The following is a 41,076-nucleotide window of genomic DNA, read 5'->3' as shown; positions in this document are numbered from 1 at the left end:
GGTGAGGGTGGAGATGAGGTTGCGGTGGCTGGAGAGGATGCCCTTGGGGCGTCCGGTCGAGCCGGAGGTGAACATCACGCACGCCACGTCGTCCAGGGTGAGGCGGGTCCCGGGGTTCCTGGTGTGCTGAGCCTCGATGTACGGGCGCTCCGCGTCGATCACCGTGGTGGTCCAGGGGCCCGGGAGTCGGGGCGCGTGCCGGGAGTCGGTGACGACCGTGTGCAGGGTGGCGTCGTGGGCGGTGGTGGTGAGGCGTTCGTCGGGGAAGTCGGGGTCGAGGAGGGCGTATCCGGCGCCGGTCTTGATGACGGCGAGGAGGGCGACGGCGAAGTCGGTGCCGCGCTCCAGGAGGATGCCGGCGAGGTGTCCGCGGGCCAGGCCCCGGGTGGTGAGGTGGTGGGCGAGTCGGTTGGCGCGGTCGTTGAGTTCCGCGTAGCTGACCTCTTCGGCGCCGCTGATGAGGGCGGTGTGGTCGGGGCGCAGGCGGGCCTGTTCCTCGAAGCGTTCGGCGAGGGTGGCCTCCCCGATCTCGGAGCGCGAGCCCGTCCACTCCTCCAGGACCTGCCGGCGCTCGACCGCACCCAGCAACTCCACCTCGGACAGCGGTCGTTCGATGTCCTCCAGGGCCGTCGCGATGAAGCGGACGAAGCGGTCGTGGTGTCCCGCGATCGCCTCGACGTCGCACACGTCGGGCGAGGCGTCGAAGTCGATCCGCAGCCCGCCTTCCGCACCGAGGTCGTAGATGCCGACCGCCAGGTCCTCCACCGGCCCGTTGCTCATGTTGTGCTGGGTGGTGGGCTGACCGCAGAACGGCATGCCCGGCGTGAAGGCCATGATGTTGATCAGCGGGGCCGTGATCCGGCGCTCCGCCTCGCCGAGCCCGAGGTCGCGGCAGATGTCCTCGTACCGGGTCCGCTGGCGCCGCAGGTTCTGTCGGGCCTCGGCGCCCACCACGGCCAGCAGTTCGGCGAGGGTGCCGGCCGCCGCGACCGGCACCCGCAGCGGGATGACGTTCGAGAGCATGCCGGGCGTGCGTCGCGTCAGCTCGGTGGAGCGGGCCGTCACCGGCAGCCCCAGCGACAGCTCGGTGGCCCCGCTGACCCGGTGCACGTACGCGCCCACCAGGGTGATCATCAGCATCGTCCACGTCGAGCGGTGCGCCCGGGCCACCTCGCGCAGCCGGTCCGCCTGTGCGGGCGCCAGCAGCAGGGTCCGCCGTACGAAGGGCAGCGCGTCCGTGGCGCCCGGCTCCCGCGCCGTGCGGCCCTCACCGAGCCGCGGGGTCGGCGCCAGCCCGGCCAGATGCCCGGCCCAGTAGGCCCGATCGGCCGCGCCCGCCTCCGAGGCGCGGTACGTGGCGTCCTCCGCCAGTACCTCCGCCAGCGAACCGAAGGTGCTCGGCCCCGCGGGCTCCCCGGCCGCCGCCCGCTCGTAGAGCTCGACCAGCCGCCGGTCCAGCAGGGCGATGCCCATGCCGTCGATGGCCAGGTGGTGGAAGGCCCCGAAGTAGAACCACCGCTGCGGCCCGTCCGCACCGCCGCCGCCCGCCCTGATCAGCGCGTGCCGGCTCAGCCAGCCCTCCGCCAGATCGAAGGGCCGGGCCAGCTCGGCCGCCATCCACGCCCGGGCGGCCGCGGCCGGATCCGGCTCCCCGCTCAGGTCGAGCCGCACCAGCCGGTCCGCACCCGGTTCCGGGTGCACCCGCTGCCACAGCCCCTCCTCGTCCGAGCCGGTGCCGCGGATGCGCATCGCGTCCGCCTCGCGGGCCACCTGGTACCAGCACGAGGCGAACAGCTCGGCGTCCAGCGGGCCGAGGATCTCCCGGTGCTCGCCGATGTTGTAGCGGCGACCGGTGGTGTCGAGCCCGTGGGCCATCCAGATGTCGCGCTGCGCTGCCGACAGGGGCAGCCGCACAGCGGCCGGCCCGTGCGCGGCGCTCTGTTCAGACGGCTTGCGGGGCATGCGGGGACTCCTCGTGATCGCTTCGGTGGTGGGGCGGGGGCAGATCAGATCGGGGTGCTCTCGTCCGGCCAAGCGCCATCCAATGCCCCGGCGGGGGACGCGGGCGGCAGTTGCGACGGCACTCCGCGAGCAGTTCAGGGGGTGGGGAAAGCTGCCGATGCTGCCTGTGCCGTGCGGGCGGACCGTACGATCCCCAGCACCCGGAAGCGGGAACTGCCGCCCTCGTGGGCGGCCCGCACCACTCCGCTGATCAGCAGCTCGCGCAGCATCCGGCCGCACTCGGAGAGGTTGCGGCCGGTCAGGGCCGTGATGTCGACCAGCTCGAAGTCCTCCCCGGCGCGGGCGCACAGGGCGGCGAGCAGCTCCCGGGGGCCGGGCGCCAGCCGCGCCAGCCGGTCGCGGAGCAGCCGGTGGAAGGCATCGCCGCCGGCGGCCCCGCCGAGGTGGTCGAGCAGCGGGACCGGGTCGGCGTCCAGGGCGTGGCACAGGGCGGCCAGGTCGCAGACCACCAACCAGGACGCGGCGGCGGCCAGTGCTCCGGGATGCCCGTCGAGCCGACGGCAGAGGAAGGCGGTCCGCTCCAACTCGGCGGGTCCGGCGACGAATTCGGGACGCACGCGGCGCACGTGGTCCAGGAACACCCGCACGGCGGGGGAGGAGGCGACGAGCGGCTCGGCGGCGTCCCGCGCCGGGACCACCAGCGGGGACAGCAGGAAGATCCGCTCGCCCGGCGCCTCCCAGGGCTGCTCGGAGGTGACCAGCAGCCGCAGCCCCGGGCAGTCGCGCAGCAGCCGGGTGAGCCGCTCGGCTCCGGGCGCGCCGGGCGGGGCGCCGTCGAGGACGAGCAGCGCGGGCCGGTCCCCGAGGAGCCCGGCGAGCCCCTCGTCGGCGCCGAGGGGAGCGCGTGACACCACCGCGCCGGGACCCACCGCGCCGGGACCCGCCCCGCCGGGCCGCGTCCCGTCCGCCGGGTCGGCGTCGTAGAGCTCCACGACCGCGGCCCCGACCCGCACCGTCAACTCCCCGTCCGCGGAGGGGAGATAGTCGGTGGGTCTGCCCGGGAAAGCGAACCACAGCACCGGCATCCCCTCCCCGTGCAGCCGCCCCGCGACCTCCAGCGCCAGCCGGGTCTTGCCCACCCCGGTCAGTCCCACCACGTTCACCAGCCGCTCCGCGCCCGAGGACAGCTCGCGGGCCAGCACCGCCACCTCGCCGTCGCGCCCCACCAACGGGTGCAGCGCGGTCGGCGGCGCCGGCGGTTCGGTCAGGGCGTCCCGGCCGCCCCCGCCGCGGCCGGCCTGGGCCGCCGCCTCCAGCGCCGTACGGGCCCGGGGTCCGAGCCGCAGCGCCTCGGCCATCAGCCGCACCGTGTCCGTACGGGGGCGCCGGGCCTTGCCCTGTTCCAGGTCGCGGATGGCCCGCACGCTGATCGTGGAGAGGTCGGCCAGCTCCCGCTGGGTGAGGCCGATCCGCAGTCGGTGCGCCCGTATCAAGGCGCCGAGCTGGGCGGATTCCTGGGTCGAGCTGGTCAGCGTGGCCGTGTTCATATGCGCTCCCGGCATGGGTGTGGGGGAACGGCGGGGCCTGGGGTGATGCGGCCCGGTTCCGGATTCCCATACTCGCCAGCGCGCTATTGCGGGGGCATCGCGGCGGACCCGTCCCCCGCTATCACCGGGGGGCGGCGCCGCGCGGCGTCGTTATCGCGGCGATAACGGGGGCTGCTCCCCGTGATAACGCGACGATAGGAGCGGGACCGGTGCGGAGATTCCGCCCCTCCCTAAGTTGGTGTCCAGAAAGAAGGAAGCGCCCCGGAAGACCGGAGCGCACCGACGGAAGGACACCTCTGATGAGCATCGCCCACGCCCTGCGGACCGCCCTCGTCACCGCCGCCCTCGCCGGAGCCGCCGTACTCGGCACCCAGGTCGCCTTCGCCGACAACGCGGCCACCGGCGGTGCGGGCAGCGCCACCACCCAGCCCGGCAGCGCCAAGTCCGGCGCCGGTCCGGACGACGGCGCCGCGCCGCAGGCCGTCGTCCCCTCGCCGACCCCCACCAAGGTCACCAACCCCTGGGACTGATCCCCGGGGCCGACCCGGCAGGCCGCAGGTCAGGCCCCGGCGACGGAACCCGCCGCCGGAGCATCGCCCAACAGCACCCGCGCCTGCGTCAGTTCCGGCTCCATCCGCCGGTCCCGGAACGTGCGCACCGCGCTCTCCAGCAACTCCCGGGAACGGGAACGCTCGCCCGAGCCCTGGGCCGACGAGAGCAGCCGCGCCAGATCGAGGCGCACCAGCGCGGCCCCACCGTGGTCCATGATCTGCTCCCGCACCGACAGCGCCTGGTCGAAGAAGGCCACCGCCGCCGCGTCCCGACCGAGCTCGGCGTGCGCCTGCCCGAGGTCCCGCAGCAGGTGCCCCTGGCCGATCACGTCGCCGGTGTCCCGGCACAGCTCCAACACCTCGGTGAACGTCCGTACCGCACCCTCGTGTTCGCCCTGGCTCTGCAACAACTGCCCCGCCCGGCGCAGCGTCCGGGCCTGGCCGCCCGTGTACCCGACCGACCGGTAGATGCCGAGGGCCTCGTCCAGCCTGCTCTGCGCGGTGGCGCTCTGCCCGCGCAGCATCCAGATCTGCGCACTCTGGGTCAGTACGATCGCCCGGCCCACCACGTCGCCCACCCGGTCGAAGTCCCGCAGCGCCCGGTCGTACAGCGCGAGCGCCCGGTCCTCGTTGCCCCGCATCCGCTCCAGCAGCGCGAGGTCGCGGTGGCACAGTGCCAACCCCTGCCGGTCGCCGAGCTCCTCGAAGAGGCCGAGCGCCGAGGTCAGCGCCGCCCGTGACTCCTCGTGCTGGCTGCGCCCCAGGTGCAGGACGCCGAGCGAACTCAACAGCGCCGCACTGCCCCGCTTGTTGCCCGCCGAGCGGACCGCGTCCAGGGCGAGCCGGTGGGTGCGCTCCCAGTCGTCGAAGTAGCCGCGCGCCTCGAACAGGGTCGCCAGCGTGGTCGCCAGGTCCCAGCACAGCTCGTCCATGTTCTCGCGCGCCGCGTGCTCCACGGCCTGCACCAGGTTCGCGTGCTCGCTGTCGAGCCACTCCAACGGCTCCACCAGCAGCTCGCTCACACAGCTCGCCGGCGGCTCCCAGCGCGGCGCCGAACCGTGCAGCACCGTGAAGTCCCCGCCGTAGATGCGCCGGTGGGCCTGTTCGGCCAGGGCCATCCAACCGCCCATCATCCGGCGCAGCGCCCCCGACTGGGCCGCCGGATCGTCATGGGTGGCGAGCTGCTCGCGCGCGAAGACCCGGATGATCTCGTGGAAGCGGTAGCGGAAGCCACCGGTGCTTTCCACCCCGACCACGTCCAGCATCTGTACGTCGACCAGCGGCTCCAGCAGGTCGGAGGGGAAGGGGCGGTCGTCGTCCAGCAGCGCTCCGGCGAGCCAGCCGGGCAGGGTGGGGCCCTGCGCCAGGCTCAGCAGCCGCAGCAGTCTGCGGTCGGCGGGGCCCAACCCGTCGTGGGTGAGCGAGAGGCTGGCCCGCATCGTCATCTCGCCGTGCGTCAACTCGTCCAGCCGGTGCCGCTCGTTGGCGAGGCGGTGCACCATCGAGGCCAGCGTCCAGTGCGGGCGGGCGGCCAACCGGGCCGCCACGATCCGCAGCGCGAGCGGCAGCCCGCCGACCGTCCGGGTCAGGGCTTCGGCGGCGACGGCCTCGCCCGCCACCCGGTCCTCGCCGATCATCCGGACCAGCAGTTCCAGCGACCGCTGCGTGTCCAGGGCGTCCAGCTCCACCCGGTGCGCGCCGGGCAGCGCGGTCAGCCGGACCCTGCTGGTCACCAGGACGGCGCAGCTGTTGCTGCCGGGCAGCAGGGGGCGGATCTGGCTCTCGGACGCGGCGTCGTCCAGGACCACGAGCACCCGCCGGGAGGCGAGCAGCGTGCGGTACATCTCCGCGCGCTCGTCCTGGGACTCGGGGATGACCGGGCCGGGGATGCCGAGGGCGCGCAGGAAGCGGCCCAGCACCTCGGTGGAGGTGGCCGGGGTGCCGGTGCCGCGCAGGTCGCAGTACAACTGTCCGTCGGGGAAGCCGGTTTCGCTGACCCGGTGGGCGATGTGCGTGGCCAGGGTCGACTTGCCGGTGCCGGGCTTGCCGACGATGACCGCGAGTCCGACGGCCCGCCGCCCGCGCCCGCCCGTGCCCCCTTCGGCGGGCTCGCCGAGCAGGGTCCGCTCGATGCGCAGGATCTGTTCCTCGTCTCCGACGAAGTCCGAGGTATCGGCCGGAAGTTGTCGGGGCAGTTCTTCCCGGTATTCGCTCTGCGGCCCCGGCGCGGAGGCCGTGTCCGGCCCCGCCGCGGCCACGGCGGACGCGCCCCCGAGCAGTCCCACCGCGGGTCGGCCACCGACCCCCGGGGTGCTTTCGGGCGCGGGGCCGCGCACGCTCGCGTACGGGCTGATGCCCACCGGCGCGCCCGTGCTGACCTGGGCGCCGCCGGCCGTCGCCGGATCCGGCGACGCCGTGCCCGCGGCGACGCGGGCGGCGGGCCCGCCCGCCGCCTCCCGGGCGCGCGGGCCGTCGTACGGACCGACCGGGGCGGGACCGGAAGCGGCGCTCGGCAGGGCGCCCGAGGCGCTCGGCGCGCCGGTGCCCGCGGCCTGCGCGAGGGCCGCCGGAGGGGCGACTTCCGCGGAGAGAATGGCTGATTCCAACCGCCGCAGTTCGGCGCCCGGTTCGAGCCCGAGCTCGTCGATGAGCAGCTCCCGGCCCACCCGGTAGGTCTCCAGGGCCTCCGCCTGCCGCCCGGAGCGGTAGAGCGCGAGCATCAACTGGCCCCGCAGGCCCTCGCGCAGCGGGTGCACGTGCACCAGGAGTTGGATCTCACCCACCAGTTGGTGGTGGCGGCCGAGTTCGAGTTCCAGCCCGATGCGCGTCTCGGCAGCGGTCAGCCGCTCCTCGTCGAGCTGGCGCGCCTTGCTGCGCAGCGTCTCGCTCGACACCCCGCTGAGGCAGTCGCCGAGCCACAGTTCACCGGCCGCGCGCAGCAGTTCGACGGCCTCCGCCGCACGGCCCAGCTTGGCGGCCGACCGCGCGTCGGCGACCCGGCGCGCGAAGACGGCCGCGTCGACCGAATCACCGTCGGTCTGCAGCACGTACCCCGGGGGCCGGGTGGTGATGGCGGCCGCGATGCCCGCCGTGGAGAAGAGCTTGCGCAGCCGGGACACGCAGATCTGCACCTGGGTGCGCGCCGTGTCCGGCGGCTCGTCGTCCCAGATCAGGTCGACCAGGTAGTCGGTGCTGACCACCCGGTTCGCTTCCAGCAGCAGCGCCGCGAGGATGACCTCCTGCCGGCCCGGCGGTATCCGCACGGGCCCGCCGCGCCCGGTGACCTGTAAAGGGCCGAGGATCCGGAAGACGGGCGCGTCGGGGGTCGGCGAAGGCGTCCCGCCGGGTGAATCGGTCATGAGTCTCCCAGCTGGAGGGCACGCCTGATGCGCTCAAGGGTGAACGGAGATGGGGTGGAGAACCGAGATCAGTCTTCCCGAATGTCTCTTCGGTTGTCCATGGTGTGGAGATTATGTGTGACGGTGTGGCCGCTCGGTGTGAACAGCGGATTTCAGCCGGTCAGAGCGTAGGCGGACGCATGTCGAGGGCTCCCGGTGATAGGACCGGGATAGTCGTGAGTTGCGGCCGCGGCGCACGGTGTGAGTGCCGGTACCCCGCCGGGTGCGTTGTGACGAGAGGACCCCCCACATGAACAGTCGGCCCGGTCGGATCCCGGGACGGATCCCGCCCAGTCGCGTCATCACCGACTCGGGGGTCGAACACGCCCGTCTCGCCTACCACTACCTCGACACCGGGGACCTCGACGGCTACGGCTCCCTGCTCGACGGGGACGCCGGGGACGGCCGCGCACTGGAGCGGTTCGCCACCGGCGGCACCCACGAGATCCACCGCATCGTCGCCGACGGCGACTGCGTGGTCGTGATGGGCCTGAGCCCCGAGCGGCGCGAGTTCGTCGACGTGTTCACCCTGTCCGACGAGGGGATGCTGCGGGACTGCCGCCGCTACTTCGGCCACGTCCACCCGTAACGGCCCGGCAGCCGAAAGCTCCTGGTCGGGCGGTGGCGCGATGTGCGATCTTGACTCATGCGCAACCAGTCGCCCAAGACCGCGAACACCCTCGGCACCACGATACGCACGGCGGCCCCCGCGTCCGCCGTCACCGCCGGACTGATCGCCGTTCTGGTGGGCGTCACCAGTTCCGCGGCCATCGTCTTCACCGCGGCACGGGCCGCGGGCGCGGACGCCCGGGAGGTCACCTCCTGGATGCTGGCCCTCGGCGTCGGCATGGGCGTGACCTGCATCGGCCTCTCGCTGCGCTACCGCGCGCCGGTCGTCACCGCCTGGTCCACCCCGGGCGCCGCCCTGTTGGTGTCGGGGCTGCACGGCGTCACGATGGCGCAGGCCGTCGGCGCCTTCCTCGTGTCGGCCGCGCTGATCCTGCTGAGCGGGGTCACGGGCTGGTTCGAGCGGATCATGGGCAGGATCCCGGTGCCGCTCGCGGCGGGACTGCTGGCCGGGGTGCTCGTACAGTTCGGAACCGGCCTCTTCCGCAGCATGAACGACCACTTCGCCGTCGTCTTCGCGCTCTTCGCGACCTACCTGCTGGGCCGCAGGCTGCTGCCCCGGTACGCGATCGTCCTGGCGCTCGCCGTGGGCGTGGCCGTCGCGGCCGGTCAGGGGTCCCTGCGGCCCGGGCTGGTCCACTTCGCGCTCGCCGAACCGGTCTTCACCGCGCCCGCGTTCTCCTGGCAGGTGATCGTCAGCGTGGCCCTGCCGCTGTTCGTGGTCACCATGGCCTCGCAGAACCTGCCGGGCGTCGCGGTGCTGCGCGGCGACGGGTACGGCAGGGTCCCGGTGTCCCCGCTGATCACCTGGACGGGCGCCACCAACCTCCTGCTCGCGCCCTTCGGGTGCTTCGGCCTGAACCTGGCCGCCATCACGGCCGCGATCTGCACCGGGCGCGAGGCGCACGAGGATCCCGACCGCCGCTACCTCGCCGGAGTCTGGGCCGGGCTGTTCTACCTGTGCGTCGGCGTCTTCGGCGGCACGGTCAGCTCCCTGCTGACGGCGCTGCCCACCGCCCTCATCCTCGGCATCGCCGGGCTCGGGCTGCTCGGCACCATCGCCAACTCGCTCTCCTCCGCCCTCTCCGACGAGACCTTCCGCGAGGCCGCCGTGGTCACCTTCCTGGCCACCGCCTCGGGCGTGACCCTGCTGGGGATCGGATCCGCCTTCTGGGGGCTGCTCGCCGGGGCGCTGACCCTGCTGGTGACGAGGGGCTTGCGGCGTGCCGCCTGAATCCCGGGCGGTGACCATGACCGCCCGTCAGGGACGCCTCGGGGTCGCCTCGGGGTGATTCCCGATACGCGGTCAACCCCGCGGCGTACAGGATCGACCCATGAGCGACCGAGCAGCCACCCTCCGCCCGCACACCCCCAACACCACCCGCAGTGACCGGAGTTGGGGACCCCGACGCATCGCGCTGACGCGCGCCGCCTTCTACGTCGGCCCGCTGTGCATGCTGGTCTACGGAGCCGTCCGGCTCAGCGCCCCCGAGCACCGACCGGACCTCTCCTGGACCGTCGGGCACCTGGCCATGACCCTCGGGGTCCTCCTGTTCGGGGCCGTCTTCGCGGGGCTGCGCCGACTGGTCGAACCGGCCGGCGCGGCCGGTCGGCGCAGCGCCCGCGCCGCGACCGCACTCGGCCTGATCGGCGTGCTGGCCGTCACCGCCCAGGGTGTGATCGACATCGTCGTCGGCCTCCGCGCGGCCGACAAGCCCGCCATGAAGGAGCTCTTCGAGCAGGTCCAGAGCCAGCCCGGGGTGATGCCCGCCGTCTACACCGTCGGCCCGATGCTCTTCTACGTCGGCCTCATCTGGCTCGTGGCGCAGCTGGCGGTCGCGCGCCGCATCGCCGCCTGGCGTCCCGTGGCCGTGGTGCTCGCCGTGGCCGCGATGGCCGTCAGCCTGGACCTGATCCCGCTCGGCGCCGCCCTGTTCTGCGTCGCCCTCTCCCCGCTGGCCCGCGCGCTGACCACCCCCGCCACCGCGGCGCGGTGACCCCGTTCGGACCGCGGCGCGAGGTCACGCGGCGTTCTCGTGGGGTGGTGGCGGCTGTCCCCATTTGTCTATGATCATGAGGATCATCGGGGGGTGAGCGTCGTTTCGCGGACCGCCCCGCCCGGGGCGCCCCGCCGGGCGACGGCGCGGCGGACGAGCTGCCCGCGCCCCCACCGCGCCGGGTGATCCGCTCCCCGGCTGACGAAACGAGTCCCGCATGCCGTACCTGGTCCGCCACGTCTCACCGGCCGCGCCCGCCCTGCGCCTGGTGTGCTTCCCGCACGCGGGCGGCGGCGCGAGCTTCTTCCGCGGCTGGGCGCGCCACCTGGACCCGTCCGTCGAGCTGTTGGCGATCCAGTACCCGGGCCGGGAGAACCGCTTCCCGGAACCGCTGGTGGGGGAGCTCGCCGAACTCGCGGCCGGTGCCGCCGCCGAGCTGGCGGCCGAACCGCCGCGCCCCACCGTGCTGTTCGGGCACAGCATGGGCGCGATGGTGGCCTACGAGACCCTCCTGCGCCTGGAGGCCTCGGGCGCCACGCACTTCACCCGGCTCTGCGCCTCCGGACGAGCCCTGGACGCGCCCCCGGTCGGCGCCGGCGAGGTGACGGACGCCGAACTGATCGCCTCGGTCAAGGCACTCGGCGGATCGCACGCCGAGGTCTGGGAGAACGCCGAACTGCGCGAGATGCTGCTCCCGATCATCCGCAACGACTACCGCCTGATCGACGCCTACCGGCGCGCCCCCGGCACCCCGCCGCTGCGCGCGGAGGTCCTCGCCCTCTCCGGCGACGCCGACCCCCGCGTCACCCCGGAGCAGGCCGCCCTCTGGGCCACCGCCACCACGGGCCCCTTCTCCAGCGAGGTCTACGACGGCGCCCACTTCTACCTGACCACCCACGCCGCCCGCGTGGCCCGGCAGGCGGTGGCGGGGCTGTAACCCCCCGCCGTGGCACGGTGAACCCGTGCGGTCACGGCCCTAGAACATCTCGCCCGCGGGAGTGCCCGCGACCCACCGGGCGGCCCACGCGTCGGCGGCGTCACGGCGCTCGACGTGGGCCGTCGCCTGGGGCTCGCCCTCGAGCAGCGAGGCGAGGCTGTCCGTGAGGGCGGTGCCGGCCAGGACATGGGCGAGCGGCGCGACCGAGGCGGCGGCCCCGGGCGTGACGGGCCCGCCGTGCGCGAGCGAATTGCGCACGGACCGCAAGCGGTCGACCGCCCGCGACCAGCGCTCCTCGAGCTCCGCGTGCCAGCCCCGCATGCCCTCGGCCCCGGCCACCCGCGCGGCCGCGCCCCGCGCACGTCGGCGCTGCTTGCTGTGGACCGGGTAGACCTCCACCAGCTCGGGCAGCACGGAGACGAACCGGGGGAGGTCGACGGCGAAGCGCGGGCCCCCGTGCCGCACCACCGTGCGGTGCAGCGCCTCGGCGGCCCGGCCGACGTCCGGCGGGAAGTGCCCCAGGTCGTCCCGGGCGTGCCAGGCCACGCGCGTCAACGCCTCGGTGATCCGCTGCCGGATCCAGGCGTTCTTGTGGAAGTCGTCGAGGTAGCGGTACCACTCCTGGCCCGAGACCCTGGTGGCGAGCAGTTCGAGGATGCGCACGTCCATCACGACCGCCGGCAGCGCGGGCTGCGTACCGGAGGCCTTCCACCAGCCCACCGCGTCGATGACGTCGGCGAGGTCCGCACCGGCTCCGGCCAGGTGCGGGGCGATGCGCGGGCCCATCCGGTCCAGCCGGTCGGCCGTGGCCTCCATGGACAGGTGCGGTACCCCGAACTCCTCATCGGCCGGCCAGAACGCGTGGTGGGAGGCGAAGTCGCCGTCGACCGTGTGGACGTGCCCGTGGTACATCTCCCAGCCGCGGAAGTCCTGCGGGAACGTCGCGGCCAGGATCATGGACCGGGCCCGCAGGCGCGAGAGCGCCGGGGCGTCCGCCAGCGCGCCCACGCCGAGATCGACGCGGGCGAGCACCACGTCCGGTGCGTCCGGGAAGCCGTCGGCGGGGAAGAAGGACCCCTCCCGGGTCACCTCGTCCGGCAGCAGGTGCCGGTGGGGGCCGTCCTCGGCCGCGTTGCCCTGGAACCACTCCCGGTCGTACAGGGTGATCGGGCCGAAGGTCTGCGTCATGCCCGTGATCCGCGCCTTCGCGAAGGCGTGCCACACCACGTGGTGGCCCCGGCGCGGGGCGGCCGTCAGCAGGCGCGCGGCGAGGTCGAGCCGCTCCTCCTCGGACAGGGCGGCCACCGCCCCGGAGCCCCGCCGGGCCGGGGCGTCCGGGCCGGTGGGCTCCCCGAGGGCGTGCCGGGCCCCGCGGACGTCCGCGCTCCGGTCGCGCAGGACGCCCGCGACGACGCCCAGCAGCCCGGCGCAGCCGCGTTGGGAGCGTTCCAGGAGGGCGCGGAGCAGGGCGGTGCGCAGCCGGACGGCCTCGTGGCCCAGGCCGTCCCGGACCGAGGCCGCGAGGTCCTGCCAGGCCAGGAGCAGGGCGTCCTCGGCGCAGGACGCCCGGTCGAGCGCGAGCAGCAGCCGGTGGGCCAGCGCCACCCGCTCCCGCGCCCCCGCCGCGGGCAGGCCCGCCAGCGCGGAGCGCAGCGCGTCGAGATGGGGGGCCAGCCCCCGCGCGTACCGCGGTCCCAGTCGCTCGGCGCCGTGCTCGAAGTCCTTGATGGCGGCCCGCCAGTAGAAGGCGTGCCGCTTCTCGAAGTCGCGCGGATCCTCCAGCCAGGAGCGGAGCTGCTCGAGCGTCTCCGGGAAGGTCAGGTCCACGTCGTCCGTCTCGTACCAACGGTCGCCGAGGGCCTCCGCCAGCGCGAAGGTCCACGACGGATCGACCACGACTTCCCCGAAGAACATGTGCTCCAGTCTGCCCGTTCGCCTCACCGGCCGGTCGCCGGGGAGCGGGTCGGCGGGGGCGACGGGTCAGCGGCAGAGCTCCATGACGGTCTCCTCGAAGTCCGGGAACTCCTCGGCCGCCAGCTCGATCACGGCGCCGGCCGAGCGGCGCCGGTCCGGCGCGAACCGCTCGGCGATCTCCGCGAACTCGGGCGGGGCGGGCGCCGTTCCTCCGGGCGCGTACGAGGTGACGGCCTCCAGCGGCCCGCAGCCGTCGGCCAGCAGCCACAGGAAGTCGCCCAGGTCGCGCGCGACGACGCCGGTCTCGCCCTCGGAGCCGAGGAAGACGACGGGCTGCTCGGCCAGCGGTCGGCCCGGACGCACCGACCAGAACGCCGCGTATCCGCCCGTACCGTCCTGTCCGAAGACGTGGAAGTCGCTGCCGTCGATCTCGTGGTTCCCGGTCCAGGCCTGGAACCAGTCGGTCGTGTCGGCGACGGACAGGAAGGCGGGGAAGGGCTCGAAGTCGACGCCGTGGCCGTCGGCGTAGTCGAACGGGGCGGCCATCGCGGCGGCGAGCGCGGCAGGGAACGGGAGGTCATCGTTGTACTTCACCGCAACAGGCTAGCCACCGGCTCCGACAGCGCCGGCCCGGGGCCCACGGCCGGGCGCGCTGGCGACGGCGCCGGTGTTCCGCGCCCGCGGGTCAGCCCCTCGCGTGCTGGTGCAGGGAGGCGGCCAGGAGGTGCGAGTCGAGCAGCGAGGCGTCCGCCGTGCGGTCCGCCCGCGCGTAGCCCGCCAGCATCCGCTTGGTGAGCACGAGCGCCTCGGGCGAGCGCCGTACGAGGGGCCCGGTCCAGGCGGCGATCACCTCGTCCAACCGGTCGAGGGGGGCGATCCGGTGGAGCAGGCCGAGCCGGTGGGCCGTCCCGGCGTCGAAGACGTCGCACGTGAGCATGAGCTCGCGGATCCGGGAGGCGCCGACCTCGCCGACCAGGCGTCCCATCGCCCCGCCCCACGCGGGCGGCAGCCCCACGCCCACCTCCGGCATGCGGAAGCGGCTGGTGTCCGCACCGGCGCGCAGGTCGCAGAAGGAGGCGAGGGCGAGACCCGCGCCGATGACCCGCCCGTGCAGCCGGGCGATGGTGACCGCGTGGGTGTTCTCCAGGGCCTGGCACAGGCGGTGCGCCTTGTCGGCGACGCGCCGCAGGCCGACCCCGGACGGATCGGCGGCCAGCGCCTCCCGGTACTCGCCGCGGTCGGCGCCGAGGCAGAAGTCCGTACCCAGTGACGAGAGCGTCAGGATCCGGACGTCGGGTCTCTCGTGCAGGTCGTCCAGGAGGTTGATGAGGTCGTCGAGGACCGCGGTGTCCAAGGTGTCCTCCTGCCCCCAGGGGTTGAGGCGCACGTGCAGCACGGGGCCGTCCTGGTCGACGCGCACCGCCTTGGGGGCGATCCGGGCGCGCGCGGGGGCCGGGCCGGGGGTGGGGGCGTGGGTGGGCGTGGGGGAGCGGGGCGGTTCGATCATGCGACGGCTACGTCCAGGTTCAGCAGGCGTCGGAAGGCCACGCGGGGCGCCATCGACGGGGGGCGTACGAGGGTGAGGCGCGGAAGGCGCCGGATCAGCTGGTGGAGGAGGGTCGTGGCTTCGAGGCGGGCCAGCGGCGCGCCGAGGCAGTAGTGGATGCCGCCGCTGAAGGCGAGGTGGCCGGGTGCGCGCCGGGGGTCGAAGCGGTCCGCGTCGTGGTGTCGGGCCGGGTCCCGGTGCGCCGCTCCGACCAGCAGGTGGACCATCTCGTCCCGGCGGATCTCGACGCCCCCCAACACGCTGTCCCGCGAGGCGACCCGGCTGATCACGTGGGTGGGCGGGTCGTAGCGCAGCGACTCCTCCACGAACCCGGACACGAGGTCGGGGTCGTCGGCGACCGCGTCCCAGCGTTCGGGGCTCTCGACGAGCCGGAGCGCGGTCGTCGCCAGCAGCGTCGAGGTGGTCTCCAGCGCGGCCAACAGGATGAACAGCACCAGGAAGTAGACGCCCTCGTCGGCCTTGTCCCGGTCGGGCTCGATCCCGTCCCACGTCCGGATCCACCGGGTGACGGGGTCGTCGCCGGGACGGGAGCGTCGTTCGCGCACCAACTCCGTGAAATAGGTGCGCAGTTCGAGCGTGGCCGCGTCGGACAGTGCCAATTGGCTGGCCGAGGGCAGCAGTTCCTGGGCGAAGACCTGGTCGTGCGTCAACTCCCGCAGCCTGGGCCAGTCCGCCGGTGGCAGCCCGAGCCAGCCGCCTATGGTGGCCACCGGCAGCTCCTCGCAGACGAGCGCGGAGAAGTCGGCCTCGCCGGTGCGTATTCGCTCGGTGAAGGCGTCGAGGAGTCGATGCGTGGCCCGGTCCACGTGGCGGCCGATGCACTCCATCGTGGACCGGTCGAAGGTACCGGCCGCCCGCCGCACCCGGGTGTGGTCCGGGGTGTTGAGCGCGGCCAGCGTGTTGCTCATCTCGCGCGAGGAGGAGGCGTTCCAGCGCGTCCCCGACTCCTGGCGCGCGCGCCAGGCCCGGTCGGGCTCCAGCCACTCGCGGCTGCGCAGGACCTGGTCGCAGGCGGCGAAGCCCGTCACCACGGAGCCGCCCCAGGGAGCGGGCACGACTTCGCCCCGTGCGAGCAGCTCCGCGTAGATGGGGAAGGGGTCGGCCTGCCCTCCGGCCGTGCGCAGACGGGAGAAGAGGGAGGCGGACGCCCTGCGGTCGTACGACGGAGTTGTGGCAACCCCCATGATGGCGGCTCCTTTCTGAAGACCAGCCGCCATGCATACCCACATGATCGTTAAAGCATCCATGGAGGCCGGCTACTCAGGAGGTTCGTGGGACTGCTGGGATCACATACGCCTCATTCGCCCCGGGTCCAGGCCAGAAAGCGACTGAACAGTCCGCCCTTGGCCTGCGGCGCGCCACCGGCCTTCGGGCGCTCCGGTCCGGCGTGGGAGGGCGGGGCGGTGGCGCCGGTGGGCGAGGGCGCGACCGGCTGCTGCTGGTGCGGCTGACCCGCGGTCGACCCCATCGTCTCGGCCGCCTGGGGAGCGGACCGCGGCGTGAAGCGGATCGGCAGGGTGACCAGCGTGCGGCTCCACGGACTCGGCGCCCAGGTGAGCGACTTGAACGGGACGCGCATCTCCACGTCCAGCAGCTGGTTCAGCAGCGCCTCCACGGCCGTCACCGCGATCATGAAGGCCGGATCCTTGGCGGGGCAGGCGTGCGGACCCGCGCCGAAGGCCAAGTGAGCCTTGGTGTTGAGCTGTTCGCGGTGCGCGGTCAGCTTCGGGTCGGTGTTGGCCGCTGCGAAGGAGATCAGCAGCGGGTCGTTGGCGCGGACCACCCGGTTGCCGAGTTCGACGTCGTGCGTCGGGTAGTGGGCGGCGTAGTTGGCGATCGGCGCGTAGTTCCAGAGGGTCTGCCAGACCGCGTCCTCGACCGGCAGGCCTTCCTGCCAGTCCTCGCCGAGGTACAGGGCGCTGCTGGTGCCGATGGCGGCGGCGAGCGGGGCCGTACCGCCGGAGAGCAGGGTGACCAGCTGGTGCAGCACCTCCTCGTCGCTGAGCTGCGCCGGGTGCTCCATCAGGCGCGTGGTCAGGTCGCCCGTCGGCCGCCGCCGCTTGAGGGCGATCAGCTCGGTGAGCGCCCCGCCCAGGACCTCGTCGGCCCCGGGGGTCCCCTCGAAGATGCCGCTGATCCCGGCGATCACGCGGTCGCCGATCTCGGGCGGGCAGCCGAACAGGTCGCTGAAGACCAGCAGGGGCAGCGGCTGGGCGTACTCGGCCATCAACTCCGCCTGCCCGAGCACATCGGTGCTGAACTGGCTGATCAGGTACTGGGCGGACTGCTGCGTCTGCCGGATGAGCTGGTGCTCGTTGACCGTGGCGAGGCTGTCGGTGACCGCCCGCCGCAGTCGGGCGTGGGCGGCGCCGTCGCTGAAGAGCGCGTTGGGGCGGTAGCCCATCATCGGCAGCGCCGGGCTGTCGGCCGGGACGCGCCCTTCGGCCAGGGCGTTCCAGCGGCGGGAGTCGCGCACGAAGGAGGCGGGGTTCTGCAGGACGTAGAGGGCCGCGTCGTAGGTGGTGACGAGCTCGGCGTGGACGCCGGGGGCGATGTCCACGGGCGCGCTGTGCCCGAAGGAACGCAGCTGCGCGTAGTGGCCGTCGGGATCGGCCCCGAAGGCCGCGCCGTACAGCTGGACGTTCCCGTGCGCGGGGCAGCCGGGGGGTATCTCCTGGGGATCACGGGGCTGTTGCATTCCTGCGCTCCTAGCCGAGTTGGGACATGAGGTGTTTCACGAGGGTGATGAGGGCCTGCGCCGAGGAGTTCTCGTCCCGCACGTCGCACTCCACGACGGGGGTCTCGGCGGTGAGGTTGAGGGCCTCGCGCACCTCGTCGAGGGGGTAGGACGTGGTGCCCGCGAAGTGGTTCACGGCGATGGCGTAGGTCAGGCCGAAGCGCTCGACGAGGTCCAGCACGGGGAAGGACTCGTGCAGCCGCTCCGGGTCGACCAGGACCAGCGCGCCCAGCGCTCCCCGGGAGAGCTCCTCCCACATCTCCTTGAAACGCTCCTGGCCGGGCGTTCCGAAGAGGTAGAGCACCAGGGTGTCGCTCAGCGTGAGCCGACCGAAGTCCATCGCGACGGTCGTGGTCGTCTTGTCGGGGGTGCCCGACAGGTCGTCGAAGCCCACGCTGGCCTCGGTGATCTCCTCCTCGGTCCGCAGCGGCTCGATCTCGGAGAGGCTGCCGATGCAGGTGGTCTTGCCGACCCCGAAGTGCCCCACTATGAGGATCTTCACCGCGTGGGAGACATCTGGATCCAGGTACACGGGTTACGCTCCGAATCGATTCTTCAGGCCCTCGAGCACAGCGCTGACCAGTTCCCTGTCAACCCGTTCGGCACGCGGTATCGGCGTCCTGGCGAGAATGAGACGGTCCTCCTCCAGCTGCGCCAGCAGGATGCGGACGACGCCCAGGGGCAGGCGGGTGTGTCCCGCCACCTCGGCCACGGAGAGGAAGCCGTTCGCGACCAGGTCCATGACCTGCCCCGCTTCGGGGGAGAGGGTGCGCGCGGAGACCGGCGCGTCCTGCGCCGCCGCGGCGGTCACGAGCGTGGTGTGCTCGTACTCGTGGTCCGGCGGCAGCGCCCGTCCGTTCGTGATCACGAAGAGGGGGACTAACGGGGACGTCAGCTCCAACTCCTCGTCCTGCTCGGACCCGTCAGGCATGGCCTGTCCCCTTCTCCGGTGTCGCCGCCGCGGTCAGTCGGGGAACCACCTCGTGCAGCCGCGTGGCGAACTTCTCGATGTCGCAGTCGTGTTCGGCGGCGGCGGCCAGGAAGGCATCGGGGCCGGCGGCCATGAGGAAGATCCAGCCGTGTTGGAACTCGATCACCGTCTGGCGCCACCGCGCGTCCTCGGCGGCGCCCGCGAACTGGGAGGTGACCCGGCTGTAGGCGTGGATGCCCGTCATGGCCGCGGAGATCGTGTCCGCGAGGTCGCGGCTCACCCCGGCCGTCGCCCCGCGGGGGAGCCCGTCCGAGCCCAGCAGCACCGCGTGGCGGGCGCCCTCGACCTCGGACACCACCTGGTCGAGCTCACCGAGGACGAATCCGGGGTGGGCGGCGTCCTGCTGCCGACCGGCGCCCCTGCGCCCGCCCGCGACCTCCTCGGCACTCACCCGGGGCGGCGAGGTGAGGTTGGTGCCCAGCCGGGCGACGAGACGGTGCATGCGGAAGGAGATCTGCTGCATGTCCACGTCGGGCGCGGCCGCGGCGGCGAGGTACGAGCCCTGCCCCGCCCCGATCAGGAAGCTCCAGCCGTGCGAGAACTCGATGATGGTCTGGTTCCACTGCCGGTCCTCCTCCGGTCCGGCGAAGTGGGCCGCGGCCCGGCTGAGCGACTGCATCCCGGCCATGGCGGCGGAGATGGTGCGCACGTCCGTCTCGGCCAGCCCCTCCGTCGCGCCGCGCGGAAGGCCGTCCGCGGACAGCAGGACGGCGTGCCGGGCCCGGGGCACGTTGTGCACGATGTCCTGGAGCATCCACGAAAGGTCTGCGGTCATGCCTCTTCGGGCCCTTCGAACGAGGTGACGTCAAGGTTGCGACCGGAGAGCGTGCCGCGCTGGAAGGCCCCCAGGCCGCGCCCGGAGGGGCGGCCCGACTCCTGCGGGGCCCGCACCGGCGGCGGCGCGTCGCCGGGATCGGGCACGCTCGCGATGGGCGCCTGGCGCGCGCCGCGCTTGGGCAGACCGTGCATCGTGCGCGAGGGCGCGACCTGCGGCCGGCTCTCGGGGGCGCGCCGGATGTTGCTGACCGGGGCCTCGGGGGCCGTCGGTATCTCCTCCATGGTCCACAGCTCCTCGGGCAGGAGGACGACGGCCCTGACGCCGCCGTACCGGGAGACACCGGTGACGTCCACCCGGAAGCCGTGCTGACGTGCGATCAGGCCGATGACCGGGAAGCCGAACTTGGGCTGCGTCCCGAGCTGCGACAGCCGGGGCGCGACCTCGCCGGAGAGCAGCGCGGTCGCCCGCTGCCGGTCCTCGTCGTTCATGCTCACACCGGCGTCGTCGATGACGATGCACAGGTTGCTCTGGACGCGCTGGAACGTCACCTCGATCGGAGCGTCGTGCTGCGAGAAGCTGGCGGCGTTGTCGAGCAGCTCCGCCACGGCGAGGGCGACGGGCGCGACCGCGGACGCCTTCAGGGCGAGACCGGTCTGCTGCATGATGGCGACCCGGTGGAAGTTGCGGATCTGGCTCTGGGCGCTGCGCACCACGTCGTAGACGCTGGCGGGCCTGTTGCGCCGGCCGAGCGGCGCACCGCACATGACGGCGATGCCCTGGGCCTTGCGCGCCATCTGGGCGTTGGCGTGGTTGACGTCCAGCAGGTCGCTGAGGACGGCGTGGCCGCCGTACGTGCGCTGGATGCCGTCCAGGAGCGTCGTCTGCTCGGCCGCGAGGCTCTGCAGCAGACTGGCGGCGCCCTTGAGGACGGCCTTGGTGTTCTCCTCCGCCGCTTCCTTGGCCTCGCGGAGCGTGGCCTCCTGCCCGCTGCGGAACCTCTGCAGCTCGGCGCGCGAGGCGTGCAGGTGGCCGTCGGCGGTGAGCAGTTGCTGCCGCAGCTCGGCCTCCGCCTGCTCCTTCTTCGCCTCCAGCGCCCTGTTGCGGGCGACGAGTGCCGCGACCGCGACCACGGCTATCGCCGCCACCGCAACCAAGCACCACACAAGTGCGTCTCGATTCATGGAAACCTTTCCCGGCGCATGGCGTGCGGACGGCTGCAGATGCACCTCGAGAGGCCCCGCAACGCAACTGATCGGCACCGTCCACCTGCTGTTACGCGGAGAACATGGCGCCGATCGCAAATCTGCATCTGCGTCAAAGTAGATCAAGATCACAGATGCCGGGATGCTATCACCCGGTTCTTCGGCCCCTCGACGCCTGCCAGGGCGCGACAAAAGCCCAGCTCAGCGCTCACGAGAGCGTCCTGACATGGCCTTTGGGCCCGGCATCCGCCGTCGCCGACGTGCCTCGCGGGAGATCCGTTCAACAGTTCTTCATGCGAGGAGTGACAATCTCTCACATCGATCTGAGGCTCCGTCAAGCGTGCCCCTGAGGGCCTTCGTCGACGCACACCACCGCCCGGACAAGGGGCAGGGGCGGCCAGGATGGCCTGAACTCGTCGGGTCCGGAGCTCCGCGGGGAGGCCCGCGCACCGCGTGCCCCCGCCCTCTTCCGTCACCCTCCGTGTCCGCGCGCGGGTGCCCGTGGGGGAGGGGTGGCGGGTGGAGCGGGGTGGGGAGGGAGCGGCCGGGTTCGCGCCCGTCCCCGGAGTCGCGCGGAGGGGGCGCCGGTCCCCGTTCCGTCGTTCGCAGGAGCTAAGTCGATCAACGGGGCCCGGGTCCGCCCGCGTCGACGGCGCCCCCGTCCCGGCACGAGAAGAGGGGCCCCCGACCGGCTCGTGGCCGGTTGGGGGCCCCTCTCGCACTCCTTCGTGGGGGGTGCGCACTTCCGCGCCGTGCGCGTACGGCGTGCGGTCAGCGCGCGGCGGGCGCGGCCAGGCGCTGCAGGTAGTAGGTCAGGCCGCCGAACACGCTGTCGAATCCGCTGGAACCGGCCAGGTAGAGCGAGCCGTCCGGCGTGCTGGCCAGCGAGGACACGCCGTTCATGCCCGGCTGGATCCCGCCGACGACCTCCCACGCGCCACCGGTCCAGCGCAGCAGGTTCCCCGCGCCGCTGACCCCCACGTGGACCTGGCCGCCGTATACGGCGAAGGAGTGGGCGAACGTGGCCCCCGGGACGTCACGGCGGGTCCACGCGGTGCCGTCCCAGTGGTTGACGTACGCCCCGGTGAGCGGCGCGCCCTGGCCCCTCTCGTCCAGGACGGAGCCCGACACCCAGACGTCGTCGGGGCCGTTGCTCCTGACCTCCTGCAGCAGGGTGCTGACCTTGGCCGTACCCGGAACCGGGACCTCGGTCCACCGGGTGCCGTCGAAGTGGAGGGCGAGCGCCTGGAAACGGTCGTTGGCCGTACCGCCCGCGTCGCGGTGGCCGACGGCCCAGATGTCGTTCTCCGCCCGTACGTCGATGGCCGCGAGGTCGCCGGAGAACTGGTCGAAGGTGGTGGTGTTCCAGGACGTCCCGTTCCAGTGCGTCACCACCGGGGTCCAGCGGCCGCCCGCGCGGGAGTTGCCGACCGCCCACAGGCTCTTGCGGCCGACGGCCTCGGCTGCCTGGAATTCGAGGTTCCGGGTGTCCGGGTTGAGGTTGCCCGACCACCTGGTCCCGTCGTAGTGGTGGATGCGGAAGACGCCGGTGCTCGTGTCCTTGCGGCCGATGGCCCACAGGTCGTCGGTGGCGGTGGCGGTCAGCGTGGTGACGCTCGCGTCGGCCGGCGGCGTCAGCTCCTTCCAGGCGTTCCCGGTCTTCTGCCACACCTTCTCCGACAGCCTGCAACTGCCGCAGGTGCCCCGGCGGGTCTTGGCGAAGGCGTTCTGCGCGTCCAGGGGCAGGATGTACGCGCCCCCCTCCCCGGCGACGGGCTGCGACAGCGTCTCCCAGACCGGAGCCGCGGCGTTCGCCGGCGCCGCGGCCAGCGCGACGCCGACGACGGCGGTCACCGCGGCCGCACGCAGGGTGCGGCCGACGTTCCTGATCATCTTCTTCTCCAGGTCCACAGTGGTACGCACGGGCCGGCCCCACCGCCGCGTCACGACAGCGGGCCCTCGATTCGCACGCCGGAGGCCCCGCACGACCGACAGCGCCCCCGCGCCAGCTCCCCCGACACACTGCTCCGCATCCTGACGCCGCCCCCTATCCACCCACCAAGCCGCCAATATCCACCGGCTTTCCGCCGGGTATCCACCCGCGGCGGGGCGTCGCGCGCCCCTACAACCAGTCGCGCTTCTTGAAGACCAGGTACAGGCTCACGCACACCACGGCCATCAGCAGGATCGCGAAGGGGTAGCCCGCGGCCCACTTCAGTTCCGGCATGGTCTCGAAGTTCATGCCGTAGATGGTGCCGACCAGGGTGGGGGCGAAGAGGATGGCGGCCCAGGAGGAGATCTTCTTGATTTCCTCGTTCTGTTCGAAGCCCGCTTCGGCCAGGGCGCGCATTTCGGCGTTCTGTTGTTGGGAGACCAGGGTGGCGTTGACCGTGAGGATTTCGGTCAGGGCCTGGCGGAAGCCGTCGACGCGTTCGCTGGTGTGGGTCACGTGGTCCGCCACGTCGCGGAGGTAGCGCTGGAGTTCCTCGTCGGTGCCGTACTTCGCGAAGCCCGCCATCAGGCTGTGGAGCATGCCGACCAGGGGGCGGGTGGCGCGTTGGAACTCGACCATTTCGCGGGAGAGTTCGTAGATGCGGCGGGAGACCTCGGGGTCGCCGCGGAAGACCTCGGTCTCGATCTCGTCCATGTCGTTCTGGACGCCCTCGACGACCGGGGCGTAGCCGTCGACCACGACGTCGAGGATGGCGTAGAGGGCCGCTTCCGGGCCGAGGGCCAGGAGTTGCGGGGTCTCCTCCATCCGGCGGCGGACCGCGGGGAGGTCCGGGGCGGCGCCGTGGCGGACGGTGATCAGGAAGTCGGGGCCGACGAAGATGTGCAGTTCGGCGAAGTCGACCTCCTCCAGGGCGTCCAGGTAGCGGGCGGCGCGCAGCACGACGAAGAGGGTGTCGCCGTAGCGCTCCAGCTTGGGGCGCTGGTGGGCCTCCAGGGCGTCCTCGATGGAGAGCGGGTGCAGGTTGAACTCCGCGGCGAGGGAGTGGAGTTCGGACTCCGTCGGGCGGTGCAGGCCGATCCAGGCCATGCCGCCGGGCTGTTCGCGCAGGCGGCGGAAGGTCTCGGCGAGGTTGGTGGGGGAGGCGATCCTGCGGCCCCCGTGGTAGACGGCGGAGTCGACCACGCTCCGGTGGCCCGGGGCCGCGGGGGTGGGCTCCGGCGGGTGCGGGGGCGGCGTGGGGCGGCGGCGGTCCGGGCGCTCCGGCATCGGGGTCCCGCTTCCGTGAGGGGTGGAAGGTGTGCGTGCGCGTGGGTGAAGGATATGCGGAATATGCCGGGTATCGGTGTGCAAACGGGGTGGGCGGGACGGTGGGTCGTCAGTTGCGGACAGAAGCTGTCCGCAAGGCGGGTTAGCGTGAGGTCATGGCCTCCACGACACCGCACCACGCCGACCGCGCGCCCGTGCTCGACGCCCGCGCGCTGAACCGTGCCACCCTCGCCCGCCAGCTGCTCCTCGAGCGGACCGGGCGCTCCGCGGGGGACGCGGTCGCGCACCTCGTCGGGCTCCAGGCGCAGAACGTGAAGCCGCCCTACTACCAGCTCCAGGCACGCCTCCTCGGCTTCCGCGCCGCGGAGTTGGCCGGGGCGATGGAGTCCCGCGAGGTCGTGCGCATGGTGACGATGAGGTCCACGATCCACACCCACACCGCGGCCGACGCCCTCGCCCTGCGCTCCTTGGTGCAACCCGCCCGGGACCGGGAGATCGGGAACTTCCGCAAGGGGCTCGTCGGGGTCGACCTGGAGCGCCTCGCCGACGTCGCGCGGGCCCGCGTCGAGAGCGCGCCGCGCACCATGGGGGAGCTGCGCACGGAGCTGCTCGCCGAGTGGCCGGACGCGGACCCCGCCTCGCTCGCGGTCGCCGCGCGCTGCAAGCTGCCCCTGGTCCAGGTCACGCCGCGCGGGGTGTGGGGACGCAGCGGGCAGGTCCGGCTCACCACGCTCGAGAACTGGCTCGGTGACCGCGCGGACGCCCCGGCGCCGCCCGCCGTGGACGAGGTGGTGCTCCGCTACCTCGGCGCCTTCGGGCCCGCGTCCGTCAAGGACATGCAGGTCTGGGCCGGGCTCACCCGACTGCGCGAGGCCTTCGAGCGGCTGCGGCCCGAGCTCCTCGTCTTCCGGGACGAGAACGGCGTCGAGCTCTTCGACCTGCCGGACGCGCCCCGACCGGACGCGGGCACCCCGGCCCCGCCCCGCTTCCTACCCGAGTTCGACAACCTGCTCCTCTCGCACGCCGACCGTACGCGCGTGGTCCCCGCCGCGCTCAAGGGACGTACCTGGAAGGGCAATCAGGCCTACCGCACCCTGCTCGTCGACGGATTCCTCGCCGGGGTGTGGAAAGCCACCGGCGACGGCCTGACCGTCGAGCTGTTCGACGAGGTCACCGGCGCCCAGCGGCGCGCGATCGTCGAGGAGGGGGAGTCGCTGCTCCGGTGGATGGCGGAGGAAGGCGCGGGCGGCGAGGGGACGGACGGCGAGGGGACGGGCGGCGAGGGGGCTGACGGCGTGCGTTTCGGGGCGCTCGCCGGGTGACCCCCGCCCACCCGGGAGGTCCGTGCCAGACTCCCCCTACGTGAAGCCGGCACCCCGATGCACCCGATACAGGAGAGAACCATGCGCATTCCGATGACCGTCGCGGACTTCCTCGACCGGGCGGAGTTGGGGTTCGCCGCCAGCCCCGGCGTGATCGACGAGCCGGACCAACCGGGGCCGCCCGTACCGCTGTCGACGTACGGACGGTTCGGCGAGCGGGTCCGCGCCTGGCAGGCGGGGCTGGACGCGCTCGGCGTGGGCGAGGGCGAGCGGGTCGCGGTGGTCAGCCACAACTCGGCGCGGATGCTGGAGCTGTTGTTCGCCGTGCCGATGAGCGGCCGGATCTGCGTGCCCATCAACTTCCGCCTCAAGCCCGAAGAGATCGACTACATGCTGCGCCAGAGCGGCGCCTCGGTCCTCTTCGTCGACCCCGAGCTCGACGCGGCGCTCTCCGGCATCACCGCCCGCCACCGCTTCGTCTTCGGCGAGGAGACCGAGCGGCACGTGATGCGCTTCGGGGTCGAACCGCGCCCGTGGTCGCACCCGGACGAGGACGCGACGGCGACGATCAACTACACCTCGGGCACGACCGCCCGGCCCAAGGGCGTGCAGCTCACCCACCGCAACATCTGGGTCAACGGGCTCACCTTCGCCCTGCACGCCCGGGTGTGGGAACGCGACGTCTACATGCACACCCTGCCGATGTTCCACTGCAACGGCTGGGGCATGCCCTACGTGATGGCCGGGCTCGGGGTCAAGCAGGTCGTCCTGCGCAAGGTCGACGGCGCCGAGATCCTGCGACGCGTCGAGGAGCACGGCGTCACGCTGATGTGCGGCGCGCCCGCCGTGTGGAACTCGGTGCTGGACGCGGCGGCGACCTGGGAGGGCGAGATCCCGGGACGGGACCGGGTACGGGTCATCTGCGCCGGTGCGCCCCCGCCGAGCCGGACGATCCAGCGCATGGGCGACGAGCTCGGCTGGGAGTTCACCCAGATCTACGGCCTGACCGAGACCTCGCCGCTGCTCACCTTCAACCGCGCGCGGCCCTCCGACGCGGAGCTGCCCGCCGAGGAGCGGGCGCGCAAGCTGTCGCGGGCGGGGTTGCCGGCGCTCGGGGTCAAGCTGAAGGTGTCCGACTCCGGCGAGGTCCTGGCCCGGTCGAACGTCGTGCTCGACGGCTACTGGGACAAGGCGCAGGAGACCGCCGCGGCCCTGGAGGACGGCTGGTTCCACACCGGTGACGGCGGCACGATCGACGCGGCCGACGGACACCTGACGATCGCCGACCGGAAGAAGGACGTGATCATCACCGGCGGGGAGAACGTCTCCTCGATCGAGGTGGAGGACACGATCTTCAGCCACCCGGCGGTGGCCGAGGTCGCCGTCATCGGAGTGCCGCACGAGAAGTGGGGCGAGACGATCAAGGCGCTCGTGGTCCTCGTCGACGGGGCGGCGGCGCAGGAGGCCGACATCATCGCCCACTGCAAGCAGCGGATGGCCGGTTACAAGGCGCCGACGTCCGTCGAGTTCCGCACCGCCATCCCGCGCACGGCCACGGGGAAGATCCAGAAGTTCAAGCTGCGCGAGCCGTACTGGGCCGGTTTCGAGCGCGAGGTCAACTGACGCCGCGCGGGGCAGGGGCGGCGAGGAGCCGGACGGGCCGTGGTGCGGCCCGTCCGGGTGCCTTCACGGGCGGCGGGCCGCGTCCCAGGAGCGCCACAGCGCCGCGTAGGCCCCGTCGGCCGCCAACAGGGCGTCATGACTGCCGAGTTCGACGATCTCCCCGCGCTCCATGACCGCGATGCGGTCGGCGTCGCGCACGGAGTCGAGGCGGTGGACGATCGAGATGACCGTGCGCCCTTCGATCAGCGCGGCGAGGGAGCGCTCGACGCGCCGCGAGGCGGTCGAGTCCAGCAGCGCGGTGGCCTCGTCGAGCACCAGGGCGTACGGATCGGACAGCAGCAGGCGCGCGAGCGCCAGCTGTTGCGCGTGCGACGCGGACACCGGCGCGGCGCCCGGCCCGATCTCGCTGTCCAGGCCCTCGGGCAGGGATCGGGCCCAGTCCCCCAGGAGTACGGTCTCCAGCGCGTCCCACAGCGCGGCGTCCGCCAGCGCGTCCGCCACCGGATCCGGTGCCGCGGCCGAGTCCGGTGCCCCGCCCGGCTCCGATGCCCCGCCCGGCTCCGGCGCCGGATCCGCGCCGTCGCGGGCCAGGGTGAGGTTGTCCCGTACCGTGCCCGTGAAGACGTGCTGCTCCTGGGTCACGAGGACGATCTCGCGCCGCAGTTGGCCGACCGGCAGCGTGGTGAGGGGGGCGCCGCCGATGCTCACGGTTCCCCGGGTGGGCAGGTGCACGCCCGCGAGGAGCTTGCCCAGCGTGGACTTGCCCGCCCCCGAGGCCCCGACCACGACGAGCCGCTCGCCCGGGGCGATCTCCAGGTCGATGCCCGCGAGCACCTCCGGGCCCGTCCCGTAGTCGAAGCCGACGCCGTCCAACCGGATGACGTGGCCGTCGGTGGCCGCCGGCGGGCGCGGCTCCTCGCGGGGCAGCAGGTCGACGCCGAGGATCCGGCGCAGCGCCGCGTTGCCGATCTGCAGTTCGTCGGTCCAGGTCAGCAGGTCGTTGAGGGGCTCGCCGAGGGCCTGGACGTAGAGGACCACGGCGGTCAGCTCCGCGAGGCCCACCTCGCCGCGCTGGTAGGCGAGACCGCCGATCAGCAGGGTCAGGGCCATCGGGACCATGGTGGCGAGGTCCAGGCTGGGGAACCAGACGGTCTGGAGCCAGGTGGTGCGCTGGCGGGTGCGCACGACCCGGTCGACGGCCGCGCCGTGGCGGCGCACCTGGCGGGGGCCGAGCCCGAGGGCCTCGACGGTGGCCGCGCCCCGGGTGGTCTCGTGCGTGGCGGCCAGCACCTCGGCCTCCTCGGCGAGGAGGCGTTCGTACGCACGGGTGGCGCGCGGCCGGTACCACCAGGTGGACAACGCGGCGAAGGGCACCCCGGCCAGCAGGCCGAGGGCGAGGAGCGGTGAGGTGAGCAGGATCGCCGCGATGGTGAAGACGAGGGTCACCGCGGCCAGCGCGATGCGCGGAACGGCCTGCCGGATGCTCTCGTTGAGGCGGTCGGCGTCGGTGGTGGCGCGGCTGAGGAGGTCGCCGGTGCCCACGGACTCCACTTCGGACAGCGGCAGTCCGAGGACGCGCCGCACGAAGTCCTCACGGGTGCGGGCGAGGACGCGCTCGCCGAGCAGGGTGGCCTGGGTGCGGGCGGCCCGGGCGAGCAGGGCGTGGCCGACGAGGATCGCCACGAAGACGAGCGCGAGGGTGTCGACCCGGGCCGCGGTGGTGCCGTTCTTGACCGATTCGACGAGGTGGCCCAGCAGTTGGGGGCCGACCAGGCTCGCGATCAGGGCGGCCGCGAACAGGCCGAAGGTGAGGGTCAGGCGGCGGGCCTCGCCCCGGACGAAGGCGCCGATCCAGCGGCGCACCGCCGCCCGGTCGGCGAGCGGGAGCCGCCGGGGCGCGCCGCCGGGCCCGGCCGCCGGGTCGGCGTCCGGCCCCGCGTCCGGATTCGCCCCGCCCCCGTTCGGACCGGTGCCCGGGCGCCCGGCGTCGGGGCCGGACGCGGGGGAGCGGGTGGGCGCGGTGGTCATGAGGGCACTCCTGCGGGGCGGTCGGGGGCGCCGGGGTCGGCGTCCTCGGTGGGGCTCGTGCGGGTCGGGGTCCGGGTCGGCGACGGGTCCGGGGGGAGGGTCAGCCGGTGGTCGGCGACGCTCCGCCACAGCGGGCTGTCGCTGAACACCACCGTCGTCCGCCCGGCGCGCAGCGCCGCCACGCGGTCGACGATGCGCGCCTCCGTGTGCGCGTCGACGGAGGAGGTGGGGTCCTCCAGGACCAGCACGTCGGGGGCGGCGAGCAGGGCGCGGGCGAGGATCAGGCGCTGGCGCTGGCCCCCGGACAGGGTCCGGCCCCCCTCGTCCAGCCGGGCCTCCAAGCCACCGGGCAGGGCGTCGACGACATCACCGGCATCGGCGGCGAACAGCGCCCGGTCCAGGTCCTGTCGGGGTCGATCCCGCCCGGCGGTGAGCTCCTCCCGTACGGCGCCGCTGAACAGGGTGTCGGACGGGCCCGAGCGCAGCACCCGTACGCGCAGCTCGTCCGGGTCGGTCCGGTCCAGGGGGACGCCGCCGAGCCGGACGGCGGTCGGCCCGGGGTGGGCTCCGGGGCGGGTGAGCAGATCGGCGAGGTCGCCGGTGCGGTCGGCGGGGGCGGTGACCACGGTGAGCAGGCCCGCCCCGGCGGTGATGCCGGCGTCCGTGTGGACGAGCCCGAGGGTGCCCGCGGGCAGGGGTTCGGGGTCCGTGGGGCGGTCGGCCTGCGGGGTCAGGCGCAGCAGGGTGCAGACCCGGCCGGCCGCGACCTTGGCGAGGCTGAGGGTTTCGGCGGCCTCGGTGGCGGTGCTCACCGGCAGGGTGAGGAAGGCGGACGCGCCGTAGAACGCGACGAGTTCACCGGCGCTGATGGTGCCGTCCAGCGCGAGACGGGCGCCGAGCCACACGATGCCCACCGTGACCAGACCCGGCAGCAGGACACCGGCCGCCTGCAACCAGGCCTCCATCCGGCCGGCCGACTCGCCCGCCCGCCGCACCTGTTGGCTGGTGCGCCGGAAGCGTTCGGCGAAGCCCGCCTCCCCGCCGATGCCGCGCAGGATGCGCAGCCCCGCGACGATGTCGCCCGCCTGCGAGGTGGCGATGCCCATCTGCTCGCGCTGGGCCTCGTCGCGTTCCTGGAGGGGTCGCAGCAAGGGGCCGATGCCGAGTACGGCCGCGGGAACGCCGATGAGCACGGCGAGTCCGAGCACGGGCGAGGTGACGGTGAGGGCCACGGCCACCAGGACCGCGGCGATGACCGCGCCGATGGTGCGGCCGATGACCTCGAAGGCGTTGCCGATGCTCTCCACGTCGGCCGATGCCGAGGCGGCCACGTCCCCGGAGCGGGCCTTGCCGCGCAGGGTGGCGCCGAGGCGGACCACGTGGCGCACCAGGACCCGGTGCGTGGTGGAGACGGCGTGCGCCTCGGCGCCGATGGCCGCCTGGATCAGCCCGGCGCCCGCGAGGGCCTGGACCAGGCCGAGGGCGAGGGCGAGCAGCGACCACAGGTAGAGGCCCGCGTGCCCGGATCCCTGCCCGGCCTCGTCGATGGCCCGGCCGATGATCAGCGGGACCAGGGCGAGCGGGACCATCCAGACGGTGCCGAGCACGGCGGCGAGGACGAGCGGCCAGGGGCGGACGCGCACCAGCCACCACAGGTAGGCCCAGGGGCCGCGGGCATCGGCCTCGGGGACGGCGGCGGGGGAGACGGAGGCGTCGAAGAGCGGATTCCTCACAGGTGCCGGTCCCGGGTCGCGGCGCGGTCCACCTTGCCGGTGCGGGTGTGCGCGAGCGCGGGCACGACGACGATCACGTCGGGCACGAGCGGCGCCGGCACCACCCGCCGCAACTGCGCGCGCAGGGCCGCCCCTACGTCCGCCCCGTCGCCCCTTGCGTCGCCCGCCCCGTCGTCCGCCGCGGCGGTCATGGAGGCGTCCGCAGGGGTGTTCCCCGCCCCGGAGGGAAGGACCACGAAGGCCGTCAGGGTGGTGTGGGCGTGCTCGGTGTGGGCGTATTTGGTGTGCTCCGCCGCGGCGGCCGCCGTGACGCCCGGCAAGCGGCGCAGGGCTTCCTCGACGTCCAGCAGGTCCACCCGGTGGCCGCGGATCTTGACCTGGTGGTCGACGCGGCCGTGGAAGACGAGCGAGCCGTCGGGGGCCTCGGTCACCAGGTCCCCGGTGCGGTACCAGCGGTCGGTCCCGCCGCCGAGGTCCGCCGTGACGAACCGGTCGGCGGTGCGGCCCGGGTCGTCACGGTAGCCCGTCGCCAACTGCGGTCCGGAGAGCCAGAGTTCGCCCGTACCGGCGGGCGCCTCCGGCAGGGCCACCACCGCCTGGCGCACCGACGGCAGCGGACGGCCGATCGGCACCCCGGCCGGGAAGTCCACCGGGGCGCCCGGGCCGGAGAGGACCGCGGTGTGGGTGACGAGCGCGGTCTCGGTGGACCCGTAGGTGTTGAGCAGTACGACGCCGTCCGCTCCGAGCCGGTGCCACCGCTCCAGCATGTCGGGCCGGACGGCCTCGCCGCCGATCACGACGGTCTCGACCGTACGGGGCAACTCCCGCCCGGCATCGAGCAGATGACCGGTGTAGAGGTGCCAGTAGTCCACGGGCAGGTTGACCAGGGTCACCTCGTGCTCGGTCAGCACGCGGTCGAGGTCCGCCTCGCCGTCCTCGTCCAGCACGACGAGCCCGCCGCTGAGCAGGGTCGGCAGGATCTCCTCCAGGCTCGTGTCGCCGTCCGCGCGGTGGAAGTTGAGGGCGACCGTGTCCGGCCCGACGCCGTACCGCTCGCGCAGGTGCGGCAGGACCGCGTGCAGCGCCCCGTGCGGGACCGAGGCGGCCTTGGGGGCGCCCGTGGACCCCGAGGTGAACAGGACGTACGCCGGGTCATCGGCCCGTACGGGCTCCCCGGCCTCCCGTACGGGGGCTCCGGTGCGGCCCCAGTTGGGCCGCACCACCCGGTCGACGGCGGGCAGGTCGCCGCTCTCGGCGGTGGCGACCAGCTCCCGGCAGCCGACCGCCCGCAGCGCCGCCTCGGCGTGGCCCGGCGGCCCGTCGGCCACGGGGACGTAGCCGCGGCCCGCCGTGAGGACGCCGAGCAGCGCCGCGATGTCGCGGACGCCGTGGTGGGCGACGACGCCGACCGGCGGCCGCGGCCCACCGGTGGCCCGACTGGCGAGGAGGTCGGCCACCGCCCCCGCCCAGCGGGCCAGTTGGGCGTATCCGACGGTGACCCCGTTGTCGACCACCGCGGGCCGGTCGGGATCCGAGCGGGCGATGGCGAAGAAGGGATCGAGCACACTGGGCAAGGTCATGGCAGGCGTCTTCTCTTGTCCGTCCGGCGGCGGTTCGGCGGCGGTTCGGCGGCGGTTCGGCGGGGCGGCCCGGGCGCGTTCAGCGGGCCGGTTCGGGCACGGGGGCAGCGGTCGCCGGGCCCGCGTCGGCGTCGAGGAGCGCGCCGAGCAGGGCGGTGAGGTGGGCCCGGTGGCGGGCCGCGAGCGCGCGGACCGTGGCCTCCTCGTGCAGGGCGGTGGAGTACCACCATTCGACGCGCAGCGTCGCGTCGTCGGTGGTGGCGATCACCTCGATCAGGTGCGGCCGGACCCAGTGGGGGGCCGTGATGTCGCCGACCGGTTCGGGCGCCGGTCGGGGCAGCAGGGTCCCCAGGGGCAGCGAGTCGGCGTCGTCGCCCTCGAAGTCGAAGGAGACGTCGCTGGGCGGCGCGGAGCGGAGCGCGGCGGCGATCCGCGGTCGGCCGTGCCGGGAGAGCGCGCCGTGGCCGACGCCGCCGCCGGGCAGCGCCGCGAGGTGGCCCACCGTCCGCGCGAGGCGCTCGGCCGGGGCGCCCGGAGCGAGGTCGAGCCGGACCGGAACGGTGGTGGTGAACCAGCCGACGGTGCGGGCGAGTTGGACGTCGCCGATGCTCTCCTCGCGGCCGTGGCGCAGTACGTCGACCCGGACGGCTTCCTCGTCGAGCAGCTCGGCCAGGGTCTCGCCCAGGGCGTGCAGGACCAGGTCGCCGGGGTGGGCGCGGTGGGCGCGGGCGGCCGCGTGGAGCCGGACGGTGAGCTCCGGGGGGAACTCCTCCAGGTGCGTGGCGGCCGTGGCCGCGGTGTTCGCGGCCCGCGGGTCGGCCCCGGGGTCCGGGGGAGCCGGGTGGTCGGTCGCCGGGCGGCCGGTCCGTCGGTCGGCCGCCGGTCGGTCGAGGGGCAGCGCGGCCGGGGTACGGGCCACCTCGGTCCACCAGGCGGCCTCGGCCTCGGCTTCGGGGGTGCGGGCGTGGGCCGCCAGCGCCTGCGACCACTGCGGGTAGGAGGTGTCCTCCGTCGGCCACACGTCCGGGCGGCCCGCCGCGAGGGCGGTGTACACCTCCTCCAGGTCGGCGAGGAGGACGGACCAGGACACCATGTCGATCGCGAGCTGGTGCACGACGATCAGCAGGCGGCCCGGGCGGCCCGGTCCCGCGTCGAAGCGCACGAACCGGGCGACCCGCCCCGCCCGCGGGTCCAGCGAGCGCTGCTCGACCGAGCACCGCAGGGTGATCGCGTCGGCGCGTGCGGCGTCGGCGAGTTCGCTGATGTCGACGGTGTCCAGCGCGTCGCCGAGGGCCGCCTCGGGCGGGCCGTCGGTCACCATGGCCGCGGTGTGCTGGAAGGGGCGCCGGGCGGGCCGCTGCTCGACGGCCAGGCGCAGCGACGCGTGACCGGCGACGAGCCGTCGTACCGCCTCGGCGAAGAACCCCGGGTCGACGTCGGGCCGGGTGGTGAAGAGCATGGCCTGGTTCCAGTGGGCGCGGTCCGCGCCCTGCTCCTCCCAAGCCGTCTCCTGGGGCGGGGCCAGCAGGACCGGGCCGTGCGCGCCGCCGGGCGCGGGGGCCGCGCCACCGGCGCCGCGGCGGGCGGCCCGCTCGGCGACCAGGGCCGCGAGGCCCCGGGTCGTGAGCTCCGGGTCGAACAGCTCCCGCAGCTGCGTCCGCACGCCGAAGGAGGACTCGATGCGGCGGGCCAGGCGGATCAGGTCGAGGGAGTCCACGCCGAGGTCGCGCAGCGGCGCGCCCGGCTCCAGGTCCCCTCCCCGTCCCCGGTCCGGCTCCTGTCCCGGACCGGCGGTGAGCGCCACCTCCGCGATCCACTCCGCGAGTCGGCCGAGCACCTCCCCGGCGCCCGCGCGGGCATCCGCGTCCACGGCGCCGCCCGCGGCCGGTGCACCCGGCACCGCGCCCGGGGCGACCCCGGTCGCGCCGGACACCGCACCGTCCACCGCGACGGCGGATCCGTCCGCCGGAGCCGTCACGCGCCGGCCTCCCCGAGGGGGCCCGCGGGGCGGCGTACGAGGAACGGGCCCAGGGCGAGGGCGTCCAGCGGCAGTCGGTGGAAGGTGGCGAGGGCGTCGGCGGGGCTGCACACCACCGGCTCGTCACGGCCGTTGAAGGAGGTGTTCATGATGACCGGGGTGCCCGTGTGCCCGCCGACCGCACCGATGAGCCGGTGGTAGAGCGGGTCGACGGCGGCCGACACCGTCTGCGGTCGCGTGGTGCGGTCGCTGTGGACGACGGCCGGCATGGCCGCGGCGCCGGCCTCGGTGACCGGCGTCGTGACGATCATGTACGGCAGCGGGGTCGCGGTGCCGATGAGGGCCTCGGCGGCCTCCTGCTGCATGCTCGGGGCGAACGGGCGCCACGCCTCGCGGTCCTTGATGCGGACGTTGACCCGGTCGCGGGTGGACTCGGGCGAGGGCACCGCGACGAGACTGCGGTGGCCCAGGGCGCGGGGGCCGCTCTCGGCGCGGCCCTGGAACCAGCCGGAGACCCCGCCCGCGGCGAGCACTCCGGCGGTGGCGGCGGCGATGTCCGCGGGCTCGGTGTAGGCGGTTCCGGAGGCGTCGAGGACGCGGCGGATCTCGTCGGGGCTCCACTGCGGGCCCCAGGCGACGGACCCGGTCATGGGCTGGATCCGGTCGCCCTCCTGCGCCGCCACCCAGACCGCCGCGCCGAGCGAGACGCCCTGGTCGCCGGCGAGGGGCTGCACGAAGAGGTCCTGGACCTCGGGCATGCGCATGATCTTGCCGTTGAGGGTGGCGTTGAAGCCGACGCCGCCCGCGATCAGCAGGGTCGTCTCGCCGGTCTCCCGGAGCAGCCCGCGGACCAGGCCCATGACCGCCCGCTCCAGGGCCGCCTGCGCGGTGGCCGCGAGGTCGCGGTACTCGAAGGGGTCCCGGTCGGTGGTCCGCGCGAAGCGTCCGGCGCGGGCGTCGAAGCGGCGCACGGAGCGGTTGGGGGCCTCGGGCAGGGCCTTCTCCAGGTGCTCCAGCCAGTGCCGGATGGTGGCGGTCTCCTCGTCCGTGGTGCCCCGCGAACGCAGGTCGGGCGGGACGACGCCGATGGTGAAGTCCTCGTCGGCGAAGCCGAACGCGCCGCCGAAGGTGAGGTCTCCGGGCGTGCCGTAGGAGGCCAGGCCCATCATCTTTCCGGCGTTGTCGGAGCCGAGACCGGCGTACTCGCACACGGCGGCGTAGAAGTAGCCGAGCGACCAGCCGGGCGTGTGGGCGCGCAGGGTCTTGATCTCGCCGTCGATGCCGACGGCGAGCGTGGTGCTCTCGTTCTCGCCCTGGCCGTCCAGGACCAGGATCGCGCCGCGGTCGCGCCCCGAGAGGTGGTAGGCGCTGGCGGCGTGCGCGACGTGGTGGTTGACGAAGGTCAGCCGGGGATCGCGGGAACGCGGGAACAGGGCCTTGGGCAGGAGGTGTTCCAGGGCGTCGGCGTCACTGGCGAACCACTCCAGAGCGCGGTCCGCGAACAGCGTGGGCAGGTCCCACCCGTGGGCGACGACGTCGATGTCGTCCAGGGTGAGACCGCCCTCCGCGAGGCAGTAGGCGGCCGCGTTCAGCGGCGCCTCCCCGTAGGCGTGCTTGTTGCGGGTGAAGCGTTCCTCCTCGGCCAGGGCGACGACGTCGCCGTCCACGACGAGGCAGGCAGCACCGTCGTGGCTGGCCCCGGGCCAGCCGTTGACTCCGAGCACACGCATGGTCAGTCCCCAAAGGTCGGTCGGGCTCCTCCGGATCCGCCTCGGGCCCCAGGCCGTACGGCGTCCGGTTACGCCAACCGATCTTGTCGGGCGGTCGAGTTGTACACGACCTGTGAGGTTGTGCGGAGATCCGCGGCGAAGATCGCGGAGGCCGCCTTGAGGACCTCGTTGGTGTGCCGCAACTCCTCCACCTCACTGCGCAGACTGGCCAGTTCGGCCCGTTCGTCGGCGGTCAGCGCGTCCGTGGCCGGCGCGTCCGCGGCCGTACGCCGTGCGCCGTCGCGTCCGGCGAGGAGACGGCCCTCGCCCGCGCGGCCACCGACCCGGCCCTGACCGACCCGGCCCTCGCCGCCGCGGCGTTCGATCCCCGGTTGTGCGGGAACGAGTCCCGTGCGGTCGGGCTGGCCGCGCGCGTGGGCGGCGAAGCCCTCCTGTTCGCGGCCGAGCGCGTACCAGCGGTGCGTCCAGGTCTCCGGGTCACCGCCGCAGGCGGCCACGTAGGCGAGCGTCACCTTCAGGGAGGGCCGGTGCAGTCCGCGCGCGGCTTCCGAGAGGGTCGCCACCGAGTAGTGGGCCCGTTTCGACATGACCCGGTAGGAGGGGCTGCCGGCCTGCTTCCGCAGCGCGCGCAGGGCATGCGCGAAACTCTCCAGCGGGCCGGCGTTGGGGTCCAGTAACCGTTCTGGCCTGGGCATTCTTCTCCCCTGGTGATCGATTGTGGCGAACGGAACGCACGCGCCGTCGAGCCGTACAACGCGATCTGCGGGGTACGGCCCGGCGGTACAACCAGTCCGAGGTCCCGGAGGCGACAGGAGGAACTCCGCACCGGATCTCTCGGACATTGGTACATGCCGGTGACATATCGATCAAGTCATCATCTGGGGTATTCAGCCACTTCCAGCGTTGGTCGTCCGATTTCGGCACCCCGTCCGCCACCCCGCCCCGTACATCCCCCCAACGTCCGGCGACGGCTTCCGCTTCCCGCCGCACGCCGTCACGTTGTACAGGGTTGCACCCGGGCTGCGCCCCGTACAACCGGGCCTCGTGTACAACCGCGCCGCTCTGCAAGATCGGTTCGTGTCGAGCGACGAGGGACGAGCCACTTCGACTCAGGGTGGCGAACCGACGGGAACGGGTGGCGGGTTGGTGACGAAAGCACGCGGCGAGACGGAGCCGGCAGCACGCGGCCGGACCGGGACAGCGGCGCTCCAGGGCGTCTACGAGTACCGAAGCCGTCCGCTCGTGGAGCCGGACTGGCGGCGCCTTCCCGGGTGGCGCGACGTGACCGCGGCCGAGTGGGCGGACCCGCAGTGGCAGCGCGCGCACTGCGTGAAGGACGCGAAGGGACTGCGCGCCGTCGTCGGCGACCTGCTCGACGAGCGCTTCTACGAGGACTGGGAGCAGGACCGGCTGCACCGCGCGACCATGTCGGTGCTGCTGCCGCCCCAGATGGTCAACACGATGGCCCCGGAGGCGCCCGCCGCCCGGCCGGGCGAGCTGACCAAGGCCTACTACGACGACCCGGTGCGCCGCTACATGCTGCCGGTGTTCTCCGACCGGCACCCGGACTGGCCCTCGCACCCCATGGCCAGCCGCGACTCCCTGCACGAGCAGGACATGTGGGTGGTGGAGGGGCTCACGCACCGCTACCCCACCAAGGTGCTCGCGGAGCTGCTCTCCACCTGCCCCCAGTACTGCGGGCACTGCACGCGCATGGACCTCGTCGGGAACTCCACCCCGCAGGTCGCCAAGAACAAGCTGCAGCTCAAGCCGGTCGACCGGGCCGAGCGGATCCTGGCGCACCTGCGCTCCGCACCGGGCATCCGCGACGTGGTCGTATCCGGCGGCGACCTGGCCAACATGCCCTGGCCGCGCCTGGAACGCTTCGTCGACGGCCTGCTCGACGTCGAGTCGATCCGCGACGTCCGGCTCGCCAGCAAGGGCCTGATCGGCCTGCCCCAGCACTGGAACTCCCCTCCCGTGCTGGCGGGCGTCGAGCGCCTCGCCCGCAAGGCCCGCTCCCGCGGTGTGCGCCTCGCGCTGCACACCCACGCCAACGCGGCGCAGCAGCTCACGCCCGCGGTGGCGCGGGCCGCCTGGGCGTTGCTCGACGCGGGGCTGCACGACGTGCGCAACCAGGGCGTGTTGATGCGCGGGGTCAACGACAGCGCGCACGAGCTGCTCGACCTGTGCTTCGCCCTCATCGACCACGCCGGTATCACGCCGTACTACTTCTACATGTGCGACATGATCCCCAACGCCGAGCACTGGCGGGTCCCGCTGCACCGGGCGCAGGTGATCCAGCGTCAGATCATGGGCTACCTACCGGGTTTCGCCACCCCGCGCATCGTGTGCGACGTGCCGATGGCAGGCAAGCGCTGGGTGGACCAGGTCGATACCTACGACCGCAACCTCGGCGTCTCGCACTGGACCAAGAGCTTCCTCACCCCGCTGGAGGCGGCGGATCCGGACGCCCACAGCGGTTCCTACCAGTACTACGACCCCATCGACACGCTGCCGCTGACCGGGCAGCGCTGGTGGCGCGAAGCCCGTCAGGGGTAGAGAAGGGAAACCCGCACAGCCATGAGCAGTCTCCGTCCACGGCATGAAGACCCCCCGGTGCTCGAAGAGTGGTACCGCCGGCACCTGGGCCCCGACATCCACGACATCAGCTCCAGCGGTGTCCACCCGTACACCTTCGCCGAGATCCGCGACCTGTGCCGGATCCCGGCCGCCGACCTCGACGAGATCGTCATGGACGACAGCGTCTCGCAGGGCGGCGCGGGCATCCGCCGGGCCATCGCCGACCGTTACGCCGGGGGCGACGCCGACCGGGTGCTCGTCACCCACGGATCCAGCGAGGCCATCGCGCTCACCCTGAGCGCGCTGCTGCACCCCGGTGACCGGGTCGTCGTCCAGGAGGGCATCTACCACTCCCTCGGGCACTACCCGCGGGCCGCGGGCTGCGAGGTCGTCGAACTCCCCGCGGCCTCGGTCCGGGACGGCGAGATCGACCCGGACGTCCTGGCCGAGCTGGTCACCCCCGGCACCGCGGCCGTCATCGTCAACTTCCCGCACAACCCGAGCGGGGTCACGCTCTCCCCGCGCGGCCTGGGGGAGCTGACCGCGCGGACCGCCGCCGCCGGGGCCGTACTGGTCTGGGACGCGGCCACCGCGGAGATCGCCCACCGCTGGGAGGTCCTGCCCGACCCCGGGGCCGAGGGCGGGAACACCGTGTCGTACGGCACGCTCTCCAAGACCTTCGGCCTGCCCGGGCTGCGGGTCGGCTGGGCCATCGCCCCGAAGGAACTGCTCACGGCCACCTTCCCGTTGCGCGACCGCACCACCCTCTTCCTCTCCCCGCTCGTCGAACTCGTCGCCGAGCGGGCCGTGCGCCACGCCGACGTGCTCATCGGCGCCCGGGCGGCCGAGGCCCGCGCCAACCTCGCGCTCCTGACGGACTGGATGGAGGAGCACGCGGAGCTGGTCCGCTGGACCCCGCCCGAGGGAGGGGTGTGCGCGCTGCCCGTCTTCCGCGAGCTGGAGCGGGCGTCGGCCGGTCCCGGCGAGGTGGAGCGCTTCTGCCTGGAGCTGCTCGCCCGCCACCGCACGCTGCTGGTCCCGGGCACGGCCTTCGGCTCCCCGCACGGGGCCCGGCTCGGCTTCGGCGGTCCGCAGGAGTCCTTCCGGGCCGGCCTCGACGGGCTGTCGAGCTTCCTGCGGACGCGGGGGGCATCGGGGTGAGCACCGCCATCGAAGCCGACGTGCTCGGCCTGTGGGACCGTTCCGTGCGCGCGCACGCCGCCGCGCCCGCCCTGGTGACGCCGGACCGGGTGCTGACGTACCGGGACGCGGACCGGCTCACCGACGCGTGGGCCGCCGACCTGGTCGGGCGCGGGGCCGTCCCCGGCCGCCTGGTCGGCCTGGCCTTCACCGACCCGGCCCGTACCGTCCTCGGCATGCTGGCGGCCCTCAAGGCGGGGGCGGGCTTCACCGTCCTGGACGACCGGCTCCCGGCCGCCGCCCGGGCCGAGCTCGTCCGCCGGACCGCCGCGGTGGTGTGGCTCGGCGACGGCCACCACGCCCCGGACGGCGCGCACGTACCGGCGGACGGCGGGTACGGGCCCCCGGACGGCGGGTACGGGCCGACGCGCCCGGCGGTCGTGGCCACCGGCGCGGACGTGGCGTACGTCCTGTTCACCTCCGGCTCCACCGGCCGCCCCAAGGGGACCGTGGTCGAGCGCGACGCCCTCGGCCGCTTCGCCGCAGCCGTCGCCGAGCGGCTGGAGCTGACCCCGGGCGACCGGTGGCTCCAGGTGGCCTCCCTCGGCTTCGACGTCCTGATCGAGGAGGTGTTCCCGGCGCTCGCCGCGGGCGCGGCCGTCGTGTGCCGCGCCGACACCGCGGCGCTGGACGCCGAGGAGCTCCACACCGCCCTGGCCCGGACCGGGACCACCGTGGTCGAACTGTCCACCCAGTACTGGCTGGAGTACGCCCGCTGGCTCGACGGCAGCGGTGCGTCGACCCCGGACGCCCTGCGCCTCGTGGTGGTCGGTGGCGAGCGGATGGACCCCCGGCCCTACCGGGCGTGGCAGGCCCGGCAGTCCGCGGCCCTGGCCCACGTGTACGGGCTCACCGAGTGCACCGTCAGCTCCACCTTCTACACCGGGCGGCTGCCGGCCGACGCCGAGGAGGTGCCGCTGGGCACGGCGCTGCGGGACGTGGAGATCAGCGTCCGCCGCGACGGCCGCCCGGTGCCGGACGGCGAGAGCGGCGAGATCCACATCGGCGGCCCGCTGCTGGCCCGCGGGTTCCTCGACGACGAGGCGGCCACGGCGCGCCGTTTCGTGCCGGACCCGGACCGGGGCCCCGGGGGCGCCGACGCCCGCCTGTACGTGACCGGCGACCTCGGGCGGATCGACGCCGAGGGGCAGTTGGTCTTCCTCGGGCGCGTCGACGACCAGGTGAAGATCCGCGGGCACCGGCTGGAACCGGCCCGGGTGGAGCGCGCCCTGTGCGAGCTGGCGCAGGTGGACCAGGCGGTGGTCTTCCCGGACCCGGAGACCGCGACGGCCCTGTGGGCCTTCACCGTGCCCGCCGACGCGGCGGTGGCGCCGCTGCCCGGCGAGGCGGTCCGGCTGACCGGCGCCGAGCGGGACGCGCTGGTCGCGCCGCTGGCCGCGCAGCTGCCCGACTGGGCGGTGCCGCGGGTGCTGTACCGGGTCGCGGTGCTGCCGAAGAGCCCGCACGGCAAGATCGACAAGCGCCTGCTCGCCGCGTGGGCGGCGCGCCCGGCCGCGACGCGGGATCCGGTGGCGGACCCGGCCCCGGCCGCCGCCGGGGACGAGCAGGCTGAGCCCCTGCGCACGGTCCTGGAGTTCTTCCGCGAGGTGCTGGGCGCCCCCGCGCTCGGCCCCGACGACAACTTCTTCGACCACGGCGGGCAGTCCCTGCTCGCCATGCGGCTGCTCACGCGGCTGCGCGGATCCTTCCCCGCCGCCACGGGGCTGCGCGCGAGCGCCCTCTTCGCGTCGCCCACCCCCCGACTGCTGGCCGAGGCCGTGGCCGCCGACTAGACGGCCTCCTCCAGATCCTGCCGTTCCCCTCCCACCCCCTCCGGGGGCGCCTCGAACGCCGGCGGGGCTGGAAAGTTC

30 protein-coding genes are annotated in these 41,076 nt (G+C 73.9%); 10 read left to right on the top strand and 20 right to left on the bottom strand.

The features are described from left to right. A partial coding sequence (locus tag ACFWAR_RS31360; RefSeq protein ID WP_385784427.1) for a condensation domain-containing protein occupies positions 1-1,962 on the bottom strand: 1,962 nt, incomplete at its 3' end. A gap of 134 nt (positions 1,963-2,096) precedes the next feature. Then, the gene (locus tag ACFWAR_RS31355; protein WP_385784424.1) at positions 2,097-3,509 is read right to left on the bottom strand and encodes a helix-turn-helix domain-containing protein; all 1,413 of its coding nucleotides are present in this window, start codon (positions 3,507-3,509) and stop codon (positions 2,097-2,099) included. Positions 3,510-3,808: 299 nt separating this feature from the next. Between ACFWAR_RS31355 and ACFWAR_RS31350 the strand changes: the two genes are divergently transcribed. Then, entirely contained in the window at positions 3,809-4,039 is a 231-nt protein-coding gene (locus ACFWAR_RS31350; RefSeq protein WP_385784422.1) for a hypothetical protein, read from the top strand. 29 nt (positions 4,040-4,068) lie between these two features. Here ACFWAR_RS31350 and ACFWAR_RS31345 read toward each other — a convergent pair whose 3' ends face one another. Beyond that, complete coding sequence (locus ACFWAR_RS31345) at positions 4,069-7,419, bottom strand: BTAD domain-containing putative transcriptional regulator (RefSeq protein ID WP_385784420.1); 3,351 nt, start codon at positions 7,417-7,419, stop codon at positions 4,069-4,071. A gap of 289 nt (positions 7,420-7,708) precedes the next feature. Here ACFWAR_RS31345 and ACFWAR_RS31340 point away from each other — a divergent pair, with 289 nt between their 5' ends. The 4 genes from ACFWAR_RS31340 (at position 7,709) to ACFWAR_RS31325 (ending at position 11,019) form a co-directional block, all read left to right on the top strand. Continuing rightward, positions 7,709-8,047: a hypothetical protein gene (locus ACFWAR_RS31340; RefSeq protein WP_385784417.1), complete on the top strand. Its 339-nt coding sequence runs from the start codon at positions 7,709-7,711 to the stop codon at positions 8,045-8,047. A gap of 57 nt (positions 8,048-8,104) precedes the next feature. Next, complete coding sequence (locus tag ACFWAR_RS31335) at positions 8,105-9,319, top strand: benzoate/H(+) symporter BenE family transporter (RefSeq protein ID WP_385784414.1); 1,215 nt, start codon at positions 8,105-8,107, stop codon at positions 9,317-9,319. Positions 9,320-9,419: 100 nt separating this feature from the next. After that, positions 9,420-10,082, top strand: a complete 663-nt coding sequence (locus ACFWAR_RS31330; RefSeq protein ID WP_385784412.1) for a hypothetical protein — start codon at positions 9,420-9,422, stop codon at positions 10,080-10,082. Positions 10,083-10,299: 217 nt separating this feature from the next. Then, the gene (locus tag ACFWAR_RS31325) at positions 10,300-11,019 is read left to right on the top strand and encodes a thioesterase II family protein (protein ID WP_385784410.1); all 720 of its coding nucleotides are present in this window, start codon (positions 10,300-10,302) and stop codon (positions 11,017-11,019) included. Positions 11,020-11,058: 39 nt separating this feature from the next. Here ACFWAR_RS31325 and ACFWAR_RS31320 read toward each other — a convergent pair whose 3' ends face one another. The 11 genes from ACFWAR_RS31320 to ACFWAR_RS31270 all read right to left on the bottom strand — a co-directional run bounded on the left by ACFWAR_RS31320 (position 11,059) and on the right by ACFWAR_RS31270 (position 23,428). Then, the gene (locus ACFWAR_RS31320) at positions 11,059-12,933 is read right to left on the bottom strand and encodes a hypothetical protein (protein WP_385784408.1); all 1,875 of its coding nucleotides are present in this window, start codon (positions 12,931-12,933) and stop codon (positions 11,059-11,061) included. A 66-nt stretch (positions 12,934-12,999) separates the two neighbouring features. Beyond that, positions 13,000-13,527 (bottom strand): SMI1/KNR4 family protein, encoded by a 528-nt coding sequence (locus ACFWAR_RS31315; RefSeq protein ID WP_385784405.1) that lies wholly within the window; start codon positions 13,525-13,527, stop codon positions 13,000-13,002. Between the two features lie 91 nt (positions 13,528-13,618). Further along, positions 13,619-14,440 carry an enoyl-CoA hydratase/isomerase family protein gene (locus ACFWAR_RS31310; protein ID WP_385784402.1) on the bottom strand — a complete coding sequence of 274 codons (822 nt, stop codon included), beginning with the start codon at positions 14,438-14,440 and terminating at the stop codon, positions 13,619-13,621. After that, entirely contained in the window at positions 14,437-15,684 is a 1,248-nt protein-coding gene (locus ACFWAR_RS31305; RefSeq protein ID WP_385784400.1) for a cytochrome P450, read from the bottom strand. Before ACFWAR_RS31305 ends, ACFWAR_RS31310 begins: the two co-directional genes overlap by 4 nt. Positions 15,685-15,797: 113 nt before the next feature. Next, a complete protein-coding gene (locus tag ACFWAR_RS31300; protein ID WP_385784397.1) occupies positions 15,798-17,198 on the bottom strand; it encodes a cytochrome P450 in 1,401 nt (466 codons plus the stop codon). A 10-nt stretch (positions 17,199-17,208) separates the two neighbouring features. Then, positions 17,209-17,769, bottom strand: a complete 561-nt coding sequence (locus tag ACFWAR_RS31295; RefSeq protein ID WP_385784394.1) for an ATP/GTP-binding protein — start codon at positions 17,767-17,769, stop codon at positions 17,209-17,211. A 3-nt stretch (positions 17,770-17,772) separates the two neighbouring features. Further along, complete coding sequence (locus ACFWAR_RS31290) at positions 17,773-18,168, bottom strand: DUF742 domain-containing protein (RefSeq protein ID WP_385784391.1); 396 nt, start codon at positions 18,166-18,168, stop codon at positions 17,773-17,775. Beyond that, entirely contained in the window at positions 18,161-19,003 is an 843-nt protein-coding gene (locus ACFWAR_RS31285; RefSeq protein ID WP_385784389.1) for a roadblock/LC7 domain-containing protein, read from the bottom strand. Before ACFWAR_RS31285 ends, ACFWAR_RS31290 begins: the two co-directional genes overlap by 8 nt. Then, entirely contained in the window at positions 19,000-20,187 is a 1,188-nt protein-coding gene (locus ACFWAR_RS31280) for an ATP-binding protein (protein WP_385784386.1), read from the bottom strand. The genes ACFWAR_RS31285 and ACFWAR_RS31280 overlap by 4 nt, the downstream gene beginning before the upstream one ends. A gap of 792 nt (positions 20,188-20,979) precedes the next feature. Then, positions 20,980-22,131 (bottom strand): hypothetical protein, encoded by a 1,152-nt coding sequence (locus tag ACFWAR_RS31275; protein WP_385784383.1) that lies wholly within the window; start codon positions 22,129-22,131, stop codon positions 20,980-20,982. Between the two features lie 199 nt (positions 22,132-22,330). Continuing rightward, positions 22,331-23,428, bottom strand: a complete 1,098-nt coding sequence (locus ACFWAR_RS31270) for a magnesium and cobalt transport protein CorA (RefSeq protein WP_385784380.1) — start codon at positions 23,426-23,428, stop codon at positions 22,331-22,333. Between the two features lie 155 nt (positions 23,429-23,583). Between ACFWAR_RS31270 and ACFWAR_RS31265 the strand changes: the two genes are divergently transcribed. Together ACFWAR_RS31265 and ACFWAR_RS31260 are read left to right on the top strand one after the other, a co-directional pair. Next, complete coding sequence (locus ACFWAR_RS31265; protein ID WP_385784377.1) at positions 23,584-24,750, top strand: winged helix DNA-binding domain-containing protein; 1,167 nt, start codon at positions 23,584-23,586, stop codon at positions 24,748-24,750. Between the two features lie 81 nt (positions 24,751-24,831). Beyond that, complete coding sequence (locus ACFWAR_RS31260) at positions 24,832-26,373, top strand: AMP-binding protein (protein ID WP_385784374.1); 1,542 nt, start codon at positions 24,832-24,834, stop codon at positions 26,371-26,373. A gap of 63 nt (positions 26,374-26,436) precedes the next feature. Here the strand turns inward: ACFWAR_RS31260 and ACFWAR_RS31255 are convergent, their stop codons facing one another. The 6 genes from ACFWAR_RS31255 to ACFWAR_RS31230 all read right to left on the bottom strand — a co-directional run bounded on the left by ACFWAR_RS31255 (position 26,437) and on the right by ACFWAR_RS31230 (position 36,117). After that, the gene (locus ACFWAR_RS31255) at positions 26,437-28,401 is read right to left on the bottom strand and encodes an ABC transporter ATP-binding protein (RefSeq protein ID WP_385784371.1); all 1,965 of its coding nucleotides are present in this window, start codon (positions 28,399-28,401) and stop codon (positions 26,437-26,439) included. Then, entirely contained in the window at positions 28,398-30,134 is a 1,737-nt protein-coding gene (locus ACFWAR_RS31250; RefSeq protein WP_385784367.1) for an ABC transporter transmembrane domain-containing protein, read from the bottom strand. The genes ACFWAR_RS31255 and ACFWAR_RS31250 overlap by 4 nt, the downstream gene beginning before the upstream one ends. Next, entirely contained in the window at positions 30,131-31,714 is a 1,584-nt protein-coding gene (locus tag ACFWAR_RS31245; protein WP_385784364.1) for an AMP-binding protein, read from the bottom strand. Before ACFWAR_RS31245 ends, ACFWAR_RS31250 begins: the two co-directional genes overlap by 4 nt. A gap of 79 nt (positions 31,715-31,793) precedes the next feature. Continuing rightward, positions 31,794-33,692: a condensation domain-containing protein gene (locus ACFWAR_RS31240; RefSeq protein WP_385784361.1), complete on the bottom strand. Its 1,899-nt coding sequence runs from the start codon at positions 33,690-33,692 to the stop codon at positions 31,794-31,796. After that, positions 33,689-35,422 (bottom strand): carbamoyltransferase, encoded by a 1,734-nt coding sequence (locus ACFWAR_RS31235; RefSeq protein WP_385784358.1) that lies wholly within the window; start codon positions 35,420-35,422, stop codon positions 33,689-33,691. Before ACFWAR_RS31235 ends, ACFWAR_RS31240 begins: the two co-directional genes overlap by 4 nt. Positions 35,423-35,490: 68 nt before the next feature. Then, positions 35,491-36,117 (bottom strand): helix-turn-helix domain-containing protein, encoded by a 627-nt coding sequence (locus tag ACFWAR_RS31230; RefSeq protein ID WP_385784355.1) that lies wholly within the window; start codon positions 36,115-36,117, stop codon positions 35,491-35,493. A 451-nt stretch (positions 36,118-36,568) separates the two neighbouring features. Here ACFWAR_RS31230 and ACFWAR_RS31225 point away from each other — a divergent pair, with 451 nt between their 5' ends. The 3 genes from ACFWAR_RS31225 to ACFWAR_RS31215 are packed head-to-tail and all read left to right on the top strand — an operon-like array spanning position 36,569 to position 40,998. Next, entirely contained in the window at positions 36,569-37,984 is a 1,416-nt protein-coding gene (locus ACFWAR_RS31225) for a KamA family radical SAM protein (RefSeq protein ID WP_385784352.1), read from the top strand. A 57-nt stretch (positions 37,985-38,041) separates the two neighbouring features. Next, entirely contained in the window at positions 38,042-39,166 is a 1,125-nt protein-coding gene (vioD, locus tag ACFWAR_RS31220; protein WP_385784350.1) for a capreomycidine synthase, read from the top strand. After that, positions 39,163-40,998 (top strand): non-ribosomal peptide synthetase, encoded by a 1,836-nt coding sequence (locus ACFWAR_RS31215; protein WP_385784347.1) that lies wholly within the window; start codon positions 39,163-39,165, stop codon positions 40,996-40,998. The genes vioD and ACFWAR_RS31215 overlap by 4 nt, the downstream gene beginning before the upstream one ends. The last annotated feature ends 78 nt before the right edge of the window (positions 40,999-41,076 follow it).

Origin of the sequence: Streptomyces sp. NPDC059917, assembly GCF_042730635.1 — a bacterium.
In the GTDB taxonomy this organism is placed as follows: domain Bacteria; phylum Actinomycetota; class Actinomycetes; order Streptomycetales; family Streptomycetaceae; genus Streptomyces.
Note: the sequence above shows the minus strand (reverse complement) of the source record. Positions and strands in the feature narration are given on the sequence as shown.

Excerpts from the sequence above, each read along its gene's own strand:
- ACFWAR_RS31355 (WP_385784424.1), bottom strand. The coding sequence starts at position 3,509 with ATGAACACGGCCACGCTGACCAGCTCGACCCAGGAATCCGCCCAGCTC.
- ACFWAR_RS31350 (WP_385784422.1), top strand. The coding sequence starts at position 3,809 with ATGAGCATCGCCCACGCCCTGCGGACCGCCCTCGTCACCGCCGCCCTC.
- ACFWAR_RS31345 (WP_385784420.1), bottom strand. The coding sequence starts at position 7,419 with ATGACCGATTCACCCGGCGGGACGCCTTCGCCGACCCCCGACGCGCCC.
- ACFWAR_RS31340 (WP_385784417.1), top strand. The coding sequence starts at position 7,709 with ATGAACAGTCGGCCCGGTCGGATCCCGGGACGGATCCCGCCCAGTCGC.
- ACFWAR_RS31335 (WP_385784414.1), top strand. The coding sequence starts at position 8,105 with ATGCGCAACCAGTCGCCCAAGACCGCGAACACCCTCGGCACCACGATA.
- ACFWAR_RS31330 (WP_385784412.1), top strand. The coding sequence starts at position 9,420 with ATGAGCGACCGAGCAGCCACCCTCCGCCCGCACACCCCCAACACCACC.
- ACFWAR_RS31325 (WP_385784410.1), top strand. The coding sequence starts at position 10,300 with ATGCCGTACCTGGTCCGCCACGTCTCACCGGCCGCGCCCGCCCTGCGC.
- ACFWAR_RS31320 (WP_385784408.1), bottom strand. The coding sequence starts at position 12,933 with ATGTTCTTCGGGGAAGTCGTGGTCGATCCGTCGTGGACCTTCGCGCTG.
- ACFWAR_RS31310 (WP_385784402.1), bottom strand. The coding sequence starts at position 14,440 with ATGATCGAACCGCCCCGCTCCCCCACGCCCACCCACGCCCCCACCCCC.
- ACFWAR_RS31305 (WP_385784400.1), bottom strand. The coding sequence starts at position 15,684 with ATGGGGGTTGCCACAACTCCGTCGTACGACCGCAGGGCGTCCGCCTCC.
- ACFWAR_RS31300 (WP_385784397.1), bottom strand. The coding sequence starts at position 17,198 with ATGCAACAGCCCCGTGATCCCCAGGAGATACCCCCCGGCTGCCCCGCG.
- ACFWAR_RS31290 (WP_385784391.1), bottom strand. The coding sequence starts at position 18,168 with ATGCCTGACGGGTCCGAGCAGGACGAGGAGTTGGAGCTGACGTCCCCG.
- ACFWAR_RS31285 (WP_385784389.1), bottom strand. The coding sequence starts at position 19,003 with ATGACCGCAGACCTTTCGTGGATGCTCCAGGACATCGTGCACAACGTG.
- ACFWAR_RS31280 (WP_385784386.1), bottom strand. The coding sequence starts at position 20,187 with ATGAATCGAGACGCACTTGTGTGGTGCTTGGTTGCGGTGGCGGCGATA.
- ACFWAR_RS31270 (WP_385784380.1), bottom strand. The coding sequence starts at position 23,428 with ATGCCGGAGCGCCCGGACCGCCGCCGCCCCACGCCGCCCCCGCACCCG.
- ACFWAR_RS31265 (WP_385784377.1), top strand. The coding sequence starts at position 23,584 with ATGGCCTCCACGACACCGCACCACGCCGACCGCGCGCCCGTGCTCGAC.
- ACFWAR_RS31260 (WP_385784374.1), top strand. The coding sequence starts at position 24,832 with ATGCGCATTCCGATGACCGTCGCGGACTTCCTCGACCGGGCGGAGTTG.
- ACFWAR_RS31255 (WP_385784371.1), bottom strand. The coding sequence starts at position 28,401 with ATGACCACCGCGCCCACCCGCTCCCCCGCGTCCGGCCCCGACGCCGGG.
- ACFWAR_RS31245 (WP_385784364.1), bottom strand. The coding sequence starts at position 31,714 with ATGACCTTGCCCAGTGTGCTCGATCCCTTCTTCGCCATCGCCCGCTCG.
- ACFWAR_RS31235 (WP_385784358.1), bottom strand. The coding sequence starts at position 35,422 with ATGCGTGTGCTCGGAGTCAACGGCTGGCCCGGGGCCAGCCACGACGGT.
- ACFWAR_RS31230 (WP_385784355.1), bottom strand. The coding sequence starts at position 36,117 with ATGCCCAGGCCAGAACGGTTACTGGACCCCAACGCCGGCCCGCTGGAG.